The sequence below is a fragment of the Formosa sejongensis genome (assembly GCF_033447105.1).
In the GTDB taxonomy this organism is placed as follows: Bacteria; Bacteroidota; Bacteroidia; order Flavobacteriales; family Flavobacteriaceae; genus Formosa.
Genome location: NZ_JAWQUN010000001.1, coordinates 57672 through 115342, shown reverse-complemented (window position 1 = coordinate 115342; position 57671 = coordinate 57672). Strand labels below are relative to the sequence as shown.

44 protein-coding genes (2 of these 44 cut by a window edge) are annotated in these 57671 nt (G+C 33.0%); 15 read left to right on the top strand and 29 right to left on the bottom strand.

Translation table 11 applies throughout. From position 1 onward, the window contains the following. Together R6X41_RS00405 and greA are read right to left on the bottom strand one after the other, a co-directional pair. Positions 1 to 161, bottom strand: partial view of an HIT family protein gene (locus R6X41_RS00405; RefSeq protein ID WP_318496682.1) — the 5' end (the start) only. Its footprint begins 229 nt before the window's first position; the window shows 161 of its 390 coding nt (coding positions 1-161); its start codon is at positions 159 to 161; its stop codon lies beyond the left edge, outside the window. Positions 162 to 271: 110 nt separating this feature from the next. Beyond that, entirely contained in the window at positions 272 to 748 is a 477-nt protein-coding gene (greA, locus tag R6X41_RS00400) for a transcription elongation factor GreA (protein WP_318496681.1), read from the bottom strand. A gap of 149 nt (positions 749 to 897) precedes the next feature. Here greA and R6X41_RS00395 point away from each other — a divergent pair, with 149 nt between their 5' ends. Next, on the top strand, positions 898 to 1341 hold the full coding sequence (locus tag R6X41_RS00395; RefSeq protein ID WP_318496680.1) for a hypothetical protein: 444 nt from the start codon (positions 898 to 900) through the stop codon (positions 1339 to 1341). 35 nt (positions 1342 to 1376) lie between these two features. On the opposite strand, the gene R6X41_RS00390 is transcribed toward R6X41_RS00395, so the two are convergent. The 8 genes from R6X41_RS00390 to R6X41_RS00355 all read right to left on the bottom strand — a co-directional run bounded on the left by R6X41_RS00390 (position 1377) and on the right by R6X41_RS00355 (position 8736). Continuing rightward, entirely contained in the window at positions 1377 to 3566 is a 2190-nt protein-coding gene (locus R6X41_RS00390) for a TonB-dependent receptor (RefSeq protein WP_318496679.1), read from the bottom strand. 339 nt (positions 3567 to 3905) lie between these two features. Then, entirely contained in the window at positions 3906 to 4313 is a 408-nt protein-coding gene (gene arfB / locus R6X41_RS00385) for an alternative ribosome rescue aminoacyl-tRNA hydrolase ArfB (protein ID WP_318496678.1), read from the bottom strand. 2 nt (positions 4314 to 4315) lie between these two features. Then, a complete protein-coding gene (locus R6X41_RS00380) occupies positions 4316 to 5869 on the bottom strand; it encodes a DUF4301 family protein (protein ID WP_318496677.1) in 1554 nt (517 codons plus the stop codon). Continuing rightward, complete coding sequence (locus tag R6X41_RS00375; protein WP_318496676.1) at positions 5866 to 6432, bottom strand: ATP-binding protein; 567 nt, start codon at positions 6430 to 6432, stop codon at positions 5866 to 5868. Before R6X41_RS00375 ends, R6X41_RS00380 begins: the two co-directional genes overlap by 4 nt. Then, positions 6393 to 7025 carry a nicotinamide riboside transporter PnuC gene (pnuC, locus tag R6X41_RS00370; protein WP_318496675.1) on the bottom strand — a complete coding sequence of 211 codons (633 nt, stop codon included), beginning with the start codon at positions 7023 to 7025 and terminating at the stop codon, positions 6393 to 6395. The genes R6X41_RS00375 and pnuC overlap by 40 nt, the downstream gene beginning before the upstream one ends. Then, complete coding sequence (locus tag R6X41_RS00365) at positions 7009 to 7269, bottom strand: thiamine-binding protein (protein ID WP_318496674.1); 261 nt, start codon at positions 7267 to 7269, stop codon at positions 7009 to 7011. The genes pnuC and R6X41_RS00365 overlap by 17 nt, the downstream gene beginning before the upstream one ends. A gap of 111 nt (positions 7270 to 7380) precedes the next feature. Continuing rightward, positions 7381 to 8109, bottom strand: coding sequence for a phosphoglycerol geranylgeranyltransferase (locus R6X41_RS00360; RefSeq protein WP_318496673.1), 729 nt, complete (start codon positions 8107 to 8109; stop codon positions 7381 to 7383). Continuing rightward, complete coding sequence (locus R6X41_RS00355; RefSeq protein WP_318496672.1) at positions 8110 to 8736, bottom strand: 4'-phosphopantetheinyl transferase family protein; 627 nt, start codon at positions 8734 to 8736, stop codon at positions 8110 to 8112. A gap of 62 nt (positions 8737 to 8798) precedes the next feature. Here R6X41_RS00355 and ahcY point away from each other — a divergent pair, with 62 nt between their 5' ends. Continuing rightward, positions 8799 to 10115, top strand: coding sequence for an adenosylhomocysteinase (gene ahcY, locus R6X41_RS00350; RefSeq protein WP_318496671.1), 1317 nt, complete (start codon positions 8799 to 8801; stop codon positions 10113 to 10115). Positions 10116 to 10248: 133 nt separating this feature from the next. Here ahcY and R6X41_RS00345 read toward each other — a convergent pair whose 3' ends face one another. The 4 genes from R6X41_RS00345 to R6X41_RS00330 all read right to left on the bottom strand — a co-directional run bounded on the left by R6X41_RS00345 (position 10249) and on the right by R6X41_RS00330 (position 12779). Then, on the bottom strand, positions 10249 to 10581 hold the full coding sequence (locus R6X41_RS00345; RefSeq protein ID WP_318496670.1) for a hypothetical protein: 333 nt from the start codon (positions 10579 to 10581) through the stop codon (positions 10249 to 10251). Between the two features lie 98 nt (positions 10582 to 10679). After that, the gene (rpmA, locus tag R6X41_RS00340) at positions 10680 to 10940 is read right to left on the bottom strand and encodes a 50S ribosomal protein L27 (RefSeq protein ID WP_318496669.1); all 261 of its coding nucleotides are present in this window, start codon (positions 10938 to 10940) and stop codon (positions 10680 to 10682) included. A 31-nt stretch (positions 10941 to 10971) separates the two neighbouring features. Next, a complete protein-coding gene (rplU, locus tag R6X41_RS00335; protein ID WP_318496668.1) occupies positions 10972 to 11652 on the bottom strand; it encodes a 50S ribosomal protein L21 in 681 nt (226 codons plus the stop codon). Positions 11653 to 11903: 251 nt separating this feature from the next. Further along, positions 11904 to 12779 (bottom strand): DMT family transporter, encoded by an 876-nt coding sequence (locus R6X41_RS00330; RefSeq protein WP_318496667.1) that lies wholly within the window; start codon positions 12777 to 12779, stop codon positions 11904 to 11906. A 24-nt stretch (positions 12780 to 12803) separates the two neighbouring features. Here R6X41_RS00330 and R6X41_RS00325 point away from each other — a divergent pair, with 24 nt between their 5' ends. Then, positions 12804 to 13454 (top strand): heavy-metal-associated domain-containing protein, encoded by a 651-nt coding sequence (locus tag R6X41_RS00325; RefSeq protein ID WP_318496666.1) that lies wholly within the window; start codon positions 12804 to 12806, stop codon positions 13452 to 13454. Positions 13455 to 13690: 236 nt separating this feature from the next. Here R6X41_RS00325 and R6X41_RS00320 read toward each other — a convergent pair whose 3' ends face one another. After that, positions 13691 to 14485: a transglutaminase-like domain-containing protein gene (locus R6X41_RS00320; RefSeq protein ID WP_318496665.1), complete on the bottom strand. Its 795-nt coding sequence runs from the start codon at positions 14483 to 14485 to the stop codon at positions 13691 to 13693. A 443-nt stretch (positions 14486 to 14928) separates the two neighbouring features. Here R6X41_RS00320 and R6X41_RS00315 point away from each other — a divergent pair, with 443 nt between their 5' ends. Continuing rightward, positions 14929 to 15954, top strand: a complete 1026-nt coding sequence (locus tag R6X41_RS00315; RefSeq protein WP_318496664.1) for an adenosine deaminase — start codon at positions 14929 to 14931, stop codon at positions 15952 to 15954. A 175-nt stretch (positions 15955 to 16129) separates the two neighbouring features. Here R6X41_RS00315 and R6X41_RS00310 read toward each other — a convergent pair whose 3' ends face one another. After that, positions 16130 to 19579: a pyruvate carboxylase gene (locus R6X41_RS00310; RefSeq protein ID WP_318496663.1), complete on the bottom strand. Its 3450-nt coding sequence runs from the start codon at positions 19577 to 19579 to the stop codon at positions 16130 to 16132. Between the two features lie 388 nt (positions 19580 to 19967). Between R6X41_RS00310 and R6X41_RS00305 the strand changes: the two genes are divergently transcribed. From R6X41_RS00305 to R6X41_RS00285, 5 genes are all read left to right on the top strand, one after another. Further along, a complete protein-coding gene (locus R6X41_RS00305) occupies positions 19968 to 24155 on the top strand; it encodes a hybrid sensor histidine kinase/response regulator transcription factor (protein ID WP_318496662.1) in 4188 nt (1395 codons plus the stop codon). 409 nt (positions 24156 to 24564) lie between these two features. Beyond that, positions 24565 to 27573, top strand: coding sequence for a SusC/RagA family TonB-linked outer membrane protein (locus R6X41_RS00300; RefSeq protein WP_318496661.1), 3009 nt, complete (start codon positions 24565 to 24567; stop codon positions 27571 to 27573). 20 nt (positions 27574 to 27593) lie between these two features. Next, positions 27594 to 29018 (top strand): RagB/SusD family nutrient uptake outer membrane protein, encoded by a 1425-nt coding sequence (locus tag R6X41_RS00295; RefSeq protein WP_318496660.1) that lies wholly within the window; start codon positions 27594 to 27596, stop codon positions 29016 to 29018. A gap of 93 nt (positions 29019 to 29111) precedes the next feature. Then, positions 29112 to 32438, top strand: coding sequence for a VCBS repeat-containing protein (locus tag R6X41_RS00290; RefSeq protein WP_318496659.1), 3327 nt, complete (start codon positions 29112 to 29114; stop codon positions 32436 to 32438). Positions 32439 to 32620: 182 nt separating this feature from the next. Next, complete coding sequence (locus R6X41_RS00285) at positions 32621 to 35140, top strand: glycoside hydrolase family 9 protein (protein WP_318496658.1); 2520 nt, start codon at positions 32621 to 32623, stop codon at positions 35138 to 35140. 199 nt (positions 35141 to 35339) lie between these two features. Here R6X41_RS00285 and R6X41_RS00280 read toward each other — a convergent pair whose 3' ends face one another. The 5 genes from R6X41_RS00280 to R6X41_RS00260 form a co-directional block, all read right to left on the bottom strand. After that, a complete protein-coding gene (locus R6X41_RS00280; RefSeq protein WP_318496657.1) occupies positions 35340 to 37145 on the bottom strand; it encodes a glycoside hydrolase family 2 protein in 1806 nt (601 codons plus the stop codon). Between the two features lie 7 nt (positions 37146 to 37152). Next, positions 37153 to 37458: a hypothetical protein gene (locus R6X41_RS00275; RefSeq protein WP_318496656.1), complete on the bottom strand. Its 306-nt coding sequence runs from the start codon at positions 37456 to 37458 to the stop codon at positions 37153 to 37155. Between the two features lie 5 nt (positions 37459 to 37463). Further along, positions 37464 to 38411: an SMP-30/gluconolactonase/LRE family protein gene (locus tag R6X41_RS00270; protein ID WP_318496655.1), complete on the bottom strand. Its 948-nt coding sequence runs from the start codon at positions 38409 to 38411 to the stop codon at positions 37464 to 37466. An 86-nt stretch (positions 38412 to 38497) separates the two neighbouring features. Next, positions 38498 to 40705: a beta-glucosidase gene (locus R6X41_RS00265; protein ID WP_318496654.1), complete on the bottom strand. Its 2208-nt coding sequence runs from the start codon at positions 40703 to 40705 to the stop codon at positions 38498 to 38500. A gap of 252 nt (positions 40706 to 40957) precedes the next feature. Next, a complete protein-coding gene (locus tag R6X41_RS00260) occupies positions 40958 to 42100 on the bottom strand; it encodes a putative porin (RefSeq protein WP_318496653.1) in 1143 nt (380 codons plus the stop codon). A gap of 551 nt (positions 42101 to 42651) precedes the next feature. Here R6X41_RS00260 and R6X41_RS00255 point away from each other — a divergent pair. The 3 genes from R6X41_RS00255 to R6X41_RS00245 all read left to right on the top strand — a co-directional run bounded on the left by R6X41_RS00255 (position 42652) and on the right by R6X41_RS00245 (position 46390). After that, positions 42652 to 44769: a thioredoxin domain-containing protein gene (locus R6X41_RS00255; protein WP_318496652.1), complete on the top strand. Its 2118-nt coding sequence runs from the start codon at positions 42652 to 42654 to the stop codon at positions 44767 to 44769. Between the two features lie 406 nt (positions 44770 to 45175). Continuing rightward, positions 45176 to 45946 (top strand): phage integrase SAM-like domain and Arm DNA-binding domain-containing protein, encoded by a 771-nt coding sequence (locus R6X41_RS00250; protein WP_318496651.1) that lies wholly within the window; start codon positions 45176 to 45178, stop codon positions 45944 to 45946. Beyond that, positions 45947 to 46390, top strand: coding sequence for a tyrosine-type recombinase/integrase (locus R6X41_RS00245; protein ID WP_318497030.1), 444 nt, complete (start codon positions 45947 to 45949; stop codon positions 46388 to 46390). A 391-nt stretch (positions 46391 to 46781) separates the two neighbouring features. On the opposite strand, the gene R6X41_RS00240 is transcribed toward R6X41_RS00245, so the two are convergent. From R6X41_RS00240 to ribB, 4 genes are all read right to left on the bottom strand, one after another. Continuing rightward, complete coding sequence (locus tag R6X41_RS00240) at positions 46782 to 47186, bottom strand: hypothetical protein (protein ID WP_318496650.1); 405 nt, start codon at positions 47184 to 47186, stop codon at positions 46782 to 46784. Between the two features lie 140 nt (positions 47187 to 47326). Then, entirely contained in the window at positions 47327 to 48745 is a 1419-nt protein-coding gene (locus tag R6X41_RS00235; protein ID WP_318496649.1) for an alkaline phosphatase, read from the bottom strand. Positions 48746 to 48873: 128 nt separating this feature from the next. Beyond that, positions 48874 to 49449 carry a Crp/Fnr family transcriptional regulator gene (locus R6X41_RS00230; RefSeq protein ID WP_318496648.1) on the bottom strand — a complete coding sequence of 192 codons (576 nt, stop codon included), beginning with the start codon at positions 49447 to 49449 and terminating at the stop codon, positions 48874 to 48876. Continuing rightward, on the bottom strand, positions 49449 to 50111 hold the full coding sequence (ribB, locus tag R6X41_RS00225; RefSeq protein WP_318496647.1) for a 3,4-dihydroxy-2-butanone-4-phosphate synthase: 663 nt from the start codon (positions 50109 to 50111) through the stop codon (positions 49449 to 49451). The genes R6X41_RS00230 and ribB overlap by 1 nt, the downstream gene beginning before the upstream one ends. Positions 50112 to 50494: 383 nt before the next feature. Here ribB and R6X41_RS00220 point away from each other — a divergent pair, with 383 nt between their 5' ends. From R6X41_RS00220 to R6X41_RS00210, 3 genes are read left to right on the top strand one after another with little or no spacing between them, the layout of a single operon-like run. Continuing rightward, a complete protein-coding gene (locus tag R6X41_RS00220; protein WP_318496646.1) occupies positions 50495 to 51649 on the top strand; it encodes an endo-1,4-beta-xylanase in 1155 nt (384 codons plus the stop codon). After that, the gene (locus R6X41_RS00215) at positions 51639 to 53096 is read left to right on the top strand and encodes an MFS transporter (RefSeq protein ID WP_318496645.1); all 1458 of its coding nucleotides are present in this window, start codon (positions 51639 to 51641) and stop codon (positions 53094 to 53096) included. The genes R6X41_RS00220 and R6X41_RS00215 overlap by 11 nt, the downstream gene beginning before the upstream one ends. An 11-nt stretch (positions 53097 to 53107) precedes the next feature. Beyond that, on the top strand, positions 53108 to 54145 hold the full coding sequence (locus R6X41_RS00210) for a glycoside hydrolase family 43 protein (RefSeq protein WP_318496644.1): 1038 nt from the start codon (positions 53108 to 53110) through the stop codon (positions 54143 to 54145). A 72-nt stretch (positions 54146 to 54217) separates the two neighbouring features. Here R6X41_RS00210 and R6X41_RS00205 read toward each other — a convergent pair whose 3' ends face one another. From R6X41_RS00205 to R6X41_RS00190, 4 genes are all read right to left on the bottom strand, one after another. Then, positions 54218 to 55153 (bottom strand): SMP-30/gluconolactonase/LRE family protein, encoded by a 936-nt coding sequence (locus tag R6X41_RS00205; protein WP_318496643.1) that lies wholly within the window; start codon positions 55151 to 55153, stop codon positions 54218 to 54220. 10 nt (positions 55154 to 55163) lie between these two features. Next, positions 55164 to 56333, bottom strand: a complete 1170-nt coding sequence (locus R6X41_RS00200; RefSeq protein WP_318496642.1) for a hypothetical protein — start codon at positions 56331 to 56333, stop codon at positions 55164 to 55166. 462 nt (positions 56334 to 56795) lie between these two features. Further along, entirely contained in the window at positions 56796 to 57494 is a 699-nt protein-coding gene (locus R6X41_RS00195) for a ThuA domain-containing protein (RefSeq protein WP_318496641.1), read from the bottom strand. Positions 57495 to 57555: 61 nt separating this feature from the next. Continuing rightward, positions 57556 to 57671, bottom strand: the 3' portion of a protein-coding gene (locus tag R6X41_RS00190; protein ID WP_318496640.1) for a sugar phosphate isomerase/epimerase family protein. 1165 nt of this gene lie beyond the right edge of the window; 116 of the gene's 1281 nt are visible here — the last part of the coding sequence; the start codon falls outside the window, past its right edge; it ends in the stop codon at positions 57556 to 57558.

Below are 57671 nucleotides of genomic sequence, written 5' to 3'. Positions count from 1 at the left end.
TCGTCTAAATCAAAAATTTTATCTACTTCTTTCTTTGGAATACATAACGTATGTCCTTTAGCATTTGGATTAATATCTAGAAATGCTAAGAAATCGTCTGTTTCTGCAACTTTGTAACACGGAATTTCTCCTAAAACGATTTTACTAAAAATTGAAGCCATAATAGTTAATTTAGTTACGTAAATATAAAAAGATTCCTAGAGTTTATTTACAAACCGAAATTAATTTCAGTTTAAAACTTTAGGAATCTTAATCATTAAATTGTTTGAGACTACGATCTCGAAATTTCTATAATGTCAAATTTCATGATACCACTTGGCACTTGAATTTCGGCAACATCTCCAACAGATTTACCTAATAACCCCTTACCTATTGGTGAGTTTACAGATATTCTTCCCGTCTTTAAATCGGCTTCACCATCTGCTACTAAAATGTAATTCATTTCCATACCATTGGTTTGATTTTTAATTTTCACTTTAGATAACACTAATATTTTAGAAGCGTCTAATTGCGATTCGTCTATTATACGAGCACCTGCTAAAACTTCTTCTAATTTAGAAATTTTCATCTCAAGCATGCCTTGTGCTTCTTTTGCAGCATCGTACTCAGCATTCTCACTTAAATCACCTTTATCTCTAGCTTCTCCAATTGCTTGAGATGCACGTGGTCTTTCTATATCTTTTAATTGTTTTAGTTCGTCTCTTAACCTTTTTAGCCCTTCTGCAGTGTAATAAGATACTTTACTCATAACTTCATCGTTTTAATTCAAAAAAATATGTTTCACAAACCTCAGTTTATAAAACATAAAAATCTCGCAGTACGAGATTGTGTTACAAATATACAAAATATTTATAGCAAACTACTTTTTGTTGTAAATTGCAAACCGAAATAATTACTATGAAAAAACTTTTTTTTATCGCAATAACTATCTTATTGATGGTTAATTGCAGCTCTGACGATAACGTTATTAATAATCCCAATTTACCTGACTATTCATTTGATACTGGAAACATAATTAACACGTCTTTACCTCTATATAATAGTTTAAAATTCCCAGGAAATTATATTACTTTACCGCCTCCTTATGGAATAAACGGACTTGTTTTGTATTATGCAGGTGCAGATATGTACTCGGTCTTTGAACTTAGCGACCCAAACCATCCAATTACAACATGTTCTAAGTTAACAATTAATGGCATTATAGCGACTTGTAATTGCGACGACGATAATTCGTATAATATTCTTAATGGATTACCCGAAACGGGAACCACCGGAGGTTATACATTAAAACCTTATTATGTTTCCGTAAGCGGCTCCATAATTAGAGTCTATAACAATTAAAAAAAAGCGATTCAGTTTCTGAATCGCTTTTTTTTTTAGAATTTTAAAGTTGCTCCTACCAAGAAATTAGTCGTGGCTTGCGGATAATATCCTGCACCTTCTAAAGTGGTAATAGTATCTGGATCACTCCAATCGTCATCATAAGTATAATAGTAACCGTTAGATACATATTTTACGTTAAAAACATTATTTACCAGTCCGCTTAAAACGATTGATTTAAAAATAGATTTCATTTTAAATTCATAAGTAATACTTATATCATTAACAAAATAGCTATCTAATTTAGAGGTTTCCGAATCTGTATTCCCCATATATTGTTCGCCAATAAACTTACTTAAAAGCGATACTTGGAACGCTTCGTTTGGTTGAAAAACAATAGCATTCCCCACAACTATATCTGGAGAAAACGAAATGTTTGTAGTCCCAAAATCTGTCAATTCACCATCGAAAGGCAAGTAAATCGATTTGTTTTTATTGGTGCTTATTGTAACATTTGGTTGAACTGAAAAGGCTTTAGTTAATCCTATTGCGGCTTCAATCTCTAAACCTAAACGGTAACTTTCTCCACTATTTGTTCGAATAGGGTTTCCAACATCATCAATACTCCCTGTTAAGACCAATTGCTCATTATATTGCATGTAATACACATTTGCGTTGAATTTAAAACGTTGTTTTTCGTGTCTCCAACCCAATTCAAAATCGTTTAATTGTTCAGGCTGAACATCTGGATTACTTTGAAAATCATCGCGAGTTGGCTCCCTATTAGCTCTCGCATAAGAAAAATACATATTATTATTTTGATTTAGCTCATAAGTTACACCCGCTTTAGGATTGAAAAAATTATAATGTACATCGACGATAAAAGGCAAACGGTCTGAATCTACGCCTGTAGTTTTATAGTCTACAATACGCAGTTGTAAATCGCCATATAAACTCCACTGAGAGTTTAATCTATAGGTGGCTTTTGTAAATACACTTAAATCTTGCTTCTCTCCGTTTCCATTATAATACTCATAATCTGTGCCTCCGTTACTCGCATATTGTGCCCAAATAACATCTCCAAAATGATCGCCAGAATAATAACTGTAAGACCCTCCCAAAAAGGCATTTATACTTTCATTCTTAAAATTCACATTCGCATTTGCTACATAAAAATCGTTATCTAACCAACGTCGGCGAACTAAATCTGTAGTGTAAATAGTTTCGTCACCAATAGTAACATTATCCAAACCATAGTCGGCAAAAGACTGATCTTCTTTATATTGTTCAAAATAACCACTTCCTTTAGTATAATTTAATCCCAAATTTGTAGACCAATTATTATCAAAACGTTCGTTCCAATGTAACTGATAATGATCTTGTTTATAATCATCGACTTCATTATCGTAAAATTGCACATTACCTTCTTCATCTATATAAATTCCTGCAGAATTAAATGTCCGATCTGTTTCCAGTTTTTCTTCATCAATTCCATTCCAAGATTGATAAGTGTTTTCGGTACCTCCAAAAGCGATTGCTTTTATCAATGTGTTTTCTGCAACATAAGAAGCTTGTAAAAAATAAGATTTTAAATCGGTTGAAGCGCGATCAATATATCCATCAGACTTAATAATAGACATACGTCCAGCCACTTCTATATGATCGTTTAATAAACCTGTACTAAATTTTACAGAATGTTTTTGCGTATTGAAACTTCCAAAACTATTAGAAATTTCTGCATTTGATGTGTTAGAAACCGCGTCTGTTAAGATGTTAATACTTGCACCAAAAGCACCAGAACCGTTTGTAGATGTACCAACACCACGCTGCAATTGCAGGCTTTCTGTAGATGATGCCATATCTCCTAAATTCACCCAAAACGTACCTAAAGATTCTGCATCGTTATAAGGGATTCCGTTTATAGTAACATTGGTAGACTGCCCACTTACACCACGAACACGAATTCCGGTATATCCAATTCCTGCACCAGCATCACTAGTTGTAACCACCGATGGAAGAAAATTTAATAAAATAGGAATATCTTGTCCTAGGTTTCTTTTAGCCAACTGTTCTTTATCCATATTGGAATGCGTTATTGGCGAAGTGGCATCCACACGGACAGCTAACACTAAAATTTCATCTAAAGATTCTGTCTTTACTTTAGTAGTATCTTGTGTTTTTCCCTCTTGAGAAAACGCTGTAAAACTTGTAATTACACAGCATATTAAAACAAAAAAATGTTTCATTCGATATTGTATTAACCGAATAAAAAGAGGCCCTTATTCTATATTTTATAATGATTTTATTTGTGAGCGCTTAAACTATCACGATATTAAAAATGTTATCTTTCATATTAAAAATAAGACATATATAAATATGCTTAGATTTAGAAGGAAAAACAGCATTGAATTTTTTCGTACTAGTTAAAAACATCAACTAGACATTTTTTAACGCTCGTTTCCTAAACAGCATTACCTGTTCCAGGTTCAATGGGTATGATCTCAGCCGATATAGGCACCCCTTTATTTGAGAACATTACAAAGGTAGAAACAATTCTGATTACTTCTAATTATTTCTGTAAAATTCTAATCTAAGTTTGGTTTACGTCTAGACACTTTCCGTTCTGAAACGACACGCTTACCTTTTAGACGTTTTTTTATAGCTGATTTAGGAATTCTTGTTGGCCGGCGTTTCTTCTGAACTTTAAGTCCGTCGTGGATAGATTGTAAAAAACGACTGATAACCAATTCCTTGTTTTTATGCTGACTACGACTTTCGTCGCATTGCAATAACAATACCTGATTTTTAGTTAATCTAGGCTGAAGTTTGGTTATGAGTCGTTCTTTCTGTCCTTCGTTTAATGCTGAAGAGTCTAAAACACTAAAGCTTAATTCTACTTTCGATGAGACCTTATTTACATGTTGACCTCCAGCGCCAGAACTGCGTACGGCTTTAAAAGATAATTCTGAAATAAGTTGAGTTTCATCAATCATATTTACATTTGATGCGCTGGTTTCAATAAATCGGCAACTGTCTTTACTGGATTAAATGTATTTAATGGCACCTCTACAAAAACGGTACTCCAATTTGCCATGGCCCCATTCCATAATCCTGGTAATTCAAGGGCTAATAAGTCTTTTCCTTCTTTCGTTTTCTGAGTAATAAATCCTGTTTTAGGATCTACAAATTGTAATAAATCGAAACCGTTACCTTGGTAGTCTTTTGCACTACAAACCAAATCTACCGGATTAAAATGGGTTGCTTTGTTTAATAAATCTTTCTGAATAGCATTCTCAATATCGATTTGAGCCGACTCGACAATTTGAAGTGATAAATTACCATTGTGATCTTCTATCCAAAATGGACCTCCTCCAGTATCTCCGTCATTTTTAACCATCCCACAAATTCGAATAGGGCGATTTAGTTTTTCTTTTAAAAATTCAATTTGATGACTATTAGCTAAGCTCGCAAAATCATTTGGAACATAAACGTTTAACTTTCGTGTTAGAAATTCAGCAATTTCAATTAATTCTGCTTCATCTGCTTCACCTTTATCTAAATCTTTCAAATAGGTAAACGCTTGCTCCTGCACTTCTAAAAGCACACCTGCAAGCACCTTTTTATATTCAACAATATTATCTTTAAACTTAGAGACAACAACGTTATCTATGTTTTTAATAAAGATAACATCTGCATCTAAATCGTTTAAATTCTCTATTAAAGCACCATGACCTGAAGGTCTAAACAACAATTTACCATCGTCTTCGCGAAAAGCGTCTTTGTTTGGAGTAAGTGCTATAGTGTCTGTAGATTGTTTTTGAAATGAGAACGAAACATTATAGTCCAATTTCGTATCCTTCTCTACTAGTGGTTTTATAGTCTTGAATTCAGCTTCAAATTTATCATTATGAGTTTCTGAAATCGTAAAGTGTAAATTCGCTTTACCATTTGCTGAAGCATAAGAAGCCGCTTCGAATAAATGCTCTTCGAACGCTGTAGAAATATGATCGTCGTACTTATGAAAAGGCAATAATCCTTTTGGAAAAGCACCGTAATCTAAATACTTTTCATCAAGCATGACGTTTACAAAAATCCATTTTTGCTTATCAGCATTGTAGGATTTATAATCGGGGTAACTTTTATTAATTACCTCCATTACTAATTCGTAAAAAGGTAATTCTTCTAGCCCTTTAAAAAATGAAGCTATATTTGTATCGTTATTTTTATCAACGTAGGTATTGAAAGACTCCTCGCCTTCCGGATTAAATTTAGCAACAAAATTGAATAGATTTTTAAACATTCTCGTTGCTGCTCCAGAAGCAGGTACAAACTTTAAAACTGATAAACCTTTACGTTTCTCATCGTAAGCATCTACATATGTTTTACGCTCGTCTTCGGTAAACTTTAATATACCATGGTTTATTATTGCTGGCGATTCTAAATCTATAAACGGAATTCCGTTTTTAAACTGCTCTACTTGCGAATCAATTTTTTTTAGGGTTAATCCCTTATCTCCTATTTGTTTTAAATCTTTTTCTGAAAAATTCATGCGTGTTCTAATATTAAATTGTCGATATGTTTTACTGCCAAATCGAACCGCTCTTTAAAGGATCCTTTTAGTAAAACATAAGGTTTCTGGTTATCGTCTAATGCCTTTTGAAATGCATTAAACATAGTTTGTCTTTCGTTAGGTTTGTCTCTAACTTCGTCTGCTTCCCAAGGGATGTCAATATACGTTAAAAAGTACAAATTATACTGATTTTGAATGGCTGAAGCTGTTAAATCTTCATTATAAAACCCTTCGTAATACACTTCTGCATAGACTTTAGTCTCCAATAAATTGGTATCGCAAATTAATAGCTTTTCTACAGTTTTGCTTAACTCATTCTCTAAAAAAATTTGCCCTTTTGCAATTGGCATCACATCATTTGCGGATAAGGTTTCATTCGTTTTTAATTTTTCTAAGGCGTATGTCCTCGAATACTCTGGAACAAAAACAGTATTGTAATGTGTTGCTAATTGTCTTGCCAACACGGTCTTCCCTGTCGATTCTGGACCGAATAACACAATTTTTAAGAGGTTTGAAGGTCGTTGTCTAAGGTCTTCTTCCATGCGTAATATCCTGAAATTGCTATAAATGTAAATCCTAAATACTGTAAGCTAGTAAACGTAAATCCTTTATAAAAATAAAGCGGAATAGAAATAATATCGGCTATAATCCAAAGGATCCAATTCTCTAATTTGCGTTTTGCCATAAGCCACATTCCTACAAAAAACAAAGCTGTTGTAAGTATATCTACCCAAGCAACCCAACTTGTTAATTTATCGAAAATGGTATAAACCGCATACACAAAAACCATAGTTGCAAAAAAGATGGCGACACCAATTTTTTGTTCTTTTGCTGTTGTTCTGGTTATTGGTGTTAGATGATCTTCATCTACTTTACGTGTCCAAATGTACCAACCGTAAACACTCATTATAAAATAGTAAGCATTTATCATCATATCGCCTAACAAGCCCCAATGCCACAAAAGGTAAACAAAAATTAGGGTACTAATCATACCTGTCGGAAACACCAGAATATTATTCTGTTTAGAATACCACACCGACATAAATCCGAAAATTACAGCTACAATTTCTAATACAATATTTATAGTCTGATAATCTGCGTATTGTCCGAATAGAAAATTAAAAATTTGGGACATAGTCACTTCTATCGCTCTTCACAATTTTCATGTTTGCAATCACACCTTCTTGATTTTGGAATGATGTTCTAAGGGCATCTGTTAAAAATGGCATAACTTTATCGAAGTCGCCATACACTTGTGTACTTAACGGATTTTCTAGAACTGTAAATTCAGAAGCTCTTAAGTCTTTAATAAATTCCTGAATAGGTGGTTCGTAATCTTTATTTAAAGGCATTAAGGTTAATTCTACAGATATTTCCATGACTCATTTTTTAGTAATTAATTTCAAAATGACAAAGAGTCATTTTGAAGAATAACCAAAAGTACTAAGGTTTTTAGTTTTAATGAATTAATTCGGAAATAATTTAATTGTTTACCAACGTTTAAGATCGTTGAACAAATCTTCGTTCTTTTCTAGAGCTGTACCGATAACAACAATATTTGCACCCGCATCGAAAGCGAGCTCCATTTGTGCTTTAGATCTTATACCTCCTCCTACTATTAATGGAATAGTTAAATCGCTACTTACTGCTTTTATAATCTCTGGGGAAACTGGACTTTTAGCGCCACTACCAGCCTCTAAATACATAAGTCGCATACCTAGTAATTCGCCTGCCAAAGCTGTATTTACAATATTTTCTATTTGTTTAGATGGCATAGGCTCGGTTTCTGTAACCTTTTGTATTGTAGTCATCTCACCATTTTCAATTAAAAGATATCCCGTTGGAATAATTTCTAAACTGGTTTCTTTTAATCTCGGAATAGCTTCTACATGCTTACCTATTAAATACGCAGGATTTCTTCCAGATAAAAGGGATAGAAACAACAATGCATTCGCTTTGTTTGTAATTTGAGCGACATCGCCAGGAAATAAAATAACAGGAAGTTTAGTATGTTGTTTAATCTCTAGAACCAAAGGCTCGGTAAGATCTACAGGAACGGTGCTCCCACCAACAAAAATATAATTCGCTACAGATTTATTAATTTTGTTTACGAATTTTTCAACATCACTAAGTCTTATTTTTTCAGGATCAATAAGTATAGCTAACTGTTTTTTATTACTAAAAATGTTATGTTGAATATTGGTTAATACGTTCTTCATTTATGTTACAGTGTATACACAAGTAAAATCTTCGATCTCTAAAAAATAGATATCAAATCGACTCTTGTTTTCTTTATAATCAATCCAAGCAGTTGTTTTGCCTTCTTTTAAATCAAAAGGTATCACCAAAATATGATTATAAAAACTTAATCCTGGTGTTGCATATAATTTATATAATGCCTCTTTTGCACCCCAAATAACGGTAAGTTTTTTAACAAAATCAATTTCATTTTCATTTAAGTAGCAGAATTCATAATTTGAAAATTTATGTGCTATTAATTTCACTTTTTCTCGATTTTTCTCAATATCTATTCCTGTTTTAGTATCACTTATAATAACTCCAGAGAATGTAAATGAATGTGTAATAGAAATATGCTTACCATCTTTTAGGTGAGGCTTGCCATATTGGTCGTAAAACAAATCGAAATCGGTATAACCAAATGAAGCCAAAAGATATCGCACACTTAAAAATCCACGTTGATGAAGTTCACTTTTCATGCCTAAAACGCGCGATAAACTTTCAGGTTTTAGCTTAACTCCCTGAAACAATTCATCATAAGATTCTGTAATCTTCCAAATCTTAACAGTAGTTTGTGAGTTTGGATTTAGTGTTTTATATACTGGCATTTATATTTCTCGTACTAATTATGTAACTTTGCACTCTTAAATTTAGAGACAAATATACAATTATGAATACAAAAACGATTCCTTACGTACCTTATAAAGTAAAAGACATGTCGCTTGCGGCTTGGGGAAGAAAAGAAATTGAATTAGCCGAAGCAGAAATGCCAGGATTAATGAGCCTTCGTGAAGAGTACAAAGAAAGTCAGCCATTAAAAGGCGCAAGAATTGCAGGATGTTTACATATGACGATTCAGACAGCGGTTTTAATTGAAACTTTAAAAGCTTTAGGAGCTGAAGTAACTTGGAGTTCTTGTAATATTTTCTCTACTCAAGATCAAGCTGCTGCTGCGATCGCAGAAGGTGGTACTGCTGTTTACGCTTGGAAAGGATTAACTGAAGAAGAATTTGAATGGTGTATTGAGCAGACTTTATTCTTTGGTGAAGATAGAAAACCTCTAAACATGATTTTAGATGATGGTGGAGATTTAACCAATATGGTTTTAGATAAATATCCTGAATTCGTTGATGGTATTAATGGTTTATCTGAAGAAACAACTACAGGAGTTCACCGTTTATACGAACGTATGAAAAACGGAACTTTACCAATGCCTGCAATTAACATTAACGATTCTGTTACAAAATCTAAATTCGACAACAAATACGGATGTCGTGAAAGTGCTGTAGATGCGATTCGTCGTGCAACAGATATTATGTTAGCTGGAAAACGTGTAATCGTTTGTGGTTATGGTGATGTTGGTAAAGGTACAGCTGCTTCTTTTAAAGGCGCAGGTAGTATTGTTACTGTTACAGAAATAGACCCTATTTGTGCATTACAAGCAGCAATGGACGGTTTTGAGGTTAAAAAATTAGAGAATGTTATTACTACTGCAGATATTGTAATTACAACTACTGGAAATAAAGATATCGTACGTGCTGAACATTTTAAAGCAATGAAAGATAAAACCATCGTATGTAACATTGGTCACTTCGATAACGAAATCCAAGTAGGATGGTTAAATGATAACTACGGTGATACTAAAGATACGATTAAGCCTCAGGTAGACAAATATACAATAGACGGAAAAGATATTATTCTTTTAGCTGAAGGTCGTTTAGTAAACTTAGGTTGTGCAACTGGACATCCAAGTTTTGTAATGAGTAACTCATTCACAAACCAAACGTTAGCTCAAATCGAATTGTGGACTAACAGAGATGCTTACGAAAACGAAGTATACATGTTACCTAAACATTTAGATGAAAAGGTTGCAAAATTACACTTAGCTAAAATAGGTGTAGAACTTACTGAATTAAAAGCAGATCAAGCTGAATATATTGGTGTAACTATTGAAGGTCCTTACAAACCAGAATACTACAGATACTAATTAAGCGAATACTTCTAGATAACTAGAGCATTACGTTTTTTAGATATAGAAAATCCCAAACAACTTTGTTTGGGATTTTTTTATTAGATATGTTTTCCTAAATGAATACTGTAGCAATAAGCCCAAAAGTCCTCTATTTTTGTTTCTTAAAAATATAACTCAACCATATTGGACTATCTTTTTCAGTTATTGAAGTTCTATCGACAAACTCCCAATTATTAGCATTCATATAGTTTAGTAAATCAGAAGTACTGCCTAGGGCTTCAATAGATTTTGCCGTAACTGTCTTTCCCTCAAGTGATTTTTGTTTATTAACTTCAATACGTTTTACTTTCCCACTATTATCCATCTTTTGGAAAACAATAACTTCTAGATAGTCAAATTTTGTAATCTCTTGCGCACTAGCTTCATACACGCTAAATAGCATTATTGCTATTAATAAGACACCTGTTTTTATATTTCTCATTTTTTTGTTTTTAAAAAATAAATTTACGACAAAATTTCAAACAAAAAACCCTTTCAGTAAAAACTGAAAGGGTTTTTTTTATAAATTAGAAATGCTTCTTAAGCCTCGAAAGGAACTATAGAAACGTAAGACTTGTTGTCTTTTTTCTTAGTAAATTTCACAACACCATCAACTCTAGCGTGTAATGTGTGGTCTTTACCTCCATACACATTTTCACCTGGGTGATGTGTATTTCCTCTTTGTCTTATGATGATATTTCCAGCAATTGCAGCTTGACCACCAAAAATCTTAACACCTAAACGTTTTGATTCTGATTCTCTACCGTTTTTAGAACTACCTACCCCTTTTTTGTGAGCCATTGTCTTAAGGTTTTATATTGTTAATATTCTTTTATTTGTTTTTCAACAAAGCTTTTGCTTGTTTAACCCATTCGTCAGCTTCAATTTTCTCACGAGTGATACCATCAATAGCAGAAAGTTCTTCTCTATCGGCAGCTTTTAATTTACTGATTTGCTCGAATGTATAAACACCTAGCTCATTAAGCTTGTCTTCATAAACAGGACCAATTCCGTTAATTAATTTCAAATCGTCAGCATCAGCTTTTAAAGCTGTTCCAATGCTATGAAGTACTTTATCGATATTAATTTCGATATTCGCATCTTCAGCACGGTGCTCTGCACGTGTTACTAAATTTTCACTAATTTCAACTTCTTTCTTAGTTGCTTTAGCTTTTGTTGCTGGTGCAGCTTTTTTAGCTCCAGAACCAGCAATACTTTCAATTACGATTTCAGTAAGAGCTTGACGGTGACCGTTTTTAACACGGTATCCTTTACGTCTCTTTTTCTTGAAAACAATAACTTTTTCACCTTGAAGGTGTCTTAAGATTTTTGCACTTACTAGTGCTCCACCTATAGCCGGGGCGCCTACAGTAATACTATCACCATCTCCAATAAGAAGTACATTATCAAATGATATTGCATCTCCTTCTTCTGAAGCTAAACGGTGAACATACACTCTTTGGTCTTTTACAACTTTAAATTGTTGCCCTGCTATCTCTACAATTGCGTACATAGCGTAACGTTTTTATTTATTAATTTTACTCAAAAATGAGTGCAAATATACATCTAAATAATTAAACTACAAACGTTTTATGTAAATTGAAATAAAATTATTTATTTTTTAATTGGCTATTTCTTAAGCTGAAGTTTATTTTCCAATTACATTCACTTTTTAAATGGCTTCAAAACTTAATCCTTAGAAAACATTTTCGCGCTTCTAATCTAGCATTTAAACCTAATTAACGGTCGACGCTTCTATTATTTTTAGTTTTTTTTATTCGCTAAATACACTCCTAATAATATAATAAGAGATGCAAAACCTTGTAATAAACTAAACCCTTCTCCATCTAAAAAGCCCCAAGTTAAAGCTACAATTGGCATTACATAAGTTACAGACGATGCAAAAACCGGAGTAGAAATTCTAATTAACTTATTAAATAACACCTTAGCTAATGCTGTTCCGAAAAAGGATAAAATGAACACATAAACCATAGCCATTTTTAATTCTGGCTTTTGTAAATTAGATGCTTCAAAAAAATCAGAAAACAGTAAAATTACAAGCGCAGGAATTATAATAAACACATAATTTCCAGTAGCAATCGTTAGAGGTTTTAAATGCTGCAAATGGCTTTTAATAATATTCACATTAAAGGCATACATTACAGTTGCCAAAACAATATAACCTGCATATAAATAATTCTGATGCGGATTTAAATCGGCACCTTTCATAACCAATAGAGCAGTCCCTATAAAACCTAAAGCGACACCTAAAATTTGCCGTTTTGATGAAGCTATCTGAAATACCGCAAAACCAACTAATACTGTTTGCAGCGGTACTAACGAATTTAAAATAGACGCAATAGCACTATCTATTTCTGTTTCTGCAATAGCAAATAAAAATGCTGGTATAAACGATCCAAAAACCCCTGATAATATAACCCATTTCCAAGCAGGCTTATCTATTGTTTTTACATGCTTAAGACCTACTGTAAATAAAATTAATGCTGTAAAAATAGTACGCAAAGCACCCAGCTGAAAAGGTGTTACACCAATAAGTGCTTTTTTCATTAAAATAAAGGAACTTCCCCAAATTAATGATAACACAAAAAGATATCCCCATTTTGAAGTGTTTTCGCTCATAAAACTTTTTATAATGCTACAAAAATGAAACTTTTAACACAAAAAATCACATTAATTATTAAATTTGTTCACCTTATAAATACTATTAACCTTATGTCTCATATTAAAATTATTCTTGTTTTATTTTTAGTTTCTATTTTATCATTTTCATGTAAAAATAAAGCTGAACCAGAAATAAAAACTATAGAAACGGTAACTACTACAGAAATAGCTACAAAAACGTTAGACCCAAATGCAACTTATGCAAAAGCAGAATTTTCTATTGAGGGGATGACGTGTGCTATTGGATGTGCAAAAACAATTGAAAAGAAACTTTCTAATCTTGACGGTATGAAATCTGCAACTGTAGATTTCGATAAAAGATTAGCTATGGTAGAATACGACGAAGCTAAAGTAAACGCATCTATTCTTGTAGAAACGGTTACAAAAGCAGGAGATATGTACACGGTTACAGACATAGAAACTGTTGAAAATTTTGACACGGCTAGCACTTGTAAAGCCGACTGTAAAATGGCATGTTGTGCAGATAAAGCAACCACTAATTCAGCTACTAAAGAAGCTTGTAAAGCAGATTGTGAAAAAGCATGTTGTAAAGACAAAGTAGAAGGTGCAGACAAAACTATGGCTTGTACTTCCACAGGAACAAAAGCATGTTGTACTGCTACTAAAGCATAAATTTAAATTTCTATATAAAAAAAAAGCATCTCTTTCGGGATGCTTTTTCTGTTTTTATAATACCTTTAAATTATTCACTTTATAATTTGCTATCTAAACGACTTTTGTATTAAAATTTCCCAAATACAATAAAAAAGCGGATCATCAATTACGAGATTTAAGTAGCTATAGGTTTATTATCCTTTACTAATTTAAAAGGATCAACAATTTTAGTATCAAAAAATAAAGGAGAGAATCTATTCTTTATTTTTAATTTGCTCTACTGTAATTTTTTGTTGTAAAGAATGTACGACAGGTCCAAATTGATTAAAAATAGCAACATCTGCAGCATCAAGGCCATAACCCACGGTTACATACCCTCCTTTTGTACCGGTTTGGGTCGCATCAAAAACATACCAACGTCCTCCAACATAGGCTTCAAACCAGGCATGCATATCCATCGGTTTCAAATTATGCAAATAGCCAACTACCATACGAGCAGGAATACTTAAACTTCTGCATAACGCGATTCCTAAATGTGCCAAATCTCTACAAACACCTGAACATTTCTGATTGACTTCTATAGCCGAAATTGGATAATCACTACTACCAGGAATATAACTAATATTATTACGCAGCCATTCTTCTATAGCAAATACTTGTTTATAACCAGGCGGCTGATCTGCAGTAATAGAGTTTGCCATATCATTAAAACGGTCCGACTCACAATACCTACTCGGTAATAAATAACAAAGCACATCGTTTGGTAAATTCTGAATTTCTACAAAACTCGCATTGAAATCCACATCTACAAATTCAGAAGTTTTTACATCTGAAGTTGTATGAATTAAAAAATCACCTATTGGAGCAACAAATCGCTGGCATAGATTACCATAACCATCTGTAAATTCAACAATTGGCACATTTGGCAATATTTTGAATTCGTCGCGTTCAATCCATTGCTCTGCACCACTACGGGGACGTAACATTAAAATAAAAGGTGTTGGACTTTCTATATTGAAAGCCAAGTCACAACTAATTCGTAACCACATAGATGAAGCTTATTAAATGCAATTTATGTTCCCAAAATTAGAAACTATTAAATATAGATGATTAAGAATACAAACGTGTTGAATTATATTTATTAATTGCACCCTAAATTTAATTAAACAATAATAATACAATCGAATAATTGGTGATTATGGAGTGCTTTAACTTACACATGCTTATTCTTTTTTTTATAAAAACTGTAAATTTTAAAAATGAAACCAAGGACTACGCAAAAACCTACTAATTAACTGATTTTAAACAGACAACAGCTTATCATAAAAAACCTTATGCCAAATTATCAGAATTTCGGAAAAGAAAGCATTACTTTATACTAACGATTAATAAGCAGAAAAGGAAAATCAAAATTTAATCGAATTTATCTGATATTAATTACACATATAGCCGACAAAAACTTCATCTATAATTTTAACAAATCACACATTAAATGAAATCGTCTGAATTAAAAAACATCATTCAAGGTATTCCTAAAACAGAACTTCACTTGCATATAGAAGGTAGTTTTGAACCTGAGCTGATGTTCGAAATAGCCAATAGAAACAATATAACCTTAGATTATGACTCTGTAGAATCATTGAAGAAAGCGTACAAATTTAATAACCTTCAAGAATTTTTAGACATTTACTATCTGGGTGCTAAAGTATTGATTTATGAGCAAGATTTTTTCGATCTAACTTGGGCTTACCTCACAAAAGTGCACAGTCAAAATGTGGTGCATGTAGAGGTGTTTTTCGACCCACAAACACATACAGAACGCGGCATTTCATTTGAAGTTGTTATAAATGGAATATATAAAGCGCTTGAGAAGGGTAAAAATGAATTAAACATTACATATAAACTCATCATGTCTTATTTACGCCATTTAAGCGAAGAATCTGCATTCGAAACTCTTGAATCTGCTATGCCGTTTAAAGATTGGATTGATGGTGTGGGCTTAGATTCCTCCGAGCTAGGCAACCCTCCAAGCAAGTTTGTTAATGTGTTTAAAGCATCTGCAAAACAAGGTTTCAAATTAGTAGCACACGCTGGAGAAGAAGGTCCTGTTGAATATATTTGGGAGGCTCTAAATCTTTTAAAAGTCGATAGAATAGATCACGGAAATAGGTGTTTAGATGACGAAACTTTAGTACAACTATTAGTCGACAAAAACATAGCCTTAACCTTATGCCCGCTTAGTAATTTAGAGCTTAAAGTGATTAAAAAAATGGAAGATCATAATATTGCTAAAATTCTTGACAGAAGAATTATAGCGACAATAAACTCTGACGACCCAGCATATTTTGGAGGTTATATGAATGAGAATTATTATGAAACGGCCAAAGCGCTAAACTTAAATAAAAATCAATTGATGCAATTAGCCATTAATGGTTTTGAAGCAAGTTGGTTGCGTTCTGAAGCTAAAGAAAAACACATTACTAATGTGAAAAATTATTTTAGCTCTTTAAACTCATAATTAGAACTAAAATTGAATCTATAGAATAACGTAAAAGCTTAAAGCTCGCTGTAAAATGTGGCCTTAAAACAAGAATTGATACCTCATTTAACACTATAATATAAGAACCTAACGTATTTTTAAAATCTGTTAGGTTCTTTTTTTAATTTGTGATTTGGTTTAAAAAAACGTTTATTTATTCTAATACAATTATTAAATCATCTGAGTTTACCATAAACCCTGATTTTAGAATAATTTTCTTCACCGTAGCATCAGCTGTAGCTGTAATTGTAGTTTCCATTTTCATGGCTTCAATAATAAACAACGGTTGATTTTTGGTCACTTTCTCACCACTTTCCACTAATATAGTGGATAACATACCTTGCAGCGGCGCACCTATTTGATTGTGATCTGTTTTATCTGCTTTTACGTTTTCAACCTTATCGACTTTAATAGACGTATCTTTTATATCAACACTTCTACCCTGTCCGTTAACTTTAAAATACACCGTTACCATACCATCGTAATTCGCTTTTCCGATAGATTCTAAAGTGATTAGCAATGTTTTTCCTTTATCTAATTCTACAATAATTTCTTCTCCTAAATCCATACCATAAAAGAAATTTTTGGTAGGCAAGTTCATGAGGTTATCATATTTTAAATGCTTATTAAATGCATCGGTAAATACTTTAGGATAGAGCTGATAAGATAAAAAATCGGTAAAATCAATCTTACGACTTAAATCGTGTTCAAATATTTTCTTGAATGCCTTGTATTCTTCATCAATATCTAATGGCGGAATGTGTGCATTTGGTCTGTCTGTATAAGGTTTCTGATTTTTTAAAATCAACTTTTGAAGTTTCTTCGGAAAACCACCAACAGGCTGTCCAAGTTCACCTTTAAACAAATCGACTACAGATTGAGGAAAAGAAATAGTATCTCCTTTTTCAATCACATCTTGGATTGTTAAATGATTACTTACCAGATATTGCGCCATATCTCCCACGACTTTAGAACTTGGTGTCACTTTAATAATATCCCCAAAAAGGGTATTTACCTCGCCATACATTTTGGTAATTTCATGAAAACGATCTTCCAACCCTAAGGCTTGTGCTTGTGGTTTTAAATTAGAATACTGTCCGCCAGGAATTTCATGTTTAAACACTTCTCCTGAACCTGATTTTAAGCCCGATTCAAATGGGTAATAATAATCTCTTACTGTTTCCCAATAATTAGAATATTCGTTTAAAGAATCAATATTAATATCGCTTGCTCTATCTTGAAATTTCAACATTTCTACAATCGAATTAAAATTAGGTTGAGACGTTAATCCAGACAAACCACCCAACGCAACATCTACCACATCCACCCCAGCTTCAATAGCTTTTAGATAAGTCGCCGATTGAATGGACGAAGTGTCGTGCGTATGTAAATGAATTGGAATGTTGATTTCAGATTTTAATGCCGAAATAAGTTCGTAGGCGGCATATGGTTTTAGTAAACCTGCCATGTCTTTAACCCCTAAAATATGGGCACCAGAATTTTCAATTTCTTTAGCTAAATTGATGTAATATTTTAGATTGTACTTAGTGTTTTCTGGGTTTAGAATGTCGTTGGTATAACAAATAGAACCTTCGGCTAAACCACCAGTTCTAGTTCGAACATGTTCTATACAGGGACCAAGAGATTTCATCCAATTTAAAGAATCGAAAATTCTAAAAACATCGACACCATTTTCCCAAGATTGTTCAACAAATTCACCAATTAAATTATCGGAATACGCTTTATAACCCACACCATTGGATCCACGAATAAGCATTTGCAATAACACATTAGGCATGGCTTTACGCAACAGTTGTAATCTTTCCCATGGATTTTCTTGAAGAAATCTTAAACACACATCGAAAGTGGCTCCACCCCAAACTTCCATACTAAAAATGTCTGGATGATTTTTGGCATAGCCTTCTGCTACTTTTAGCATGTCGTAAGTACGCATTCTGGTAGCCAACAAACTTTGGTGTGCATCTCGCATGGTGGTATCTGTAAAATGAACTTTCTTTTCATTCTTTAACCATTCCGAAAATTTATCTGGACCTAACTTGGTTAGCAAATCTTTGGTACCTTCTGGATAAGCGGCATTAGGATCGAATTTTGGTACTTTAGGTTTTACAAAGGTTTTGGAATGATCTACTTTTTTTACATCAGCATTTCCGTTAACCACAACATCTCCTAAATAGGTAATTAATTTAGTGGCCCTGTTTTTGGGCGCTTTAAATATGAATAAATCTGTATTAGCCTTAATGAAATTTACGGTTACTTTTCCTTGTCTAAAAGTCTCATGTTTTAAAATATTGTCTAGAAAAGGCATATTTGTTTTAACACCTCGAATTCTAAATTCTGCAAGTGCACGACGAATTTTTCTACTAGCGCCATCCAGAGTTCTTCCGTGTGCCGTTACTTTTACAAGCATAGAATCGAAAAAAGGCGAAATAACAGCACCTTGATATATACTCCCCGCATCTAAACGAATACCAAAACCAGCAGCACTACGATAAGCAGAAACGGTGCCATAATCGGGTTTAAAATCGTTTTGAGGGTCTTCTGTAGTAATTCTACATTGTAAGGCATAACCACTTATTTTTATAGCTTCTTGGTTAGGTATTTTAATTTGCTCGTCGGATAATTTATAGCCTCCGGCAATAAATAATTGCGTTTTAATTAAATCTATATTTGTTACAACCTCTGTAACTGTATGCTCTACTTGAACTCTTGGATTTACCTCGATAAAATATATAGCATCACCATCTACCAAAAACTCAACAGTTCCAATATTATTATAATTTACGGCTTTACATATTTTAATAGCATAATTATATAGTGATTCTTTAATTTCAGCTTTCAAATCAAAAGAAGGAGCAAATTCTATTACCTTTTGGTAACGTCTTTGTACCGAACAATCTCTTTCAAACAAATGCACCGTATTGCCGTAGTTATCGGCCACTATTTGAATTTCAATATGCTTTGGATTTTCTACAAATTTTTCTAGAAAAACGGTGTCATCACCAAAAGCGTTTAAAGCCTCTCGCTTACTTTCATTAAAAGCACTTTTTAATTCATCATCTTTTCTTATTACCCGCATCCCACGGCCACCACCACCAGAAGCAGCTTTAAGCATAATAGGATATCCGATTTTTTTAGCTTCGGATAGTGCAACATCTATATCTGTTAGGGGTCTGTCATTACTTTTAATAATTGGAATATCATTATCTACAGCAACTTTTTTTGCCATAATTTTATCTCCCAACGACCTTAAAACAGACACTTTTGGACCAATAAAAACAATCCCATTATCTTCACAGGCTTGTGCAAAATCGGCATTTTCAGATAAAAATCCATATCCAGGATGAATGGCATCTGCACCATTTTCAAGAGCAACTTTTATAATGCTTTGAATATTTAAATAAGGTTTTAAAGGTTCATTATCCTCTCCTATTTGATAGGATTCGTCGGCTTTATACCTGTGTAAGGAATACCGATCTTCGAAGGTATATATACCAATAGTTTTAACATTAATTTCTGTGCAAGCCCTAAAAATTCTAATGGCTATTTCTCCACGATTAGCAACAAGTACTGTTTTAATTTTCAAAATGATATTTTTTTTAGTCAGATAATATTCTTCTTAAATTTAGTGACATTTATTTGTAATGCACATCTTTTATGTATTATTTATACAATGTTTATAGGTAAAATTAAAGATTATTCAATATCTCTTAATTTTTCTTACATTCGATTCGTTTTAACAAATAACAAATCTGTATCTTTTAACAAGCTCAATCAACAAAAAACCAATTATAAAATAGCAGATATTAACACTATGATTGAAGAACATTTAACCGAATATGCTATGTGTTTAAGTTAAAATGCAACATTTATCTCAACTAATGCTCCATTTGAATTAACTACCTAAAGAATGTTAAAGTATATTTCAATCGTTTAAATTAAATTGTAAGTTTAAAAGTACATATTCCCATTCCATGAAGAAAAACCTGATATACTTTGTTCTTTTTTACTTTGTATTAATAGCTCAAATTTGGTCACAAAACCATACAGATAAATTAAAATTTGTTAGTATTAAAGAGGGCATTTCTAAGGTTGGAATATTCACAATTACTCAAGATAGTTCCGGATTTATATGGCTAGGGACAAATGGTTCTGGGCTTTACCGCTTTAACGGTTTAGAATACGATCTCTATAAGCATGTTTTAAACGATTCCACATCTATTAGTAGTAGTTTAGTATATTCCTCTTTTCTAGACGAGAAAGATCGTTTATGGTTTGGGACAGAAGAAGGTCTTAATATATATGATAAGGACAATAATCAGTTTAAAAGAATACCTATTATTGATGCCAATTCTGATAGTACAAATTATTCTATAAGAAGTTTAACAGGCGACAAAAAAGGGAACATATTTATAGGAACTTACGATCATGGTCTCTTTAAAATTGACATAAATACGCTTCAAGTAAGGAAAATTGCAGTCCGCGGATTTAACACCTCCGAAATTATAAATATTAACGCTTTAGAGATTGACAATAATAATAAATTGTATGTAGGAACCAATCTAGGTTTAGCAGAATATAATGAAAGTGATAATACAATCTCACCATTAATTTTTGAAGTTGATATTGATAATAACATCACTCCTAAAGTAATTGATCAGGCAGTAAAATCAATTCTTTTTGATAAAAAAAATGATATTTGGGTAGGTACTACCTCAGACGGTTTAATACATATAAATAGATCTTTAAAAACATCTTTTGAGTTTTCTAAAATAGATATCACCGATAATATAATTTTCTCCATTATCCAGTTATCAGATGGCACAATTATGTGCGGAACAGAGAATGACGGTCTTTTTCATATTGCCTCCAATGGGAATATTTTAAATAATTATAAAGCTAGTAAATCAGATAATGAAAACTTATTATCTAATTCCATATGGTCGTTATACTTAGATAAAAACGAAAGAATTTGGATGGGATATTACAATGCAGGGGTTTCTGTTTTTGATAAATTGTATGATAAATTCAGCCATATAAAAAGCATAAAAAACACTCCTAATTCACTTAAGATCCCTTCGGTAACATCCATTACAGAAACAAATAACGGAAATCTATGGATATGTATGGACGGTGGGGGTATAGATATTTATAACAATACATCCAATTCCTTTACGCATATAAATAAGCTTAATAATGAAGTTTACAAAGGCTTAACTAGCGATTACATCGAAAATATTTTTGTGGACAGCCATGAGAATATTTGGGTAGGGAGCTGGGATAAAGGTTTATATTTTCTTAAAAAAGGAACAAACGAGTTTATTAATTATAATGTAGAAAACTCTAACAATCAATTAACATCTAATACTGTAATGAGTATTGCCGAGGACTCAAATGGCATTATTTGGCTTGGCACATACTATAAAGGACTGCATGCTTTTAATCCGGTAACTAAAAAATTCACACACTACAACTCTAAAACATTTATAGACAACCAATTAACCACCACTAATATAGGTAAGGTATTAGTAGATGATAAGGATAATATTTGGGTAGGTTCTACACGTGGTTTATTTAAAATTGAGCAAAATCTGCACAATAATAAAATGAATGTGATTTCATACAGTGCTAGAATGTCTAAAGATTATAATAATCATACGAGTACAAATCATATTCTAACACTACTCATAGATGTCAGTAAGAATTTATGGATAGGAACACGAGGTGCAGGCTTATGTAAATACAATATTTCAGAAGATAATTTTACTTGGTTTAATGAATTTAACGGATTAATTGAAGACAATGTTTGTTCTATTGTAGAGAGTTTAGATGGCGATATCTGGTTAGCGGGTAACACGGGGATTACAGAATTTAATTTAGCAACATCTAATTTCACTAATTATACAACGCATGATGGTTTACTTTCTAACGACTATAATGTAAACTCTTCTTTTAGAGATAAAGCTGGCAATCTATATTTTGGAAACTTTCAAGGTATCGACTACATTAATCCCAGTAAAATTGAAACCAATAAAAATCTACCTTTTCTATATTTATCAGGTTTTAAACTTGCAAATAAAGATGTTGTCCCTAAGCTAGATAATTCCCCACTTAGCAAAGTGATTTCAGAAACTGAGAGCATTACATTAAATAGTTCTCAATCTGTTTTTACGATAGAATATTCTACAATTAATTTCACAAGACCCGAAGAAAACGAATTTGCATATTATTTAGAAGGTTATGAAAATGACTGGAATTATGTTGGAAAAAACAAGTCTGCTATTTATACAAATCTAGATCCTGGAGAATACACCTTCAAGGTTAAATCATCTAACAATGATGGTATTTGGAATGAAACATCACGAGATTTAAAAATTACAATATTACCGCCATGGTGGAAATCTACTTTTGCTGTTTTCGCTTACATACTATTATTTCTTTTAGCAATTTACCTTCTTAATAAAGTAACGAATAACAGACTTAAAGAGAAACAAGAGATACAAAGTGAACGTAATCTTAGGTTACAGGAAAAAGAATTAAATGAAAAGAAATTTCAATTCTTCACAAACATATCTCATGAATTCAGAACACCTTTAACTTTAATTTTAAGTCCTCTTAAAGATATCCTAAGCGACGAAACGCTTAAATTACCTGAACGCATTAATAACAAACACCGTGTAATTTACAAAAACACAGATAGGCTATATCGATTAGTAAACGAACTTCTTGATTTTAGAAAACTAGAATTGGATAAAATGCATGTCCGAGCACAAGAATTAAATCTTTTAAATTTTTCAAACCAAATATTAAGTCATTTCAAGGAAGAAGCTTTAAATAGAAACATCCAGCTTAGTATAGATGCAGACATAAGAGACTTAACTGTTTGGGCCGACGAAAGTATGCTTGAAAAAATAATTTTCAATTTATTGTCTAATGCTATAAAATTAACGCCAGATGGCGGTTTTATAAGTATGAACATTTATTTAAATGAAACGACTAACATATTACCTTTAATAGATTCCAACAAATCAGTAAAAACGGTTGAAATAGATGTTTCCGATAGCGGCCCAGGACTTGAAAAAGATCAAATAAATAAAATATTTGAGAGATTCTATCAAGTAGATCACATGAATAAAACCTACTATGGCAGTACAGGTATTGGTTTAGAAGTCGTGCAAAATTTTGTGTTTTTACACAAAGGAAAAATTGAAGTTGAAAGCGTCAAAGGAGAAGGCACCACTTTTAAAATCATTCTTCCTGCCGGAAACTCTCATTTTAAGGCAGAAGAACTCTCCATAGAAAAAGAACAAATAGTATCTAAAAAGGATCAATTTACATTAACCAATTTATTAAATTCTGAGCATACTTCAGACGAGATTAAAACAGAAATACTGAGCAATTACACATTACTTGTTGTTGAGGATAATATAGAATTAAGAAATTATTTAAAAAACGAACTAGCACTAACCTATAAAGTTATAGTTGCTAAAAACGGAAAAGAAGGCTATCAAATGGCTCAAGAACATTTGCCAGATATTATTCTTACAGATGTAATAATGCCAGAGATGGACGGATTGGCCTTATGCCAGATGATTAAAAAGGATTTAAAAACGAGCCATATTCCTTTATTAATGCTTACTGCAAAAGCACAAATTGACGACAGAATAGAAAGTATACAGTTTGGTGCAGATGCCTATATGATTAAACCTTTCGACATGCGTTTACTTAAATTACGTTTATCTCAATTAATTACGAGTAGACAGCTCATTTTTAACAAATATTTTAGTGTAATTTCAGATGCCTCGGCAAATGTAAACATGAGTTCATTAGATAAAAAATTCTTAGATAAGGTACTCAATTATATTAATAATAATATAAGTAATCAAGATCTAAATGTCGAGTTACTGGCTTCTGAATTAAACTTAAGTAGAAGCCAATTTTACAGAAAAATTAAGGCTTTAACAAATCAAACAGCGAACGAGTTCCTAAGAAATATTAGATTACAGAAAGCCAAACAGATTATGGAAAATGGAAATTCAAATATTGGTGAAGTTTGTTATTTAGTTGGTTTCTCTTCTGCCTCATATTTCACAAAATGTTTTAAAAGCAACTTTGGTATGTTACCCACAGAACTGAAAATTAAAAAAAACACATCTAAATAAATCAATTACCCCTTACTCAAAACACCTGAATGCTTTTTTGTCACATGATTTTAAACCTTTAAAATCATGTGACACGAAAGCATTCCTCTTTTTACTCAAAAACTAAATAAATAACTGATTATAAGATTTGTACATATTTAATTTTGTCGCAACAACTTAACACAAATGTTGTAAAACACGGAGACTAGAAGCACTTTGCTTCATTTTTTCTAATAATCGCTTAATATTTACCAAAAGAATCCTTAATAAATATTTAACATTGATTTATGAAAATGAATACTAACAATTGGAAACCATTAGGCGAAGTAGTTTTAATAATAATCATTATCTCTCTATTTGTATTCCTTATTGTTTACGTTTTCTAATCCGATAATTCTAAAAAACAAATTAACAACTAAAACCACTTAATATGATAAAACTTAAACTAGCGATTGTGACGTTGGTAATGATATTCACACAAATTGGATTTTCCCAGACTAATACCGTATCCGGTATAGTAAGCGATGAGTCTGGTATGCCAATACCTGGTGTAAGTGTCATTCTCGCAGAATCACAAAAAGGAACAAGTACAGATTTTGACGGTAAATACACCATTGAAAACCTTAACAGTACAGATCAACTTTTATTCTCCTATATAGGAATGACTTCGCAGACCATTACGGTAGGAGGTCAAGCAACAATTAATGTTACGTTAGTAGAATCTCTAGAAGCCTTAGATGAAATTGTTGTTGTGGGTTATGGAGTAACAACACGAAGAAAAGTAACTGGTGCTATTTCAACAGTAGAAGCTGATGTTATAATGAGAACACCTGTAGTATCTGTCGATCAAGCATTACAAGGAAATGCTGCCGGTGTAACCGTTACCAATGCGGGATCTCCCGGTACAAATCCACAAGTTCAAATTCGTGGATTAAAAACATTTGGTAATAGCCAACCATTATTCGTTGTAGATGGTATAATAACTGGAGGGATAAATGAAATTAATCCTAACGACATTGCATCTATGGATGTTTTAAAAGATGCCTCTACAGCTGCAATTTATGGATCTAGAGCCTCGAACGGTGTAGTAATGATAACGACCAAAAAAGGAAAACCAGGTAAAACAAAAGTAACAGTAGACACTTACATCTCGTCTCAAGCCAAACCTGAAACTTTAGATTTACTAAACAGCGATCAGTTTGCTCAATTTACAAGTGAAACATTTGGGCAACCAAACAGATATACTGTCGATCCTGCATCAACCCAATTAAACACAGATTGGCAAGATCAAGTATTTAGATCAGCAATTATGGAAAGTGTTAATGTTGGTGCCTCTGGAGGTAGTGAAGATGCTATTTTCAATATTTCGGCTGGTTATTTAGATCAAGAAGGACTTATTGTTTCAACAGGATTTCAAAGATCAACATTAAGAGCAAACAGTGAGTTTAAATTAGGTAATCGCTTTAAAATTGGTCAAACATTATCTGTAGCAGATTCAGATAAACAAAACGAGCAAGAAGCTGGAGACAGAACTTTAGTAGAGCACATGATAAAATCATTGCCTTATACACCTGTATACGATTCTGCCAACCTTGGAGGGTATGGAGGCCCAAACACTACGCTAGACAACGGTTCTGATGCAGAAAACGCTGTGAGAATTCAACAATTACAAACCAATGAAACCGAAGAACTAAAAATATTAGGATCTATTTACGCTTCGTATGATATTGTTGAAGGACTAAACTTTAGACTGCAATATGGTTTTGATAGATCGACTACTGCGAATAACATTTTCAGACCGTCTTTCAATGAAGGTGTTAATAATAGACCCGCGGCATATGTACAACAAGGTACAAACACATTTAGTTCAGATAACATTTCTGGTGCATTTACCTATTCTAAAACATTTAATGAAGCACATAACTTAGATGTATTATTTGTTGCAGAGGAGTTTAAGAGTACGGCTAGAAATACAGATGCACAAAATTCAAATCCTATTACAGATGCCATTCCTCTTGTACAAGGAACTGCTCAGGTTAATAACACATTATACGAGTATGCACTTCTTTCTTACATAGGAAGAATAAACTACGAGTATATGGGTAAATATTTATTGGCTGCCTCATTAAGATATGATGGGTCTTCAAGATTTGGTTCAAATAACCGATGGGGTACATTCCCAGCTGTTTCTGCAGGATGGATTATTTCTGAAGAAAGTTTTCTTAAAGAATCAAATAGTGTGAGTAACTTAAAATTAAGAGCTTCTTGGGGGGTTACTGGTAACGACGGATCTAATGACTATGTATATTCATCAGGATTAGTTAATGGTTTCAATTATACAGGACTTAGCTATAACGATGGATGGTCTAATTATGGAGCATCTAATCCAGATTTAAAATGGGAGCAATCAACGCAAACAAATATTGGTTTAGATTTAGGATTCTTTAACAACGCACTTAGTATTTCACTTGAATATTATAATATAAACAGTGAAGACATTATTGTGCCTATACCAAATGTTGCATCGGATGGTTTAACAGAAGGATTTACACAAAGAAATGGTGCTACGGCTACGACAGATGGTTTCGAAGCAAGTATTGGATATAACCATAACAAAGGAGGAAATTTTTCTTGGGGGGCAAGTATGAACCTAGGTACATCTAAAAACAGAGTAACAGACTTAGGTGATCTAGACTTTATTGAAAGCTCTACTTTTGAAGGTGAAAACCTGCAAAGAATTACTTTAGACGAATCACTTTACTATTTTTACGGATACCAAACAGACGGACTATTCCAAATTGGAGACGACACCAGTACGCAACCAAATGCAGGTCCTGGAGATATCCGTTTTGTAGACCAAAATAATGACGGTACTATTGATGGTGATGATAATGTAAAAATTGGAGATCCACTTCCTAATTTTACATATGGATTAAACTTAACAGCAAATTATAAACAATTTGACGCCTTAATATTTTTTACCGGTGTTAGTGGAAATGATATCTATAATACAACCCTATATGATTTAGAAGGGATGACCAGATTATTCAATTCAGGAACTGCAGTACTTGATAGATGGACACCTGAAAACACAGGAGCTACAGTACCAAGATTTACAGCTGACCATTCTGATAACGTAAATAGATCTGACCGTTTTGTTGAAGATGGAGCTTATACTAAACTAAGAAACGTTACAGTAGGATATAGTTTAAGCGATCAAGCTTTAAGTTCTATCGCAAAAGGATCTTTTACAAAACTTAGAGTGTATTTATCTGGACAAAACCTAATTACGATAACCAATTATTCTGGTTACGATCCTGAAATTGGAGGAAGTACAGTATCACCTAATCAATTATCAGGAGCAGCGGGTATAGGAATTGACAGAGGTAATTACCCACAACCAAAATCAATAATTTTAGGATTACAACTAGGCTTTTAATCAGAAAAACAAGAAAAGAAATGAAGAAATTTAAAATCACATTTATATTAGGTTGTGTTGCCTGTGCTATGGGAGTAATAGCATCTTGCGATGAATCTGAGTTAGAATTAACAAACCCTAATCAATTGTCGCCAGACACATTTTTCCAAACTAGCACGCAAATAACCGCAGCAACAAATGCTGTGTATGCTTACTTGCAAGACACCGGAAATTATGGTCGGTATCAGTTTTATATCAATGATAACGTAAGCGGAGAAAACTACGCTTCAGGAAATTTGGAAGCTGATAAAGTTCAAATGATTAATAGAGATATAGACGAAGCCAACAACGGTAACAATCAATTTTGGCAACAAAATTACCAAGGAATCGGACGTGCAAATTTTCTAATCGCTAATGAAGACAAATTTAATACAAGCATTCAAGCAGATGAAGCACAATCAAGACTTGGTGAAGCTCGTTTTTTAAGAGGACTTTATTATTTCAATATTGTTACTAAGTATGGAGAAGCGCCTCTAGTTTTAAACTTAGAAACATTTGCAGGAGGAAGACCAAAATCTTCAGTAGAAGATATCTACAATGCCATTATTGCAGATTTACAATTTGCAGCTTCAAACTTATTAGCAAAAGGTTCTCAAGAAGTTGGTAGAGCAACTTCTGGTGCTGCTTGGGCATTATTAGGCAAAGTAATGTTACAAAAAGGAGATGCAGCAGGAGCAAAAACTGCTTTATCGAATGTAACTGGCTATGCACTTGTAGATAATTACCGAGATAATTTTACGGTTGCTAATGAGCATAATAATGAAAGTCTTTTTGAAGTGAACTATGACGAGTCTACTGGACCAGGAGATTCATGGAATCAAGATGGTAGAGGTAACTCTGAAACTACTTTTAGAGCGCAAGAATATTCTGGATGGTACAATGTAAAACCAAGCCCAGAATTGTTAAACGAATATGAAGATGGCGATACTCGATTTGCTGCAAACTTTTACTCTATTAACGACAGTTACAATGGTACAATGACTAACACATATAATAACGGTGAAAGCACATTTGTATCTGGTGGTATTGGTCCAGATGATAACCCAGCATGGAGAAAATACCAAAACCTAGATAACAGAGCTTCTGAAACTACCGAAAGTGGTATTAACGCAAGAGTTATTCGCTACGCAGATGTATTATTAATGCAAGCAGAAGCTGAAATTCGTTCAGGAGGTTCAGAATCAGTTGCACTTGGGTATGTAAACCAAGTTCGCGCAAGACCTTCTGTAGCTTTACCAGCAATTAACGTTACTGGTACTCAAGCCGTATTAGACGCCATAGAACATGAACGTAGAGTAGAATTAGCCGGAGAACAATCAAGATGGTTAGACCTAAAAAGATTTGATAATGACACTTATTTGATGCCAATTCCAAATATCGAATTGCAGGCAAATACCAATTTATAAATTTTGTAGTTTGTTTAGTTTATTTTCAATTCAAAAGAAAACTTGTATAGCTTTAGTTATACAGGTTTTCTGAATTTAAAACGCTTATATCTTATGAGTAAATATGCCTTATTAATACTAATAGCTGTATTAACTTCATGTTCAAAAAACAATGAAGAGCTGTTGCAGTTTTCCTTAGTTCCTGCAGACAAATCTAATATAGATTTCAATAACAAATTAACAGAATCTGATAGCCTTAATTATTTTAATTACCCATATATATACATGGGTGGTGGTGTTGCTATTGGAGACTTTAATAATGATGATTTGCAAGACATCTATTTTACAGGAAATATGGTTTCTAACAAACTCTATTTAAACAAGGGAAATTTAGTATTTGAAGACATCACAGAATCTGCCAATGTTGGTATGGACGACTCATGGTATCTTGGCGTTACTACAGTCGATATTAATAATGATGGTTGGTTAGACATCTATTTAAGTGTTTCGGGAATATCAGAAACATGTCATAACAAGCTATTAATAAATCAAGGAAAGGGCGAAGACGGCAAAATATCGTTTAAAGAAGAAGCTGAAAAATATGGAATTGCAGATGCAGGACATAGTACTCAAAGTACCTTTTTCGATTATGATAATGATGGCGATTTAGATTTATATGTGGCAAACTACCCAATTACACCATTTAGTACAACACCAGATATTTTTAAAAAACATATAGAGTTTGCATCTCCTGAGCATTCTAATCATTTGTATTCAAATAATGGAGATGGCACGTTTACAGATGTGAGCAAAGAAGCAGGTGTTTTATCTTATAGCCTCTCGTTAAGTGCAACAGTAAGCGACCTAAACAACGATGGCCTTCAGGATATTTATGTCAGTAATGATTTTGCTAGTGCCGATTTTTGTTACATAAATAACGGAGATGGCACCTTTAGAAACACTATAAAAGAATCTACAAAACATAATTCCCTGTATGGAATGGGAGCCGATATTGCAGATTTTAACAACGATGGTTTTTTAGACATTTTTCAAGTAGATATGGACGCATCTACAAACAAACGTTCTAAATCAAACATGGCTAGCATGAATCCTCAAGTGTTTTGGGACACTTATAATGCTGGGCTTTACAATCAATACATGCACAACAGCTTGCAATTAAACGCAGGTGTATTAACACCAAATGCAGCACCCCTTTTTAATAATATTTCTAGAATCGCAAACGTCTCTTCCACAGACTGGAGTTGGGGCCCTTTATTTGCCGATTTAGACAACGATGGTTGGAAAGATATTTTTGTTTCAAACGGAACACGGAGAGAAATTAATAACACCGATTTTTTCAATAAAATAAAAAATGAAAGCACCAGTTTTACAAAAAAATCAGACCCTAAAGAATCACTTAAAAAAGCATTAAGTATCCCGTCTGAGAAAACAGATAATTTTGTTTACAGAAACTCTAAAGACTTAACTTTCGAAAAAGTAAATAAAGAATGGGGCTTAGTTTTCGAAGGTTTTACTAATGGTGCTACTTATGCCGATTTAGATAATGACGGCGATTTGGAAATTATATTAAATAATATAGACGACAAGGCCGTGATCTTTCAAAACAACAATATTGATAATAAAAATGCGCTAACCCTAAAATTCAATGGTCCAAATTTAAACCCCAGAGGGATTGGAGTTAAATGTACCGTATTTAGTAACGGGATGAAGCAATTTCAAGAACTGAGTATTGCTCGAGGGTATCTCTCATCTGTCCCTTCAATGCTTCATTTTGGATTAGGCGATGAAAAACAAATAGATTCCATTCACATAGAATGGCCTAATAAAAAACAACAAATCATAAAATCTATTGCCTCAAATCAAACTCTGAATATCAACTTTTCCGATGCTAAATTAAACACAAAATCTAAAAGTAACAGGATCTCAGAAACCATTTTCAATTCAAAATTAACGCCTCTAGATTCATTATACCGCCATATAGAAAATGATTATAATGATTTTGAAAAAGAAGTTCTATTGCCTCATAAAACATCAAATTTTGGACCTTATGTTACTGTGGGTGATTTAAACGGAGATGGATTGGACGACTTTTTTATGGGTGGTGCATCAAAACAAACTGGCGGTTTATTCTATCAAAACCAAGCTGGAACCTTTGATAAAATAGAATTTACTTCTGAAACAAATCAGCAGCAAGAAGATATGGGATCTTTAATATTCGATGCAGACAATGATGGAGATATGGATTTATATATTGTTAGTGGTGGAAATGAATTCGAACCCAACTCGACATTATTACAAGACCGATTATATTTAAATGATGGTCTTGGAAATTTATCACTCTCAAAAGAAGCGCTTCCAGAAATGCTTACAAGCGGATCTAGAGTGTATTCTATTGATTTCGACAAAGACGGCGACCTTGATTTATTGGTATGTGGACGTCTTGTTCCTGCAAATTATCCTTCTCCAGCTAAATCATATATTCTAGAAAACGTAAGTACTAAGAACGAGGTAAAATTTAAAGATGTTACTTCTGTACTCATCCCTGAGTTCGAAAATTTAGGAATGGCAACCTCAGCATCAATTGAAGATTTTGATAACGATGGATGGCAAGATATTGTTATTGTAGGCGAATGGATGCCGATACGTGTTTTTCATAACAACCATGGCAAAGGCTTTAATGAAAAATCTAAGCAACTCGGTTTAGATCAGACTACGGGTTGGTGGTTCAGTATTTCGAGTGGTGATTTTGATAATGATGGAGATATCGATTTTATAGCAGGAAATTTAGGTTTAAACTATAAATACAAATCTTCCGACGATCAGACTTTTGATATTTATTTCAAAGATTTCGATCATAATGAAAAAGGAGACATTGTACTTAGTTATTATAATCAAGGTGAAAAATATCCTGTTAGAGGGCGTTCTTGTTCCTCACAACAAATCGCCGAAATTAAAAATAAATTTAAATCTTATGATGAGTTTGCCGAAGCAACCTTAGTGGATGTTTACGGAAAAGAAGAGCTAAATGACGCCTTACATTACCAAGTTAACACGTTTGCAACGACTTATATTGAAAACGACAATGGTAAATTTATCATGCATCAATTACCTAATGAAATTCAGCTTTCAAGTATTAATCAAATCATTGTAAAAGATTTTGACGCAGATGGTAATTTAGATGTATTGGCTGCAGGAAATTTATACGCTTCAGAAATTGAAACACCCCGTAATGATGCGGGAACGGGAATATATTTATCAGGTAACGGCGATGGAACATTTACACCTCTATCTATAGAAGAAAGTGGTTTCTACGCTCCAAAAGATCTAAAAGACATGGCGCTCATAAAAATAGGTAACGAGCAGAAAGTTATAAGTGCTAATAACAACGATTTTTTGAAATTTATTTCTGTAAAAAATTAGATAAGGATAGGTGCCAGTTTCAGAATAGATAAACACTTTTTAAACAATGCTATTTTTCAATTTAAGCTTTGTAAAACTCTTAAAAATGGTGATTTAGTACGAGCCTATATTACTAAAACACATTTAAAAACAGAAAATTATAGTACCAAATAGTTTTTAATAATTACTAATAAACATTCATTATGGAACGTATTCTTGTGTGTCTTTTTGCTTGCCTTAGTTTATCCGTTTTCGGACAAAACAATGCATCTACCAAAAATCAATTCGAAATAAATTCAGAAGAATATCTTGAAATGCGTGGTGCCAATGTCATGTTAGCTCATGATTTTTATCCTGAAAGTCATCAAGGTGGTGTGGGTATTATTCAAAACGGAATTCGCGTTGCAACAAATGGCGACTTAAGGCTAGAACCCACTCCAGGACAATGGCAACCAGTTCCAAAAGTTGGAAAACGAATTGTAGACATTAAAAACCAGACTATAAGTGTGAAGATGCAATATCCTGATGAAAGCAAAAAAACAGGATTCAACCCTATTATTTATCCAGATTTAGATTTTACATATACCCTCAAAATAAAACCATTTGGAAAATCTTTTAAAATAATTGTAGATCTAGACAAACCTCTTCCTGCAGCTTGGGTAGGAAAAGTAGGGATGAATATAGAATTATTTCCAGGCGATCTTTTTGGTAAATCATACTACATGGATGAATCTTTTGGGATATTTAATAGGCAAGCCAATGGTCCAGGCTATAATGATAGCGAAAACGAGTATCAAATAACCCCAATGGCATCAGGAAATGAACTCGTTATTGTACCCGAAAACAAAAGTCAAACATTACGTATAAAAAACTTACAATCAAACGATCTCCAATTAATAGATGGTCGTGCAAAGCATAATAACGGTTGGTTTGTTGTAAGATCGCTAGTACCTGCCGGTGCAACTAAAAATGCCATTGAATGGTTAATTACCCCAAGCGTTATCAAAGATTTTAACTATGAATCCATAGTGCAAGTTTCTCAAGTGGGTTATCATCCAAAACAAGATAAGATTGCAATTATTGAAACAGATAAAACCGATACTTCAACCGAAAACATTGAGCTTTATAGAGTTAATAATACCGGAGGACTTTCCGAAATAAAATCAGTACAACCTGAAAATTGGGGTGATTTTTTGCGCTATAAATACTATCAATTTGATTTCTCTGAAATTAAAGATCCGGGTATGTATATTATAAAATATAAAAATTTCACATCTAACCCTTTTAAAATTAGTGATCAGGTTTTTACAAGAGATGTTTGGCAACCAACGCTGGAATATTTTTTACCAGTTCAAATGTGTCATATGCGCGTTAACGACCGCTATAAGGTATGGCATGGGCGCTGTCACATGGACGATGCAAGAATGGCTCCTATTAACACCAACCACTTTGATGGCTACTTACAAGGCCCCTCTACATTAACAAAATACAAGTCTGGAGAGCATGTTCCAGGAATTAATATTGGGGGTTGGCATGATGCTGGCGACTATGATTTAAGGGTAGAATCTCAAGCTTCAACGATTCAGGGTTTATCCCATATCTATGAACTATTTCATGTAGATTATGATAATACAAGCATCGACCAAGACACTAGAGTTGTCGAAATTCAAGCACCTGATGGAAAACCAGATGTGCTTCAACAAATTGAGCATGGTGCCTTATCTATTGTTGGTGGGTTTAAATCTATGAATAGATTTTACAGAGGTATTATTGTACCTATAAAAAGACAATACGTTTTATTGGGTGACCCCGTAAATCACAGCGATAATACCATTTTTTCTAATCAGGCTAGTTTAAATATGGCTGCTATAGACAGTATTGAAAATAAAGCTATTGAAATGGGGATTGAAGGCGCTCCTGATGATAGATGGGTTTTTACCGAAGAAAACCCTAAAAGATCTCTTAATACAGCTGCTGCGTTAGCAGCCTCATCAAGGGCTTTAAAATTATTTAATACCGTGTTAGCTCAAGAATGTCTTTCAATAGCTGAAGAAATATGGAATACCACTAAAAATGTTGATGACACTGAAAAAATCATGCTAGCCGTAGAATTATTACAAACAACTAGGGATGAGAAATATAGCATTTTTCTAAGCTCTCAAACCAAATTTATTATAAATCATATTGATGACTATGGTTGGATGGTTGGTCCTATTTTACCATTAATGAATGACGCGACTTTTGTTGAAAACACAAGAACAGCCGTTAAATCTTATTTAGTAGAAATTCAGAACCTAGAAAAAGAAACACCTTACGGCGTGCCCTACAAACCAAATATTTGGGGTGCAGGATGGGGAATTCAAAATTTTGGGGTTCAACAATATTTCCTTCATACTAGTTATCCAGATATTTTTCCCAATACGTATATGCTAAATGCCATGAATTTTATTCTTGGTGTGCATCCAGGTGTAAACACCTCGTCTTTCGCATCAGGAGTTGGCTCAAAATCTTTAACACAAGCCTATGGCGTAAATCGTGGAGAACATTCATTTATTCCAGGAGGGATTGGCTCTGGAACCGCTTTAATAAGACCTGACTTTCCAGAATTGTTAGAATGGCCATTTTTATGGCAACAAACAGAATATGTTTTAGGAGGAGGAACAACAGATTATATGTTTTTAATCTTAGCAGCAAATCAATTACTGAACACCAATTCTAATTAAGAATATAGCATTATTTAAATGAAACATATAGTACGACCTTTTAATGTATAAGTGAATTTTAAAATTCGGTATTTGCCAACACAGAAAAATAATCTGAAGGTCTATTTGTATGGTATTGCTTAAATGTTGCACTAATAGTATTTAGAAACTTTTAGTGCAACAAAAGGCGATTTTATTTATAAAACAGCACTATAGAATTTTAATTATTTTCCTGAATATAATATTCCTGTAGCACAAAAAAGGCTTGTTTTTTCATCCCTTGTTCTGAGATTAATCCTTTTCTATTAAAGTCATCTTGAATTCTTCTTAAAGGGCGTCTTGCCGAACGAAAGTCCATTAAGATCCAAGGCGATAAACCTGCCAGAAAATCAATATTTCTCATCATTTCAATATTTGTTTTGTAAACTTCTGCCTGATATTCTTCGGTCCATCTTTCATCTTTATCACCATGTAAACCATACAAAGCACCACCACCAACTTCACTCATAATCATAGGCTTATTATAGGCACTTGCCCATTTTAAAGTCGCACAAGACTCTGTAGTCCCTGCATACCAACCACAATAATTATTTATTCCAATTACATCTACAACTTTCCCCAGAGGATCTTCAATTAGGTTGCCATCATCTCCATAACCTTGTGTATCTAAAGCAGCTGTAATTAAGCGCGTATTATCGAGTAATCTAGCTTGTTTAGCCAAATCTGCTATAAACGACAATCGCGCTTCGCCTTCAGGTGTTTCATTTGCCATTGACCATAATATGACTGCTGCGCGGTTTTTATCACGTGAAATCATCTCGGTAAGCTGATTTTTCGCATTTGCATAGGTATCTTTATTTTCGAATTGTATAGTCCAATACACTGGTATTTCAGACCAAATCAAAAAGCCCATTTTTTCTGCTTCACGCACCATGGCTTCACTATGTGGGTAGTGTGCTAAACGAATAAAATTACATCCTAATTGCTTAGCCCATTCCAGTAATATTTTACATTCTTCTACAGAAACGACACGTCCAGTTTTAAATGGTGCTTCCTCATGAATACTGATCCCTTTTAGAAATATATCTTTTCCATTCAATAAAATTTTAGAACCGTCTGTTGTTATTGTTCTAAACCCAATATGATCTGTAACCTCATCGGTTGATGTTTTTAAAATTACCTCATAAGTTTTTGGGTTTGTTGGTTCCCAAAGTATCGGTTTAGCTTTAATTGAAAACGTAGCTATTCCATTTTTTACAATTGCTTTTGTCGTCTTTTTTAGTTCAGGAATATTTAAAGTAACCGCATCACCATCTTTTGCATTTTTAACCGATACCCAACCTTCAATTGTGTTTGTCGTTTCTTTAGGTAATTGAATTAAATAATCATCTATATACGATTTAGGCGTTTTAACGATATATACTGATCGTGTAATACCTCCATAGTTCCACCAATCTTGGTTAACAGTAGGTACATTTTCTGCTTTACGTTTATTATCTACTTTTACTACTACAAAATTTGCACCTTCTTTTAACTTATCGGTAACTTCAAATTGAAATGGCGTATAACCACCAATATGCGAACCAATACGTTCTCCGTTTAGGTAAACAATAGCCTCATAATTTACGGCTTCAAAATATAAAAAAGCTAATTCATCGCTATTGGCTGTATAGTTGAAGTCTTTTTTGTACCAAACAGTTCCTTCATAATAATACAATTTATCCATTTGTGTATTCCAATCTCCAGGAACAACTAATTGCAAGCTGGTGTCAAAATTATATTCAACAAGTTCTGATGGTGATTGCATTTTTGCATTAAGAAAATACCCATCGTCTTTTGGTTGTAACCTATGGTTGTAGTATCCATTTTCAAGTGGGTCGACAATAATATCCCACATACCATTTAATGCCGTTTTTTCTCTAGAGTCAATATTCTGTAATAGGTTAGAAAATTCAACTTCTTGAGCTGTAAGAATCGTACTTAAACTTGTTAGTAATAGAATTACTATGTTTCTAATTTGTTTCATAATTAATTTATTTATCAAGATAAAATGAATGTTTTAAACCCGTGGCTGCGTTTGGCCCAATCCATATATTATAATTCCCTTCTTCGGCAGCATCAATTAATTCATGATTTACAAACTTTAAATCATCGGGTAAATCTTTAGACTGACTTGAAGTTCCTCTTAAATTGGTTTGTCCAATTTTTTTTTCTAAAGTCATTTTAGAAATTAACTGACTTATTGCTGCTTCAATATTATCTTCTTTTTCAGGAGTTTTTCGCTCTTCTGAACACCCCATTATTAAGATTAAAAAAACTAGAACACCTGCTTTTCTCATATTATTTAGTTTTCAATATTCTGAATAAAAAAAGGGCTTTCCACGCCTTTTACACCTGGGTTAACTTTAAAGACAGACCCTGAAAGTGGATATTTAACCAATTCATCTGCCGTCATGTCTACCCGTGCTGTTGTAATAAATAAGGTTTCTAAATTCTCGCCGCCAAACGCACAAGAAGTTATATTATGAGCAGGCACTTCCACTTTTCCCATGAGTTTTCCTGTAACCGGATTAAATCGGAGTACTGCATTCCCATTCCACATCCCAACCCAAAGCATATTTTCTTCGTCAATGGTCATGCCATCAGGATAACCCAAAGATTCTGGAATTTGAACAACTACCCTTCCATTAGAAATAGTTCCTGTATCATTATTAAAATCGAAAGCTTGTATTGTTGAAGTGGGTGTGTCTATATAATACATGATTTTGCTATCTGAAGTCCAAACAATACCATTAGAAATGGTGACAGAATCAATCATTGTTTGATAGTTACCACTGCTGTCTATCTTAAATAATTTAGCCTCGCCTTCTAATTGTTTCCAATGCATCGATCCTACCCAAAAACGTCCGCTCGGATCACATTTTCCATCATTTAATCTACCTTCTTGAAGATCTGCCGACATATCTGTAAACAGGTGAAGTTCTTCTGTAGTTGTATTCAGTTTATAAACGCCGTCTGCAAGTGCTACCAATACAAAAATATCATCAATTGGAACTACAGTACCAATATGTGATGGCATTTGAATGGACTTATTTACCTTACTAATCGGATTGTAAATATGTAGCTGCTTGCCTTCTATATCTATCCATAATAATTCATTCGTCTTATAATTCCAAAAGGCACCTTCTCCTAAAGTAGCTTCTGTGTTATATTCTAAAACAGCCTTATAATTAGGCATTAAACTATTCTGTCCAGAAATACAGCTTGTAAAAAGCCCTATTATTACTATCATAATTATTCTTTTCATATAATCTATTTAAAAAAAACAGCATAAATAATAACATTTATGCTGTTCAAAATGGCTATTAATCTCTATTTTTACTCAATACTAACTCGAACTTTATCTGTTATATTATCTGAAGCATTACCAACAAAAATATCATAATCACCGTCTTCAAAATTCCAATCTGCTATTTCTGTATCGTAATACTTCAATTTAGAAGCATCGATTTTTACAGTTACGGTTTTCTTTTCTCCTTTTTCTAACTTTACTTTGGTAAAGCCTTTTAATTCTTTTAAAGGTCTATCGATGTTGGAATCTGGTTTTCCTACATACACTTGAATAACTTCAGAACCTGCTGTATCTCCTGTATTACTGACTTCGCATTGCACCTCTATAACCTCATTATTTTTAAATGATGTCTTATTTATTTTGATGTTTTCTAATTCAAAATCCGTATAAGACAAGCCATACCCAAAGGCAAAAAGTGGTTTTATATTTTTGGTATCATGCCAGCGGTAACCGACTAAAATATCTTCTTTGTACTCCTGATTCACGCCATCTCCAGGATACGATATTTCACCATATGAATGCGCTCCATTATCTTCTAATTTTGCTGGGAATGAAAAAGGCAATTTCCCTGAAGGATTAACATCTCCGCTAATCACATCAGCTATAGCAAGTCCAGCCATACTTCCTAAATACCAGGTTTGCACCATACCCTTTACCTTGCTTAACCACGGCATTTCTACAGCGTTTCCTGTAACCAATATAAACCCAATGTTTTGATTTACATTGTACAATTCATTAATTAATTCTTCTTGTCCAAAAGGAAGTCCAAATTGTTGTCTGTCGTCACCTTCACAATCTTGAAGATGACTTTTATTAAGTCCGCCAACAAATAATACAATGTCTGCACTTTTGGCTAATTTTATAGCTTCAACTTTAAGAGAATCGGCATCTAAAGTTGATGGATTTACGATATCATACTCTGAAGGTCCCGTTTCATACCCCATAGTATGCACTATTTTTGCATTTTTATATCGTTCTTGAATTCCTTCTAAAGGTGAAATTTCAAATTTAGGTTTAAGTTCAGAAGACCCTCCACCAGCAGTCATAGACCGTGTTGCATTCTCTCCAATCACTGCAATGGTTAAACCTTTGTCGTCAGGTATTGGAAAAAAGTGATCTTCATTTTTTAATAATACAATCCCTTCTGTTGCAACTTGTCTTGCCACATCCTGATGTGCTTTTGTATTTGCATTTCCAAGCGGTCTATTTTGACTCATATTGGTACGATACATAAGTCTAAGAATTCTGCGAACTTTATCGTCAAGCACTGATTCTGGAATCTCTCCACTTCTCAATTTTTCAAGAAACGGATTCGCTAAATAATACTGATCGTAATGGTTTGCTGTTGTGGTTCCAAGTCCATCTGTTCCTGTTCCCATTTCCATATCTAAGCCATACAAAGCAGACTCCTCTGTACTATGAGCAGAACTCCAATCGCTAATTACAACACCGTCATAATCCCAATCTTGTTTTAGTATTTTTGTTGTTAGTGTTTCATGATGTGTTGTGTATTGCCCACGAAACTGATTATACGCCCCCATTATCGCCCAAACGCCACCATCTTCTACAGCAGCTTTAAATGCAGGTAAATATATTTCATGCAATGCTCTATCACTTACTTCTACATTAATAACACTTCTTAAGTGTTCTTGATTATTTAAAGCATAATGCTTAACACAAGCGGCTACTCCATTTTTTTGAACACCCTGAACGTAAGGCACCACCATAGTCGATGCTAGAAACGGATCTTCTCCCATATACTCAAAATTTCGACCATTAAGAGGCGTTCTATAAATGTTTACACCTGGACCTAAAAGTACATCTTTCTTTCTATATCTTGCTTCTTCTCCTAAACTATGGCCAAACTCTCCTGATAAATCTGGATTAAATGTTGCGGCTAAACATGTAAGCGCAGGAAAAGCGGTAATTGAATCATTTGTCCATCCGGCATAATCCCAAGCATCCCAACTAATCTCTGCTCTAACACCATGAGGGCCATCGGCCATCCAAATTTCAGGTATCCCGAGGCGTTCAACACCCTTTGTACTAAACTTAGATTGCGCATGACACAGAGCCACTTTTTCCTCTAAAGTTAATAAAGGAATAATACTATCTATTTTATGTTCTATATCAATTTGCCCAGTATTTTTTGTATCAGGCTCAACTTGTTTACATGAAATAGACAGTGTAATACAAGTCAATATAACGCAATAATATTTTAGATTTATTTTCATATAATATGTTATTGATTTCCTAATTCCCTGAACTTAACATAGTACAGAAACAGCATATATAATTCGAAAGTAAAACTACCCGAAACCGTAAAAAAGTATTAAGACTATTGCGGCAATTATTAAAACATTAGTTGCAATTTACAGCAGCAACCTAGGTTTGTAAGGTAGTATCTGATAAAACATATAAATTAAAAATAGATATTTCCAATTCAGCAGATTCTAAATCAAGATAAAAAACCACACCTTTTAATATCATAATTTTACATTAAAATCTAATCTAATACGATTTCCATTTTCTCGACCTACACCATAGGATAGGATTTGTTGTACCGTAAAAAATCTTAACTTTAAATTAATTTTTTCATTAATCGCATAGCCGCCCATAACTTCCAAACCTTTAAAATTTGTTAATCTCCCGTCTGGAGAACCTTGTGAGGAATAATCCCAACGCACCCAATCATTCTGAGCATAATAATCAACAGCGGCATAACGCTCCATATAACAATAGTTCAACTTCAGTAAAAAATCTTTCTTTTTGTCTAATTTACCTATAGTAATCATTGCAATTCCTCCGTTTTTTTGATTTTTAAAACGGCTAGAAATAGAATCGTTTTTACTTAGATCCTGTACATTATTATGGAACTCAAAACCTATTACTACTTTAGGTTTCTTTATAATCTCTAATTTAACTCCGGAATTTATAATCGTATAATTAATATTAAAAGTTCCATTACCATCGGGAATATTTGGCATCTTATTAAAATAAAAGATTCCTGAATATACTGTTAACCGTTTACTTAATGTAGTCGCAACAAACTGAAGTCCTTCAAAGTAACTGTCGTTAGAAAATGATAGTCCATTAGATATTCCAATAAAATGTCCTAGATTAATACCAAAGGAATCTAGAAATTTATTTTCGAAAGGAAATAAACCATTTATAAATACGCCTTCAGGATAAACATTATCACTCCAAAATTCTTCATTCTGTTTTTCAAAAGGATACGTATTTTTTCCAATCCATGCAGAGAACCAATCATATTTAAATTTTGCATATGCTTTTTCAAAAGCAACTGGTAAGCCTCCAAATTCTTTAAACCCGTCTCCAAGTGTTAAATGAGGATCTTGTTGTTTGTTAGGTATTCCTGTCCTAATTCTAGCGCCTACCGTCAGCCAATCTTGAGCTTCATAAGTAATTCCTAATCGTACACGATATCTTAATCGTGACCGATCGTCACGAAAGGAGCCGTCCGATTTTTTTGAATTCCAATCTTGCTCTATTCTAAATCTAAAATCACCATCGAACTTTAATTTTGATTTAGTTTCAGATTCTTGAGCATAACTGCTAATTACACAAAATAAAAACAGAAGAAAACTACGACTTATAGATCTGTACATAGATTAATGGCAACGATTACGATTTATTTTATCTACTATACCTTTTTGAGCTGTAACGTTAGTATTAGACTCAACTTGTTTACATAAAACAGACCAAGAATCGCAACAATATTTATAATTTATTTTCATATAATGAATTGTGTATTTACTAATTTTCGACATATTAATTAGCATAGAAAATGCATAAGGAATAAGGAAAAGGAAACTAACAGTAAAGGTTAAAACACATTACTACGAATGCGGCAATAACTAAAACATTTGTTGCATTTTATAGAAGGAATCACGGTTTATATGGTAATCCATAACTAACGGTGTCGATTGACAATTAATAGATCGATGTAGACAAGATATTAATTATGATAAAAAAAATCATTGAAATATTTTTTTTTGATTCTTAGACTGAAAGAAATAAGATCATTTTTATCAAAATTTCTTAAACAACCATTATATTTTAATCCATAGATTTACACTATTTTCACACAGATTTAAAACAGATTAATTAAAATAAGTATCTTTAATTACAAAAAACACCACTTTTATCTAAAATTATCGTGAAATATATATTTAGTTTATTCCTACTTTATTTTGTTCTTGCTAGTTGTTCTCAGGAGAAAAAACAAAACACTCAAACTTTTAAACATACTAATGATTTAATTAATGAAAGCAGTCCGTATTTACTCCAACATGCTCACAACCCTGTGGATTGGAAACCTTGGAATGAAGAAACATTAGAACTTGCTAAAAAGGAGAATAAATTAATAATAGTTTCTATTGGTTACTCGGCTTGCCATTGGTGTCATGTTATGGAGCATGAGAGTTTTGAAAACGATTCTGTAGCAGCCATTATGAACGAAAACTTTATTAACATAAAAGTCGATCGTGAGGAACGCCCAGACGTCGACCAAGTCTATATGCATGCCGTTCAGCTATTAACAGGAAGTGGTGGTTGGCCTTTAAATTGCATTACACTTCCCGATGGGAGACCTGTTTTTGGAGGTACCTATTTTGAAAAAGACCAATGGATGAAAGTTATTCAAGACATTTCTGACCTCTATAAAAAATCGCCCGAAAAAGTTATAGGCTTTGCCGAAAATCTTACAGAAGGTATCAAATCTACAGAATTAATTACTGTAAGTAAAAAACCTGCAGAATTTAAAAATGAATTTATTAACGCAGCTGTAAATAATTGGAAAACTCAATTCGACACAATAAATGGCGGACAAATTGGTGCCCCAAAATTTCCTATGCCCATTAATCTAAATTTTTTATTGCAATATGCGATTCAAAACAATGATAAATCCATTGAAAATCATGTTATAAAGACACTTACCAAAATGGCTAATGGAGGTATTTACGACCAAGTAGGTGGTGGCTTCTCTAGATATGCCACAGATGAAACTTGGCATATTCCTCATTTTGAAAAAATGCTTTACGACAATGCACAATTAGTCAGTTTATATTCTAATGCTTACGCTATTACTAAAAACCCGTTATTCAAAAAAATAGCAGAAGAAACGCTTAACTTTTTAGAACGCGAATGTTTAGACAACACCGGAGCGTTTTATTCATCTATAGATGCCGATAGTAAAAATGCAGATGGCGAATTGGAAGAAGGGGCTTATTATGTTTGGACTCAAAACGAACTAAAAGCACTATTAGGGAGTGATTATGACTTATTTAAATCGTATTACGATGTTAGTATTTCTGGTTTGTGGGAAAATCAAAAGTATGTGCTTACACGAACCTCTAAGTCTATAGCAGACATTTCTAAAGAAAATAATATAGGTGAAACGGATTTAAATGAAAAGACAAACAATTGGAATTCTATATTATTAGAAGCTCGTAACACGCGACCGCACCCTAGAATGGATAACAAAGCACTCACATCTTGGAACGCTTTAAATATTAATGCCTATGTAGACGCTTATCGCATATTTCAAAATCCGCATTATCTAGAGGTTGCTAAGAAAACAGCCCATTTTATTATGACCAAGCAGTATAGAGAAGACGGTGGATTAAACCATGTGTACATAAATAATAAAAGCTCTGTAGATGGTTATGCCGAAGATTATGCAGCAACTATTGATGCCTTTATTAATTTATATCAAGTTACTTTAGATGAATATTGGCTAAACACTGCCAACACATTGATGGATTATTCAATAACACATTTTTTCGATCAGAATACAGGTCTGTTTTATTTCACATCCAACAATGCACCTCCTTTAATTACTAGAAAAATTGAAACTACAGACGATGTTATACCTTCGTCTAATGCAACATTAGCCACGTCTTTATTCAAACTAAGTTTATATTATTACGACGAAAACTACAGTAAAATTGCAAAAAACATGATGCATGCGATGCAGGAACATGCCGTTGATACGCCTTCAAGTTATAGTAAATGGCTTAGTTTAATGATGGATTATAGTAACCCTTTTTATGAAGTCGTTATATCGGGTGAAAAAGCTCCAGAACTTTTAAAGGAAATAAACGCCTATTATCTCCCTAACATTATTTTAGCTGGAGCAACTGCAGAAAGTGATTTGCCTTTAATGGAAAACAAGTATAATCCAAACCAAACTTATATCTATGTATGTACAAATGGCACTTGTAAATTACCACAAACAAAAGTTTCGGAAGCTTTAAAAAGTATAAAAAAAAGATAGCTACAAACTAAAACCTCAGTTCTTCGGGATTAGTTATTGGTTATGTTAATTAATAGGCTGTTATAATCTAGATGATAAAAAATTAACCGCAGTAAAAGCAAACAAAGTAAAGCACAATACAAGATCTTGCCCCTTTTAGCCACCCATAAATTAAAAACCCTTATAAACACTAGGTTTATAAGGGTTTTACTGTACTCAAGGTGGGAATCGAACCCACACTTCCGAAGAAATTGGATTTTGAATCCATAAAATTGTGATACACATAGAACCATATAAGCACTTATATATCTAATAATCAGAATAATACATAAATTACAACATCAAACAATATCATATGATACCGCTCAATGTTGTACCTATGTTGTACCAAAAAAACACTACCTTTAAGTCTATAAATCAGAACAATATGGCTTCATTCACTAAAATTGTTGTACGAAAAAAGAAAAACAAAGAAGGACTATACCCTTTAGCTATTCGAATAACTAAAAACAGGCGTGCTATTTATCATTATATTGGTCACTATATAACTTTGAATGACTGGGATGAAAAAAACTTGAGGGTCAAAAATTCTCATCCTTACGCCTCCAGGTTGAATCACTTGCTTTATACAAAACTAACAGATGCAAATAAAAAACTAATTGAACTTCAAGCGGATGAAAATGATTTATCTCCTGAACAGATTAAAACTACAATTTACAATTCAAAAAAGAATGCTACTTTTTTTGAGATTGCTGAGGATTTTCTATTAGAACTTAAAACAAACAATGAATTAGCTCGCCACGCTTCCGACAAATCGCGCATTAATCAAGTATTACTTTTCCATAAATCAAAACATCTTAAATTTCATCAAATAGATGAATCATTTCTTAGAAACTTCAAGGGCTTTTTACGTACTAGAAATGAAATATCAGAGCGATCAATAATAAACAATCTCATTGTTATAAGAACCCTCTTTAACAGAGCTATTAAACTAGAAATTGTAGACAGAAAACTCTATCCTTTCGGAAGAGATAAAATAAAAATATCATTTCCTGAAACTGAAAAAATCGGTTGGACTCTGGAAGAAGTAAAAAGACTTGAACTAATTAATAATCTATCAAAAGAAGAACACCATTCTAGGAATGTTTGGTTATTTAGTTTTTATTTCGCCGGGATAAGAGCTGCCGATGTTATTTAAATTAGATGGAGTGATATTTACGATGGTCGTTTACACTATCGCATGAACAAAAACTCAAAATTACTATCTCTAAAAATGCCACTGAAAGCAAATAAAATATTATCGGCTTATAAAAAAGATAAAACGAACTATGATGATACAATTTTTCCCGAAATGAAAATGGTAAATTTTGACAACCCAAAAGAAGTTTTTAATAGAACTAATGTCGCTAATAGTAATTTAAACAAACACTTAAAAGAAGTTGCTAAAAAATCAGGTGTTTCAAAAAAGCTAACTATGCATATTGCCCGACATAGTTTTGGTAACATATCAGAGGATAAAATCCCAATAAAAATGCTTCAAAAACTCTACAGACATTCATCTCTTACTACTACCATTATGTATCAATCAAACTTCCTGCATAAAGACACAGATGATGCCTTAGAAAGTGTAATTAATTTTTAACAAACTTACCCCCAAATCACCATAACTTATCTGCGCGAGGACCCTGTGCTGTTTTTATAGTATTCAGACAGATAAACGTAAAGTAAAAACAGCATAGGGCGCATTTATGTTTTTCATATAGACTTAAGCTTACAACCAATGTTTACTTATAAATACAGTTAACCCTCAATTATTTCTCCCAATTTTTAATTAATTTTACAGAATTCTTGCTTGCGGAACTCAACTTTATTTTTTTATACTGTCCGTTGAATGCTGATTTCAACAAGCCTAGAACACCTCTTTTAGTAAAGAATAATTTTCGTAAACAAACTCAAAACAGTCGTTAATTTCACAAGGTGCAATTAACGCCTATCTTATAAACGTTATTCTATCACATATCACAACTAAAATGCTAGTAAGTAACCTTCGATTTATTCTTTAACTTTTTCTCCATAATAGGGTATAAATCATAGGTTGGATAAATCTCTGATTTAAAAGCTTTCCATGCTGTTCTTTCAATCGCCAGATTTACAGCTGATAATTTTGAAGCAGGGAGTTCCAATACGACCATTTGGCCAATTCCCATAACTACAAACCAATTAACAACAGAAACACCTTCTGGCGGGAAATTTTCATAAAACCCTTGATCTGTTCTAATCTTTTCAATCTCGTTTAAATTCATACTTTGATCATGTTTAAGAAAAACTGTTAATAACAACTTGTCATCACCTTTTTCAGAAGTTGTTTTTACATCAGCCGATTGCGAATAGCCTATGATTTGGAATAAGAATAATGCGAGAAATAATGAGTATTTCATAAATTTTAGATTTATTGTATTTTTATTAAGTTAATGCTTCTTGTTATGTTAGAAGATAAAAAGTATAATTGAAATTTGACAATGGAATATTATTCCTTTTTACAGGATATTTTTAAAAAATTTCATCTAAAATGATTCTTTTATATACCCATGAGTTTCTCGATTTTTTTAGGTAAGTCGGTATTGTCGAAATATTCTGAGAACTCTTCTTGGCCCTCTCCAATTACCTTAACAGGAACTGGTCCACCTGAATGATCACCAGACCCCCAACTTATTCCTGCCTTTCTATTTAATATATAAGCTGCTGTTTCTGCAATAGATTTAACAGCATGTTTATCTAAATAATCTGCATCAGCATCTACTTCAATATTTTTTTTAAACTGCTCGTTATAGGCTAATTTTAGCATGCCTAATTCTTCGTTATCCAAAGTCAAACCTATTTCACTATTACCTAATCCGAAATCTTTCTGGATTAAATCTAAAATAGTATTAAATGATATTTCTGGATTTGTGTTTTTAAGTTCTGTCATTTTTCTTTTAAACTCTTGAACAGAAATTTTCTGGTATTTCAAGAATTCAGGATTTACTGCATAATTTATTCCGGGATACAAAGAACCTGTTTCATGATCTGCAGTAACTATTATTAATGTTTCCTCTGGTCGTTGTTTATAAAATTCATAGGCCACTTTAACAGCATCGTTCAAAGCAAGTATTTCATGAACCATAGATACACCGTCGTTTCCATGACATGCCCAATCTATTTTACCGCCTTCAACCATCATAAAGAAACCTTTATCATTATCCATCACTTCAATTCCTTTTTTAGTAAAATCCGCTAGAGAAAGTGCATCTTCTTTTTTATCAATCTCCCAATAAAATTCTCCTGAAGGATACATATCAGGGTTTATAGCAATTATTTTATCATCGCCATTTTTTAATGTATTAAATTCCTTATGAGAGTCGGCTATGGTATAGCCTTTTTTTACAGCATTATCATAGGAATTAGGTCGATCTCCATTTTCTCCTTCTGGGTAATGAAAACCTCCGCCTCCAAAATAATCAATATTATAATTGGGTAACTCCATACTAATTTCGTAATACATATCACGAGAATTTTGATGCGCATAAAAAGATGCTGGAGTAGCGTGATCAATCATTACACTAGATAATATACCAACTTTAAAACCTGCCTTTTTTGCTTTTTGAGATATGTTTTCGTAATCTGTTTTTTGATCGGGAGATTTTCCAATTATCCCATTATTCGTTTTTAAACCTGTAGACATTGCAGTTGCTGCTGCACATGATGTGGTAACATAAGAACTTGCTGAATAGTTGGTCATATTTGTGCGTACCGGAAAACTATTCATTAAAAGTGGTTCTGCTTTAATTTCGCCAGGCTTTGCATTTAAATACATTTCAGCAGTGTAAATCTGACTTGCACCCATACCATCTCCTATAAACAGAAATACATATTTTGCTTTTGTTTCAGTTTGACTGTATCCAATAAAACAAAAAAAGGCCATTGAAATTATTAGAATGTTTTTTATGGTTTTTAGCATAATATTTTTTTTAAGTAAATGTAAAGAGAGTTCTATTTTTCGGGTATCACAAAACAAACACTTTATAATAAATATGTTGCAATCCTCAGTCTAAACAGGCAATACAATGAAATTATTCCTTTTGGGAATCAGATTTTAGATTTTATCCTACTCAAAGTTTCTTGAGATATATTGATATAAGAAGCGACTATTTTATTAGGAAGACGTTTAACAATATTTGGATTAATTTTAAACAATTGCTTGTATCGTTCTGATGCATCTAACGTGGTAAAAGAGTGTAATCTTTTCGAATTATTAACATACGCCTTTTCTAAATAGATACTATAAAGATCTTTCCATTTAGGAACAATTGTCATGAGATGTCTAAAATCGTCATGGGTAATATATAACAGTTCACTATTTTCAATAACCTGTATGGTTTCTCGTGCAGGTTCATTGGTTATAAAACTAACTAGTTCCGTAGCAAATTGATTTTCAAACGCAATATATCGGGTAACATCTTTACCATTCTCATCAATATAAAAAAGCCTTAAACACCCTTTTTTTACAAAATAACTAGCCTGGCTATTTTTTCCATTGGAAAGTAGAACTTCATTCTTACTTTTTTTTATTGCTTTAAAATAAGATAATACGATTTTCAAATCTGCATCTTCAATATCGATATTCTTTTTTATGAACTTAGTTAGCTCTGTGTAATTTGTCATTATATATAGTCTCTTACAAATTTACGATATTGAATAATATCCTGTATGGTTAGGACCATCAAATCGTATTCATTTGCAATCTCTGTAATCGTGTCTATTTTTGCCATTGTTCCGTCGTCGTTCATCAATTCACACAGCACCGCTTCTGGTTTTAATCCTGCTAATTTCATTAAATCTACGCTACCCTCGGTATGCCCTTTTCTTTCAAGCACGCCATTGTTTTTCGCGCGTAATGGAAAAATATGACCTGGTTTTGCTAAATCGCTACTTGTTGCATTTTCATGAGAAGCCACCTGAATTGTTGTCAATCTATCTTTGGCTGAGACTCCTGTAGTTACGCCTTCTTTTGCTTCTATGGAAATGGTGAAAGGCGTTTGAAAACTACTTGTATTTTCCTTTACCATATAAGGTAGATTTAATAAATCGGCTTTTTGATTAGTCAGACAAAGACAAACGATACCACTACATTTCCTAATCATGAGTGCCATTTGGATATTAGTCATGCTGTGAGCCGAGAATACTAAATCGCCTTCATTTTCTCTGTCTTCATCATCCATTAAGATAATTCCTTTTCCATTTTGAAGGTGTTTTAATGCTTGTTCTATTCGTTCTTGACTATCGTATTCAACCGTTTGTAATGTATCTAATTCTGTAAGTACCATTCTAAAATTTATTTTTTCAATTGCAAAACTAGTGTTATCTCAAGTCAATTTTTTTGATGTAAGTCAATAAAATAACAATCAGTAGTTTTTAAACTATCTAAATAATAGAGGAGAATATTTGTGGCATTGACAATTGAAAACCATCTTTATTAACAACAAAAAACTGACCGACTACTCCATTTTAAAACGGCAGTGAAATCAGAAAAAACTATTCTTGTTTTTATTTAAACATCCTTGGATCCCTTTAAACATAATATAATGCAACAATTGTTTTACCATTTGTCGATTTTGTTTTACTTCACTAAACGGCTTAAAAGTACTTTTAATCAAATTAATTTTTATAATGACTTTATTCAAAACTACTTTAAAATAATTTTATAATTATGACTTATAAACCAACTACTCTTTTTATCCTTATGATAGCTTTTACTGTTTTTTTAAACTGTAAAAACGATACAGAAAAAAAAGAAACTATTACGCCAAGTATATCTCTTAAAGAATCATATAAAAACGATTTCTTAATAGGAGCTGCCATCAGTAATTCTCAAATAAATCAAATCGATTCTAAAACATCAGTCCTTCTTAATAAAGAGTTTAATTCCATTACTCCAGAAAACGATATGAAATGGGAGCAAATTCATCCTCAAAAAGATACTTTCTATTTTGATGTTGCAGATAAATATGTAGCGCTTGGAGAAAAAAACAACATGAATATTGTTGGGCATACTCTAGTTTGGCACAGCCAGTTGGCACCATGGATGCAAGATGTAAAAGATAGCATTACCATGACGAAACATATTGAGCACCATATAAATACTATTGTAAAAAGATATAAAGGCAAAATAGACACTTGGGATGTGGTAAACGAAGCTTTAAATGAAGATGGCAGCTTAAGAACTTCTAATTTCTATGAGGTTATGGGCGATGAGTATATAGCGCTAGCCTTTAAATTAGCTGCCGAAGCCGATCCTGATGCAAAATTAGTTTATAATGATTATAACCTTTGGAAGCCTGAAAAAAGAGCTGGTGTAGTAAGACTTGTAAAAAAACTGCAAGCACAAGGTATTAAAATAGATGGTGTTGGTATGCAAGCCCACTGGAGTCTAGAAGGCCCATCTATAGAAGATATTGAAAATAGTATTATTGCCTTCTCAAATCTTGGTGTTAAAGTTAGTTTCACAGAATTAGATGTTACCGTACTGCCTAACCCTTGGGATTTAGACGGTGCTGCTGTCGAGCAAAGTTATGAGCAATATGAGGGCGACCCAGAAATGAATCCTTATCCGGAAAAATTTTCAGATTCTGCAGAAATTCAATTAGCCCAACGGTATGAAGATATTTTTAATCTGTTCCTTAAACATAAAGATAAAATAGATAGAGTAACATTTTGGGGCGTGAATGATGGACAATCTTGGTTAAATAATTGGCCAATAAATAATAGATCAAATTATCCTTTACTTTTTGACAGAAACTCTGAACCAAAAAAAGCTTACTACAGCGTATTAGACCTAAAAAACAAAGAAAACCATGACAACTAATACGGAAAAATTATCAGTAAAAGAAAAAATTGGTTATAGTCTTGGAGACCTAGCTGCCAATCTAGTTTTTCAAACTTTAATGACTTACTTGGCTTATTTTTATACCGATATTTATGGTCTTAAAGCAAATGATGCATCCGCAATTATTTTAACAGTTGGACTTATTGCTGCTTTTGGGTTTAACCCTATTATGGGGGCTATAGCCGACAGAACTACCAGCAAATGGGGGAAATTTAGACCTTGGATTCTTTTTACTGCGGTACCTCTTGGTGTAGTCGCTATCTTAGCATTTAGCACTCCTGATTTCGATTATAAAGGAAAAGTAATATATGCCGTTATAACATATACGCTATTACTACTATTATATGCTGCTAACAACCTACCATATGCTGCTTTAAGTGGTGTTATAACAGGAGATATGGCAGAACGAAACAGCATTTCATCTTACCGTTTTGTAGCTGTTATGTTCGCTCAATTCTTTGTGCAAGTTTTTATGCTACCTATCATTGAAACTGCAGGAGGTGGAGATAAAGCTGTTGGAATTGAAATTGTAATGACTTGGTTAGCCGTAATTGGAACAATTATGCTTCTAATTACATTTTTTACAACTAAGGAACGTATTATACCTAACCCAGAACAAAAGTCTAGTATTAAAGAAGATTTAGGAGATCTATTTAAAAACAAGCCTTGGGTTATTATGCTAGTCTTAACAACATTAGTATTTATAACCCTTGCTATGAAAGGTGGCTCTTATGTATATTATTTTGAAAACTATGTAAATGAAACTGAACTAACATTATTTATTCAACCTCTATTAGACTCTTTATCAGCAATTGGGATTAATTTCTTTGGAGAAAACCCTGTATCTGCAGGATTTGGATTGTTTAATGCCGGTGGAATTATCTTTATGATTGTAGGAATAACGCTTTCAAAAAAATTCGCTGACAAATACGGGAAAAGAGATGTATTTAAAATAGCATTATTTATTTCAACATTATTCATCATTGCATTCTACTTCTTTTCTGCTAAATCTGTAGAATTAATATTCCTTTCACAAATACTACATGGTTTTTTCTATGGGCTTACTATTCCATTATTATGGGCTATGATTGCGGATGTTGCAGATTATTCTGAATGGAAAAATAACCGTAGAGCAACAGCTATTATATTTTCAGCGATGATGATTGGTTTAAAAGGAGGGCTAAGTATAGGTAGCTCATTAGTTACTTGGATTCTTGGATTATATGGTTATATAACCAAAGAAGCAGCTGTAGCCGGTGAATTAATTGTACAACCAGAAAGTGCAATTCAAGGAACAAGAATGTTAGTGAGTATTTTCCCTGCAATCCCATTTTTAATTGGAATTTTATTACTTTTTTTCTATGAAATTAATAAAAGTATGGAAGTGAAAATAGAATTTGATTTAAAAGAAAGAAGAACTAATTAAAATTTAATATAATGCCGGAAGAAAATATAGAACATATAGACTTTAAAGAATTAAATAAAAAAGCAATATCTCAACCCATAGTATCAAATATATATACTGCTGATCCTTCGGCACATGTTTTTAATGGAAATATATATATTTACCCTTCTCATGATATTGATGCAGGAGAAGCGTTTGATGATTTAGGCAGTCATTTTGCTATGGAAGACTACCATGTTATTTCTATGGACTCTGTAGATAGTGAAGCTGTAGATAACGGAGTCGCGCTACATGTAAATGATGTGCCTTGGGCAGAAAAACAAATGTGGGCTCCAGACGCTCATGAAAAAGATGGTAAATACTATTTATTTTTTCCTGCAAAAGCTTATGATGGTATCTTTAGAATTGGAGTAGCAATAAGTGATTCGCCAACAGGTCCATTTACAGCACAACCAGAAGCCATTAAAGGCAGTTTCTCTATAGATCCTGCTGTTTTTAAAGATGATGATGGTAGCTACTATATGTATTTTGGTGGTTTATGGGGTGGACAATTACAACGTTGGAGAACTGATGAATTTAACGCAGAACAACCAGATAGTCCAACGGCATTTTTGCCAAAAGAAAATGAACCTGCATTACTACCTATTGTTGCAAAAATGACAAATGATTTGTTAGAATTTTCTGAAAAACCAAAAGAATTAGAGATTTTAGACGAAGCAGGAAATTTACTAGTAGCAAGTGATATTGACAGACGCTTTTTTGAAGCCTCTTGGATGCACAAATACAAAGGTAAATACTACTTCTCCTACTCTACCGGAGATTCTCATCTTATTTGTTACGCTACTGGCGATAATCCTTACGGCCCATTTACATATAAAGGCATTATTTTAGAACCTGTCGTAGGTTGGACTTCACATCATTCTATATGTGAAGTAGATAATAAATGGTATTTATTTTACCACGACTCCTCACTTTCAAAAGGAGTTACCCATTTAAGGTCTGTTAAATTAGCAGAAATAACTTATAATCAAGATGGAACTATCGTTCCTCTAAAACCATATATTGGTTAGTTTGTATTTAGTTTGACAAAAGGAGTTAGAACCATTGTTATTAACTCCTTTTTTTTGAATAAGAACATAGGATTAAAACCTTACACCATTAACATTCATATCTAATGTATACACGGAATTTAATGCCGTTATAAAGAGTATGTTCTGATTTCTCCCACCAAAAGTAACATTACTAGTCCAGCCTTGAGGCACCTCTATTTTTTCGATTTGTTTCCCTTCAGAATTAAAAACAGTTACTCCATTTCCTGTGAGATACACGTTACCCATATTATCCAAAGTCATCCCATCAGAACCTTTATTTGTAAACAACTTTTTATTAGAAAGTGTGCCTTCATCATTAATTTGATAAGCAAACGTCTTATCTGCTCCAATGTCGGCGATATAAAGTATTTCACCATCTGGAGACCCTATAATACCATTAGGTTGAATAAAATTATCATCTGCCACAATCCTAACATTAGTACTATTTGGAGACATATAATACACTCTTCTAGATTTTTGTTGATCTTCTTTGTGCGCCCACCAAGAACGTTGGTAATAGGGATCAGTAAAGTAAACACCTCCTTTGTTATCCACCCAAAGATCATTGGGACCATTCAGTTTTTCATCTTCATAATTACTGATTAGGACTGTCACTTTTTTATCAGGACTTATCTGCCATAATTCATTATTTTCATCTGCTGCAGAAAGTAAATTCCCTTGATTATCAAAATAAAGCCCGTTTGAACGACCTGAAGGACTCATATATTCAGATACCAAATTGGTTTTTGCATCCCATTTTAAAATTCTGTCATTTGGCTGGTCGGTAAAAAAAACATTTCCGTGTTTGTCTACTGCAGGTCCTTCAGTAAATTCATAGTCATTTGAAATTAAGACCAATTCTGCACCATTGGTTATAATTTGCTTACTCTTTTTGTTTTGAGCATTACATGAGCTACATATTACTAAAAACAAAAAGATGTTTTTAAAATCTAAAAAAGTTTTTAATAATTTTTCGTTTATTATCATTTTAATGAATTTATTCCCTTTCAAAGTTTAATAATTTATTAATTTCAAACTCACCATCTAAAACACTTGCTTTAAAAACATATTTACCTGCTTTGGGAATAAAAATACGTGGTGTTGTTGTATTGGGATTATTATTTTCGAACTCACAATCGGCAGGGCCTTTTACTTGCTTCCATACTATTTCCGGGCTAACTGCATCTTTATCTTCATCGGTAATCACAGCCGTAATTGCAAGACTGTTATCCGTTTTGGAGAAAATATAATCAATAGTAATAGTTGGAGGTGTATTTATTGCAGAACCTAAAGCATTGGTGTCATTTGCAAAGCGTTGCTCATCTTCGATACCTGCTGCCCAAAGTGCAATACGTTGTGCAAACACCCTATTATCGGAATGACTTAAACGTGTGCCAGCCCCGGCATTCCAAAACAAATTACGATCAAAAACACCTATTACTCTACCTTTACCTATTTCAGCTATTGCTAAAGCTACATCGGTATTTTCATTAAATTTACCATCATTAGAATTTACAACTAACCTGCCACCTAATCCGCCTTCTTGCGCTTTCGCTAAAATTACTGCAGGTTCCGAAACACGAACAAAACTTACACCTTCTCCCCTAAAAGCAACGCCTTTATGTTTATTGTTTTTATTAATAAAATGATCTTGTGTATACTCGTTCACCAAATAGTTTCCAGCACCATTGTCAGTCAAAAAATACATACCGAATTGCTCCATTAAAACATTGTCAGAAATTCGCCCCACTTCATTATCCACTCCTACAATGCTATATTCTCCACCAAATCCACTATCCGACCAAGTAATTACTCCTCCACCTTTTTCCACCCAACGCTTTAAGGCTTTAGCTTCTGCTTCGATAAAAACGCGCTGATTTGAGCCTAAAATCAAAACATTAATCGCCTTTAAAAATTCGGCATTAATTACAATTTCTTGATCGTAAACTTCGCTTACTGTAAATCCAACTGCTTCCAATGCTTTTTTGAAACCACTCATCCCTAAATCACCTTCATCATTCAAACGCATTTGGTGAAATGGTTTTTTACTTCCGGATGGTATCGTACCATCAGCAGCAACATCTCCATATACATAAACAATGTTTTGCGCATCGACAGTAAGAAAACAAATTAAACTTATAGCTAATAATATTATTTTACGTTTCATATATTTATTTTTAGTGATCCATTATTAATAGTTGATTTTCAGAATTTTGTTTATAAATTGTTGGGTTTAGTTTTTATTTTAATATCAATCGTGTCCTAAATAATATTATATATTCATTTTTTTCATTGATAAAAAAACGAACCAAAAAAATCTAGGCTTACGAACTTTTATCTAAATTTTTCGTTCACTATCTAAATTTAAAGAACTCGCTACTGAAAATCAATAATATAAATACTTTCGTTTAGCTCAAACAGCTTTAAATTTTACGATACTTTCTCTTCAAATTTTACGATAAATTTTCGATAGGCCAACCCAAAAAATAAAATTCAACTTATATAGAAAAAGTATCTCCCTCAGAACAACTAATTCCATAAAGTCAGCAATGGCATATCTTTTTAGAAAAAAGAGACTAATCGTTTTGGACGCTATTATTTTAATATAATAAAAAGTAAATATAAGATTCTATTGAGCTGCCCAATAAATTCCACCAAAAAGGTGATTCAAAAAGTTTTTGTCTGTAAACGATTCTGGTTTATGACCTAAAGCAGTGTAAAACGATCTTCCGCCTTCATATTCCTGATACCAGGAAATAGGATGTATTTCCCCCATACCTTTTAAGGGTATGTTATCATAGCCCGCGGTATAGTCATAAGAAGCCTCATCAACAGTTAATAGAATATTTAGGTTATCTAAATTCATATTTTCAAAATTATACCACTCATCACTACGAAGCCATTTATTGGGCAGTTGCCATGTTGCTGGAAAATCACTAGTCTCGACGTTTACAATTCCTGCTTGTAATTTTGGATGATTTACAAATTTGGCTCCAACGAGGCCATCAAACCAAACATTATCGTTTTCACCATCTGCTGTTCCGTGTATGCCGACGAATCCTCCGCCTCGTTTCATAAATGCCTTTAAAGCATCCATATGTTTTGGTGTCAAAAAATTGGCATTGGCATTCAAGAATATCACGACATCATATTCTGGTAATTTCGCTATAAGATCATCCGGTCTTTGTGTCCAATCAAACTTAAACTGATTTTCTACTGCCATGTCTTCAAAAGCCTGAACAGCAACAGGGATGGTATTGTAATGCCACGTATCATGCTGGGTAAACAATAAAACACGAAACTGATCTTGTGCATTTGATTTTATCATTGTAAAGATACATATAGTTAATAATAGATACTTCTTTTTAAAAGGTCTCATAATCAAAATTTTATTTTAATAGTTCATAATAAATATATTCCCAAGCTAAGTCGACACTATACAAAGGTGGAAAGTTATAATCTTCCACTTCAGCCAAGATATACTGCACTCCAGCTACTTTTTGAT

Bases quoted from the DNA above. Each gene is read 5' to 3' on its own strand.
- greA (WP_318496681.1), bottom strand. From the start codon at position 748: ATGAGTAAAGTATCTTATTACACTGCAGAAGGGCTAAAAAGGTTAAGA.
- R6X41_RS00395 (WP_318496680.1), top strand. From the start codon at position 898: ATGAAAAAACTTTTTTTTATCGCAATAACTATCTTATTGATGGTTAAT.
- R6X41_RS00390 (WP_318496679.1), bottom strand. From the start codon at position 3,566: ATGAAACATTTTTTTGTTTTAATATGCTGTGTAATTACAAGTTTTACA.
- arfB (WP_318496678.1), bottom strand. From the start codon at position 4,313: ATGATTGATGAAACTCAACTTATTTCAGAATTATCTTTTAAAGCCGTA.
- R6X41_RS00380 (WP_318496677.1), bottom strand. From the start codon at position 5,869: ATGAATTTTTCAGAAAAAGATTTAAAACAAATAGGAGATAAGGGATTA.
- R6X41_RS00375 (WP_318496676.1), bottom strand. From the start codon at position 6,432: ATGGAAGAAGACCTTAGACAACGACCTTCAAACCTCTTAAAAATTGTG.
- pnuC (WP_318496675.1), bottom strand. From the start codon at position 7,025: ATGTCCCAAATTTTTAATTTTCTATTCGGACAATACGCAGATTATCAG.
- R6X41_RS00365 (WP_318496674.1), bottom strand. From the start codon at position 7,269: ATGGAAATATCTGTAGAATTAACCTTAATGCCTTTAAATAAAGATTAC.
- R6X41_RS00360 (WP_318496673.1), bottom strand. From the start codon at position 8,109: ATGAAGAACGTATTAACCAATATTCAACATAACATTTTTAGTAATAAA.
- R6X41_RS00355 (WP_318496672.1), bottom strand. From the start codon at position 8,736: ATGCCAGTATATAAAACACTAAATCCAAACTCACAAACTACTGTTAAG.
- ahcY (WP_318496671.1), top strand. From the start codon at position 8,799: ATGAATACAAAAACGATTCCTTACGTACCTTATAAAGTAAAAGACATG.
- R6X41_RS00345 (WP_318496670.1), bottom strand. From the start codon at position 10,581: ATGAGAAATATAAAAACAGGTGTCTTATTAATAGCAATAATGCTATTT.
- rpmA (WP_318496669.1), bottom strand. From the start codon at position 10,940: ATGGCTCACAAAAAAGGGGTAGGTAGTTCTAAAAACGGTAGAGAATCA.
- rplU (WP_318496668.1), bottom strand. From the start codon at position 11,652: ATGTACGCAATTGTAGAGATAGCAGGGCAACAATTTAAAGTTGTAAAA.
- R6X41_RS00330 (WP_318496667.1), bottom strand. From the start codon at position 12,779: ATGAGCGAAAACACTTCAAAATGGGGATATCTTTTTGTGTTATCATTA.
- R6X41_RS00325 (WP_318496666.1), top strand. From the start codon at position 12,804: ATGAAACTTTTAACACAAAAAATCACATTAATTATTAAATTTGTTCAC.
- R6X41_RS00320 (WP_318496665.1), bottom strand. From the start codon at position 14,485: ATGTGGTTACGAATTAGTTGTGACTTGGCTTTCAATATAGAAAGTCCA.
- R6X41_RS00315 (WP_318496664.1), top strand. From the start codon at position 14,929: ATGAAATCGTCTGAATTAAAAAACATCATTCAAGGTATTCCTAAAACA.
- R6X41_RS00305 (WP_318496662.1), top strand. From the start codon at position 19,968: ATGAAGAAAAACCTGATATACTTTGTTCTTTTTTACTTTGTATTAATA.
- R6X41_RS00300 (WP_318496661.1), top strand. From the start codon at position 24,565: ATGATAAAACTTAAACTAGCGATTGTGACGTTGGTAATGATATTCACA.
- R6X41_RS00295 (WP_318496660.1), top strand. From the start codon at position 27,594: ATGAAGAAATTTAAAATCACATTTATATTAGGTTGTGTTGCCTGTGCT.
- R6X41_RS00290 (WP_318496659.1), top strand. From the start codon at position 29,112: ATGAGTAAATATGCCTTATTAATACTAATAGCTGTATTAACTTCATGT.
- R6X41_RS00285 (WP_318496658.1), top strand. From the start codon at position 32,621: ATGGAACGTATTCTTGTGTGTCTTTTTGCTTGCCTTAGTTTATCCGTT.
- R6X41_RS00280 (WP_318496657.1), bottom strand. From the start codon at position 37,145: ATGAAACAAATTAGAAACATAGTAATTCTATTACTAACAAGTTTAAGT.
- R6X41_RS00275 (WP_318496656.1), bottom strand. From the start codon at position 37,458: ATGAGAAAAGCAGGTGTTCTAGTTTTTTTAATCTTAATAATGGGGTGT.
- R6X41_RS00270 (WP_318496655.1), bottom strand. From the start codon at position 38,411: ATGATAGTAATAATAGGGCTTTTTACAAGCTGTATTTCTGGACAGAAT.
- R6X41_RS00265 (WP_318496654.1), bottom strand. From the start codon at position 40,705: ATGAAAATAAATCTAAAATATTATTGCGTTATATTGACTTGTATTACA.
- R6X41_RS00260 (WP_318496653.1), bottom strand. From the start codon at position 42,100: ATGTACAGATCTATAAGTCGTAGTTTTCTTCTGTTTTTATTTTGTGTA.
- R6X41_RS00250 (WP_318496651.1), top strand. From the start codon at position 45,176: ATGGCTTCATTCACTAAAATTGTTGTACGAAAAAAGAAAAACAAAGAA.
- R6X41_RS00240 (WP_318496650.1), bottom strand. From the start codon at position 47,186: ATGAAATACTCATTATTTCTCGCATTATTCTTATTCCAAATCATAGGC.
- R6X41_RS00235 (WP_318496649.1), bottom strand. From the start codon at position 48,745: ATGCTAAAAACCATAAAAAACATTCTAATAATTTCAATGGCCTTTTTT.
- R6X41_RS00230 (WP_318496648.1), bottom strand. From the start codon at position 49,449: ATGACAAATTACACAGAGCTAACTAAGTTCATAAAAAAGAATATCGAT.
- ribB (WP_318496647.1), bottom strand. From the start codon at position 50,111: ATGGTACTTACAGAATTAGATACATTACAAACGGTTGAATACGATAGT.
- R6X41_RS00220 (WP_318496646.1), top strand. From the start codon at position 50,495: ATGACTTATAAACCAACTACTCTTTTTATCCTTATGATAGCTTTTACT.
- R6X41_RS00215 (WP_318496645.1), top strand. From the start codon at position 51,639: ATGACAACTAATACGGAAAAATTATCAGTAAAAGAAAAAATTGGTTAT.
- R6X41_RS00210 (WP_318496644.1), top strand. From the start codon at position 53,108: ATGCCGGAAGAAAATATAGAACATATAGACTTTAAAGAATTAAATAAA.
- R6X41_RS00205 (WP_318496643.1), bottom strand. From the start codon at position 55,153: ATGATAATAAACGAAAAATTATTAAAAACTTTTTTAGATTTTAAAAAC.
- R6X41_RS00200 (WP_318496642.1), bottom strand. From the start codon at position 56,333: ATGAAACGTAAAATAATATTATTAGCTATAAGTTTAATTTGTTTTCTT.
- R6X41_RS00195 (WP_318496641.1), bottom strand. From the start codon at position 57,494: ATGATAAAATCAAATGCACAAGATCAGTTTCGTGTTTTATTGTTTACC.